At 70.0% G+C, this 43,388-nt stretch carries 44 protein-coding genes and 3 tRNA genes (1 of these 47 only partly in view); 31 read left to right on the top strand and 16 right to left on the bottom strand.

What is annotated here, in order from left to right; all coding sequences use genetic code 11:
* From rpsI to msrB, 4 genes are all read left to right on the top strand, one after another.
* Positions 1 to 222: 30S ribosomal protein S9 (gene rpsI / locus VEC04_RS08255; RefSeq protein ID WP_324775699.1), on the top strand; the 222-nt coding region annotated here is incomplete at its 5' end.
* Between the two features lie 72 nt (positions 223 to 294).
* Entirely contained in the window at positions 295 to 555 is a 261-nt protein-coding gene (locus VEC04_RS08250) for a hypothetical protein (RefSeq protein WP_324775697.1), read from the top strand.
* Positions 552 to 1,481 carry an N-acetyl-gamma-glutamyl-phosphate reductase gene (argC, locus tag VEC04_RS08245; protein ID WP_324775695.1) on the top strand — a complete coding sequence of 310 codons (930 nt, stop codon included), beginning with the start codon at positions 552 to 554 and terminating at the stop codon, positions 1,479 to 1,481. Before VEC04_RS08250 ends, argC begins: the two co-directional genes overlap by 4 nt.
* A 46-nt stretch (positions 1,482 to 1,527) precedes the next feature.
* Positions 1,528 to 2,022, top strand: coding sequence for a peptide-methionine (R)-S-oxide reductase MsrB (gene msrB / locus VEC04_RS08240; protein ID WP_324775693.1), 495 nt, complete (start codon positions 1,528 to 1,530; stop codon positions 2,020 to 2,022).
* 10 nt (positions 2,023 to 2,032) lie between these two features.
* On the opposite strand, the gene VEC04_RS08235 is transcribed toward msrB, so the two are convergent.
* Both VEC04_RS08235 and phaC read right to left on the bottom strand, forming a co-directional pair.
* The gene (locus VEC04_RS08235) at positions 2,033 to 2,413 is read right to left on the bottom strand and encodes a hypothetical protein (RefSeq protein ID WP_324775691.1); all 381 of its coding nucleotides are present in this window, start codon (positions 2,411 to 2,413) and stop codon (positions 2,033 to 2,035) included.
* Positions 2,410 to 4,377, bottom strand: a complete 1,968-nt coding sequence (phaC, locus tag VEC04_RS08230; RefSeq protein ID WP_324775689.1) for a class I poly(R)-hydroxyalkanoic acid synthase — start codon at positions 4,375 to 4,377, stop codon at positions 2,410 to 2,412. Before phaC ends, VEC04_RS08235 begins: the two co-directional genes overlap by 4 nt.
* A 93-nt stretch (positions 4,378 to 4,470) precedes the next feature.
* Between phaC and VEC04_RS08225 the strand changes: the two genes are divergently transcribed.
* From VEC04_RS08225 to VEC04_RS08195, 7 genes are all read left to right on the top strand, one after another.
* Complete coding sequence (locus tag VEC04_RS08225; protein WP_324775687.1) at positions 4,471 to 4,914, top strand: hypothetical protein; 444 nt, start codon at positions 4,471 to 4,473, stop codon at positions 4,912 to 4,914.
* A gap of 61 nt (positions 4,915 to 4,975) precedes the next feature.
* On the top strand, positions 4,976 to 5,932 hold the full coding sequence (gene glpX, locus VEC04_RS08220) for a class II fructose-bisphosphatase (protein WP_324775685.1): 957 nt from the start codon (positions 4,976 to 4,978) through the stop codon (positions 5,930 to 5,932).
* Entirely contained in the window at positions 5,932 to 7,746 is a 1,815-nt protein-coding gene (gene recJ / locus VEC04_RS08215; protein WP_324775683.1) for a single-stranded-DNA-specific exonuclease RecJ, read from the top strand. Before glpX ends, recJ begins: the two co-directional genes overlap by 1 nt.
* Positions 7,747 to 7,830: 84 nt before the next feature.
* Positions 7,831 to 7,905, top strand: a tRNA-Glu gene (locus tag VEC04_RS08210).
* Positions 7,906 to 8,144: 239 nt separating this feature from the next.
* Positions 8,145 to 8,708: a cold-shock protein gene (locus VEC04_RS08205; protein WP_324775681.1), complete on the top strand. Its 564-nt coding sequence runs from the start codon at positions 8,145 to 8,147 to the stop codon at positions 8,706 to 8,708.
* A gap of 94 nt (positions 8,709 to 8,802) precedes the next feature.
* The gene (locus VEC04_RS08200) at positions 8,803 to 9,279 is read left to right on the top strand and encodes a DUF192 domain-containing protein (RefSeq protein WP_324775679.1); all 477 of its coding nucleotides are present in this window, start codon (positions 8,803 to 8,805) and stop codon (positions 9,277 to 9,279) included.
* Positions 9,280 to 9,334: 55 nt separating this feature from the next.
* A tRNA-Pro gene (locus VEC04_RS08195) sits at positions 9,335 to 9,411 on the top strand.
* Positions 9,412 to 9,439: 28 nt separating this feature from the next.
* On the opposite strand, the gene VEC04_RS08190 is transcribed toward VEC04_RS08195, so the two are convergent.
* Complete coding sequence (locus VEC04_RS08190; protein WP_324775677.1) at positions 9,440 to 9,562, bottom strand: hypothetical protein; 123 nt, start codon at positions 9,560 to 9,562, stop codon at positions 9,440 to 9,442.
* A 169-nt stretch (positions 9,563 to 9,731) separates the two neighbouring features.
* Between VEC04_RS08190 and VEC04_RS08185 the strand changes: the two genes are divergently transcribed.
* The 5 genes from VEC04_RS08185 (at position 9,732) to VEC04_RS08165 (ending at position 12,520) form a co-directional block, all read left to right on the top strand.
* Positions 9,732 to 10,037, top strand: coding sequence for an ETC complex I subunit (locus tag VEC04_RS08185; protein ID WP_324775675.1), 306 nt, complete (start codon positions 9,732 to 9,734; stop codon positions 10,035 to 10,037).
* 84 nt (positions 10,038 to 10,121) lie between these two features.
* Positions 10,122 to 10,198 (top strand) — tRNA-Arg (locus VEC04_RS08180).
* Positions 10,199 to 10,249: 51 nt separating this feature from the next.
* Positions 10,250 to 11,218, top strand: coding sequence for a magnesium and cobalt transport protein CorA (locus tag VEC04_RS08175; RefSeq protein WP_324775673.1), 969 nt, complete (start codon positions 10,250 to 10,252; stop codon positions 11,216 to 11,218).
* Between the two features lie 47 nt (positions 11,219 to 11,265).
* The gene (locus VEC04_RS08170) at positions 11,266 to 12,039 is read left to right on the top strand and encodes an exodeoxyribonuclease III (protein ID WP_324775671.1); all 774 of its coding nucleotides are present in this window, start codon (positions 11,266 to 11,268) and stop codon (positions 12,037 to 12,039) included.
* Between the two features lie 4 nt (positions 12,040 to 12,043).
* Positions 12,044 to 12,520 carry a hypothetical protein gene (locus VEC04_RS08165; RefSeq protein ID WP_324775669.1) on the top strand — a complete coding sequence of 159 codons (477 nt, stop codon included), beginning with the start codon at positions 12,044 to 12,046 and terminating at the stop codon, positions 12,518 to 12,520.
* Here VEC04_RS08165 and metC read toward each other — a convergent pair.
* Positions 12,510 to 13,700, bottom strand: a complete 1,191-nt coding sequence (gene metC / locus VEC04_RS08160; protein WP_324775667.1) for a cystathionine beta-lyase — start codon at positions 13,698 to 13,700, stop codon at positions 12,510 to 12,512. The two genes, VEC04_RS08165 and metC, sit on opposite strands and share 11 nt — an antisense overlap.
* Positions 13,701 to 13,827: 127 nt before the next feature.
* Between metC and VEC04_RS08155 the strand changes: the two genes are divergently transcribed.
* Positions 13,828 to 14,895 carry an amino acid ABC transporter substrate-binding protein gene (locus tag VEC04_RS08155; protein WP_324775666.1) on the top strand — a complete coding sequence of 356 codons (1,068 nt, stop codon included), beginning with the start codon at positions 13,828 to 13,830 and terminating at the stop codon, positions 14,893 to 14,895.
* Between the two features lie 27 nt (positions 14,896 to 14,922).
* Entirely contained in the window at positions 14,923 to 16,233 is a 1,311-nt protein-coding gene (locus tag VEC04_RS08150) for a dicarboxylate/amino acid:cation symporter (protein WP_324775663.1), read from the top strand.
* Here VEC04_RS08150 and sseA read toward each other — a convergent pair.
* Positions 16,230 to 17,069: a 3-mercaptopyruvate sulfurtransferase gene (gene sseA / locus VEC04_RS08145; protein ID WP_324775662.1), complete on the bottom strand. Its 840-nt coding sequence runs from the start codon at positions 17,067 to 17,069 to the stop codon at positions 16,230 to 16,232. The genes VEC04_RS08150 and sseA overlap by 4 nt on opposite strands.
* 21 nt (positions 17,070 to 17,090) lie before the next feature.
* Entirely contained in the window at positions 17,091 to 18,311 is a 1,221-nt protein-coding gene (locus VEC04_RS08140) for a cyclopropane-fatty-acyl-phospholipid synthase family protein (protein WP_324775660.1), read from the bottom strand.
* Between the two features lie 169 nt (positions 18,312 to 18,480).
* On the opposite strand from VEC04_RS08140, the gene kdsA reads away from it, so the two are divergent.
* From kdsA to VEC04_RS08120, 4 genes are read left to right on the top strand one after another with little or no spacing between them, the layout of a single operon-like run.
* Positions 18,481 to 19,350, top strand: coding sequence for a 3-deoxy-8-phosphooctulonate synthase (gene kdsA / locus VEC04_RS08135; RefSeq protein ID WP_324775705.1), 870 nt, complete (start codon positions 18,481 to 18,483; stop codon positions 19,348 to 19,350).
* A gap of 18 nt (positions 19,351 to 19,368) precedes the next feature.
* Positions 19,369 to 20,823, top strand: coding sequence for a D-glycero-beta-D-manno-heptose 1-phosphate adenylyltransferase (gene rfaE2 / locus VEC04_RS08130; RefSeq protein WP_324775658.1), 1,455 nt, complete (start codon positions 19,369 to 19,371; stop codon positions 20,821 to 20,823).
* Positions 20,820 to 21,821, top strand: coding sequence for an ADP-glyceromanno-heptose 6-epimerase (gene rfaD / locus VEC04_RS08125; protein ID WP_324775656.1), 1,002 nt, complete (start codon positions 20,820 to 20,822; stop codon positions 21,819 to 21,821). The genes rfaE2 and rfaD overlap by 4 nt, the downstream gene beginning before the upstream one ends.
* Positions 21,818 to 22,921 carry a DUF3089 domain-containing protein gene (locus VEC04_RS08120; protein ID WP_324775654.1) on the top strand — a complete coding sequence of 368 codons (1,104 nt, stop codon included), beginning with the start codon at positions 21,818 to 21,820 and terminating at the stop codon, positions 22,919 to 22,921. Before rfaD ends, VEC04_RS08120 begins: the two co-directional genes overlap by 4 nt.
* On the opposite strand, the gene VEC04_RS08115 is transcribed toward VEC04_RS08120, so the two are convergent.
* From VEC04_RS08115 to recG, 4 genes are all read right to left on the bottom strand, one after another.
* On the bottom strand, positions 22,918 to 23,331 hold the full coding sequence (locus VEC04_RS08115; RefSeq protein ID WP_324775652.1) for a GFA family protein: 414 nt from the start codon (positions 23,329 to 23,331) through the stop codon (positions 22,918 to 22,920). The two genes, VEC04_RS08120 and VEC04_RS08115, sit on opposite strands and share 4 nt — an antisense overlap.
* A gap of 2 nt (positions 23,332 to 23,333) precedes the next feature.
* Positions 23,334 to 23,798 carry an SRPBCC family protein gene (locus VEC04_RS08110; protein ID WP_324775650.1) on the bottom strand — a complete coding sequence of 155 codons (465 nt, stop codon included), beginning with the start codon at positions 23,796 to 23,798 and terminating at the stop codon, positions 23,334 to 23,336.
* The gene (locus VEC04_RS08105; RefSeq protein ID WP_324775648.1) at positions 23,795 to 24,115 is read right to left on the bottom strand and encodes a helix-turn-helix domain-containing protein; all 321 of its coding nucleotides are present in this window, start codon (positions 24,113 to 24,115) and stop codon (positions 23,795 to 23,797) included. The genes VEC04_RS08110 and VEC04_RS08105 overlap by 4 nt, the downstream gene beginning before the upstream one ends.
* An 88-nt stretch (positions 24,116 to 24,203) precedes the next feature.
* Complete coding sequence (gene recG / locus VEC04_RS08100) at positions 24,204 to 26,303, bottom strand: ATP-dependent DNA helicase RecG (protein ID WP_324775646.1); 2,100 nt, start codon at positions 26,301 to 26,303, stop codon at positions 24,204 to 24,206.
* A gap of 134 nt (positions 26,304 to 26,437) precedes the next feature.
* Between recG and VEC04_RS08095 the strand changes: the two genes are divergently transcribed.
* The 3 genes from VEC04_RS08095 to VEC04_RS08085 are packed head-to-tail and all read left to right on the top strand — an operon-like array spanning position 26,438 to position 30,685.
* A complete protein-coding gene (locus tag VEC04_RS08095; protein WP_324775645.1) occupies positions 26,438 to 26,743 on the top strand; it encodes a succinate dehydrogenase assembly factor 2 in 306 nt (101 codons plus the stop codon).
* Positions 26,743 to 30,198 carry a transcription-repair coupling factor gene (gene mfd / locus VEC04_RS08090; protein ID WP_324775644.1) on the top strand — a complete coding sequence of 1,152 codons (3,456 nt, stop codon included), beginning with the start codon at positions 26,743 to 26,745 and terminating at the stop codon, positions 30,196 to 30,198. The genes VEC04_RS08095 and mfd overlap by 1 nt, the downstream gene beginning before the upstream one ends.
* A gap of 1 nt (position 30,199) precedes the next feature.
* Positions 30,200 to 30,685, top strand: coding sequence for a GNAT family N-acetyltransferase (locus VEC04_RS08085; RefSeq protein WP_324775642.1), 486 nt, complete (start codon positions 30,200 to 30,202; stop codon positions 30,683 to 30,685).
* A gap of 12 nt (positions 30,686 to 30,697) precedes the next feature.
* Here the strand turns inward: VEC04_RS08085 and VEC04_RS08080 are convergent, their stop codons facing one another.
* From VEC04_RS08080 to VEC04_RS08070, 3 genes are read right to left on the bottom strand one after another with little or no spacing between them, the layout of a single operon-like run.
* The gene (locus tag VEC04_RS08080; protein ID WP_324775640.1) at positions 30,698 to 31,438 is read right to left on the bottom strand and encodes a hypothetical protein; all 741 of its coding nucleotides are present in this window, start codon (positions 31,436 to 31,438) and stop codon (positions 30,698 to 30,700) included.
* A 5-nt stretch (positions 31,439 to 31,443) separates the two neighbouring features.
* Complete coding sequence (locus VEC04_RS08075) at positions 31,444 to 32,040, bottom strand: winged helix-turn-helix domain-containing protein (RefSeq protein WP_324775638.1); 597 nt, start codon at positions 32,038 to 32,040, stop codon at positions 31,444 to 31,446.
* A 43-nt stretch (positions 32,041 to 32,083) separates the two neighbouring features.
* Positions 32,084 to 33,397 carry a diguanylate cyclase domain-containing protein gene (locus tag VEC04_RS08070; protein WP_324775636.1) on the bottom strand — a complete coding sequence of 438 codons (1,314 nt, stop codon included), beginning with the start codon at positions 33,395 to 33,397 and terminating at the stop codon, positions 32,084 to 32,086.
* Between the two features lie 156 nt (positions 33,398 to 33,553).
* On the opposite strand from VEC04_RS08070, the gene VEC04_RS08065 reads away from it, so the two are divergent.
* Positions 33,554 to 34,510, top strand: a complete 957-nt coding sequence (locus tag VEC04_RS08065; protein WP_324775634.1) for a YihY/virulence factor BrkB family protein — start codon at positions 33,554 to 33,556, stop codon at positions 34,508 to 34,510.
* On the opposite strand, the gene VEC04_RS08060 is transcribed toward VEC04_RS08065, so the two are convergent.
* Together VEC04_RS08060 and VEC04_RS08055 are read right to left on the bottom strand one after the other, a co-directional pair.
* The gene (locus VEC04_RS08060; RefSeq protein WP_324775632.1) at positions 34,473 to 34,703 is read right to left on the bottom strand and encodes a sulfurtransferase TusA family protein; all 231 of its coding nucleotides are present in this window, start codon (positions 34,701 to 34,703) and stop codon (positions 34,473 to 34,475) included. The genes VEC04_RS08065 and VEC04_RS08060 overlap by 38 nt on opposite strands.
* Positions 34,700 to 35,191 (bottom strand): CinA family protein, encoded by a 492-nt coding sequence (locus VEC04_RS08055; RefSeq protein WP_324775630.1) that lies wholly within the window; start codon positions 35,189 to 35,191, stop codon positions 34,700 to 34,702. The genes VEC04_RS08060 and VEC04_RS08055 overlap by 4 nt, the downstream gene beginning before the upstream one ends.
* A gap of 81 nt (positions 35,192 to 35,272) precedes the next feature.
* Between VEC04_RS08055 and VEC04_RS08050 the strand changes: the two genes are divergently transcribed.
* A complete protein-coding gene (locus tag VEC04_RS08050; RefSeq protein ID WP_324775628.1) occupies positions 35,273 to 37,585 on the top strand; it encodes a fused MFS/spermidine synthase in 2,313 nt (770 codons plus the stop codon).
* A 111-nt stretch (positions 37,586 to 37,696) separates the two neighbouring features.
* On the opposite strand, the gene VEC04_RS08045 is transcribed toward VEC04_RS08050, so the two are convergent.
* Complete coding sequence (locus VEC04_RS08045) at positions 37,697 to 38,833, bottom strand: bifunctional 2-C-methyl-D-erythritol 4-phosphate cytidylyltransferase/2-C-methyl-D-erythritol 2,4-cyclodiphosphate synthase (protein WP_324775626.1); 1,137 nt, start codon at positions 38,831 to 38,833, stop codon at positions 37,697 to 37,699.
* A 107-nt stretch (positions 38,834 to 38,940) separates the two neighbouring features.
* On the opposite strand from VEC04_RS08045, the gene VEC04_RS08040 reads away from it, so the two are divergent.
* The 4 genes in view from VEC04_RS08040 to VEC04_RS08025 are tightly spaced (at most 51 nt apart) and all read left to right on the top strand, a layout consistent with a single transcriptional unit that may run on beyond the window.
* A complete protein-coding gene (locus VEC04_RS08040) occupies positions 38,941 to 39,360 on the top strand; it encodes an MAPEG family protein (RefSeq protein ID WP_324775624.1) in 420 nt (139 codons plus the stop codon).
* Between the two features lie 51 nt (positions 39,361 to 39,411).
* Positions 39,412 to 40,464, top strand: a complete 1,053-nt coding sequence (gene dusB / locus VEC04_RS08035; protein ID WP_324775622.1) for a tRNA dihydrouridine synthase DusB — start codon at positions 39,412 to 39,414, stop codon at positions 40,462 to 40,464.
* Complete coding sequence (locus VEC04_RS08030; protein ID WP_324775620.1) at positions 40,461 to 42,761, top strand: PAS domain-containing sensor histidine kinase; 2,301 nt, start codon at positions 40,461 to 40,463, stop codon at positions 42,759 to 42,761. The genes dusB and VEC04_RS08030 overlap by 4 nt, the downstream gene beginning before the upstream one ends.
* Before the next feature lie 9 nt (positions 42,762 to 42,770).
* Positions 42,771 to 43,388, top strand: partial view of a sigma-54 dependent transcriptional regulator gene (locus VEC04_RS08025; protein ID WP_324775618.1) — the 5' portion only. Its footprint extends 801 nt past the window's final position; only the first 618 of its 1,419 coding nucleotides appear in the window; it begins with the start codon at positions 42,771 to 42,773; the stop codon falls past the right edge of the window.

The raw sequence follows: 43,388 nt of genomic DNA, 5'->3' as shown, positions 1-43,388 counted from the left end.
GAGACCCAGTTCGACGTGGTCTGCACGGTCGAGGGCTCGGGCCTGTCGGGCCAGGCGGGCGCCATCCGCCACGGCCTGTCGCACGCCCTGACCCACTACGAGCCGGCGCTGCGCCCGGTCCTGAAGCCGCACGGCTTCCTGACCCGCGACAGCCGCGTCGTCGAGCGCAAGAAGTACGGCCGCGCCAAGGCCCGCAAGTCCTTCCAGTTCTCGAAGCGCTAGGCGGATCGCGAAAGCGGTTATGGATGGGGGCGCTTCGGGAAACCGGAGCGCCCTTCTTCTTTGGAGGTCACCATGCTGCTGTCGGTCGTTTGGGATGTCGTTCTGCTGATCACGGCGATCGTCCTGCTCGTCTGGTTCTCTTACGTTCTCTGGATGATGTTGTCTGATCGGGACTGGGGTGCTTCCGCCAGAAATCCGGAACTGCGAAGGCTGAAGAGGCCGAAGGCGCTCTGGCTGGCCGCGCTCCCGCTCCTCGTCGTTATCGGGCTGTTGTTGCTGGCAGCCTTCAACGGAACTACGGCTCTTCTGACCCTCTATCGGGGCCATCCATGACCCACACCATCTTCATCGACGGCGAGGCCGGGACCACGGGGCTGGAGATCCGCGAGCGACTGGAGGCGCGTGGCGATCTGGAGCTGATTTTGCTCGGCGACCGGCGGCGCGACGTGGAGGCGCGGCGGGAGGCCCTGAACGGGGCCGACGCGGTGATCCTGTGCCTGCCGGATGACGCCGCGAAAGAAGCCGTGGCGATGATCGAAAGCCCGGCGGCGCGGGTGATCGACGCCTCGACGGCGTACCGCGTCGATCCGGACTGGACCTACGGCTTCGCGGAGATGGCGCCGGGCCAGCGGGCAAAGATCGCGGCGGCGACGCGGGTGTCGAACCCGGGCTGCTATCCGACGGGGTTCATCGGGCTGGTGAGGCCGCTGGTCAGCGCGGGCATCGTGCCCGCGGGGTGGCCGGTGACGGTCAATGCGGTGTCGGGCTATTCCGGCGGCGGCAAGGCGATGATCGCGGAATTCGAGGCGGGAGCGGAGCCGTACCGGGCCTATGGGCTGACGCTGAAGCACAAGCATGTGCCGGAGATGACGAAACACTCGGGGCTGGAGCGGCCGGTGCTGTTCGCGCCGGCGGTGGGGGCCTACCGCCAGGGGATGCTGGTCGAGGTTCCACTGCACCTGGGCGCTCTGCCGGGCTCGCCGTCGGTCGAGGTGGTGCACGGGGCGCTGACCGAGGCCTATGCCGGCGCCCGCTTCGTCGAGGTCGCGGAGCTGGAGACGACGGAGGCCATGACCGGGATCGATCCGGAAGGGCTGAACGGGACCAACCGGATGCGGCTGCATGTGTTCGGGGACCGGGGCGGGGAGCAGGTCCGGCTCGTGGCGTTGCTGGACAACCTCGGCAAGGGAGCGTCCGGGGCGGCGGTGCAGAACCTGAACCTGATGCTGGGTCTGGACGAGGCCGCCGGCCTGAACTGATCGCCGCCCTTGCATCCGCGCCGGTCGTGCCGACCTATCAGCGGTCATGACCCATGTCTCCCGCCGCCAACTGCTGCTCACCGTCGGCGCCGCCGCTGTGAGCGCCTGCACGCCTGGGCCGGTGGATGCGTCGGAGCGGCGGTATGCGAACTCCCCGTTCCGGCGGATCACCGATGCGCAGTGGCGGGCGCGGCTGCCGCGGGCGAGCTATGACGTGCTGAGGCACGAGGCGACGGAAAGGCCGTTCACCAGCCCGCTGAACGACGAGCACCGGGCCGGGACCTTCGTGTGCCGGGGCTGCGAGCTGCCGCTGTTCCGGTCGCAATGGAAATACGACAGCGGCACCGGCTGGCCGAGCTTCTATCAGGTGATCGCCGCCAACATCGGCACCAAGACGGACTACGCGATCGGTATTCCGCGCACCGAATATCACTGCGCCAGGTGCCTGGGGCATCAGGGGCATATCTTCGACGACGGGCCGCGGCCGACGGGCAAGCGCTATTGCAACAACGGGGTAGCCCTCAAGTTTGTACCGGCCTGACCAACGCGGATCAGGCCTGCCTGAGCGCCTTGATGGCGGACTCGAGGGTGACGCCGAACCAGACGGCGGCGATGATCACCAGCAGGCCGTAGTCGTGGCCGGGCCAGAAGATCGGCACGGCGGCGGCGAAGATGACGGCGAGCGGGAAGAGGCCGGCCCAGACCGCCGTGCCTGGCCGGTCGCGATGGATCATCGGCGGGCGCGGCGCGAACTTCATGCGCCGCTGCAACAGCGGGTTGAGCAGCACGAAGCCGGCCGAGCAGGCGACCGCCAGCAAGGTATCGCGCAGGAGGCGGGGCGCCGCGCCGTAGAAGCTGGCCGTGACCACCACGAGGACGAGGCCGAGGCCGGTGGACAGGGCCAGAAGCAGGTTCGGTTCGAGACGCTTCAAGACTTCACCTTCACATAGGAGCCGGGGGCCGGTTCTATCGCCGGAAGGGGGCCTTTTTGCGGGTCGCGGGCCGGCACCCAGCCGCCGGAGCGGGCGTGCAGCCAGTCGGCCCAATGGTTCCACCAGCTGCCGGGATGCTCCTCAGCGCCGGCCTGCCATTCGGCGAGGGTGGGCGGCAGGGCCGGGTTGGTCCAGTGCTGGTATTTCTTCGCCGAGGGCGGGTTGACCACGCCGGCGATGTGGCCCGAGCCGGCCAGGGTCAGGGTCACGTCGGCGTTCGGGAAAGCCCTGGCCGAGCGGTAGACCGAGTTCATCGGCGCGATGTGGTCCTCGCGGCTGGCCTGGAAATAGAGGGGGATTTTCACCTTCGAGAGGTCGGCGCGGACTCCGCCGATCTCGAACTCGCCTCTGGAGAGGGCGTTGCGGCCGTACATCGAGCGCAGGTAGTCGAGGTGCAACTTCTTCGGCATGCGGGTCTGGTCGGCGTTCCAGAACAGCAGGTCGAAGGCGGGCGGGTCCTTGCCCATCAGGTAGTTGCTGACGAAGAAGGACCAGATCAGGTCGTTGGCGCGCAGGGCGTTGAAGGTGTCGGCCATGGCCGCGCCGGGCAGGACGCCGCCGGCCGCGTCCATCTGCTGCTCGATCTCATTGAGCCAGTGGTCGTCGGTGAACAGCAGCAGGTCGCCGGCCTCGGCGAAGTCGTGCTGGGCGGCGAAGAAGGTGTTGGCGGTGACGCGGTCGTCGCCGTGTTCCGCCATATGGGCGAGGGCCGCTCCCATCAGGGTGCCGCCGATGCAGTAGCCGACGGTGTTGATGTGCCCGGCCCGCGACTGCTCGAGCGCCTTCTCGACCGCGCGGTAGATGCCCTTCTGCAGATAGTCGTCGAAGCCGTAGTTCGCCTTGTCGACGTCCGGATTGACCCAGGAGCAGACGAAGACGGTGAAGCCCTGGCCGGACAGCCAGCGGATCATCGAGTTCTCCGGCTGCAGGTCGAGGATGTAGAATTTGTTGATCCACGGCGGGAAGATCAGCAGCGGGATCTCGCGCTGCTTCTCTGTCGCGGGGTCATATTGGATCAGCTCGAACAGCTCGTCGCGCCAGACGACCTGGCCGGGGGCGGTGGCGACGTTCCTGCCGACCTCGAAGCGGCCGTAGTCGGCCTGGCTGATTTTCAGCTTGCCGGCGCCGCGCTCCAGATCGGCGGCGAAATTCTGCATCCCCCTGACCAGCGATTCGCCGTTGGTCTCGGCCAGGGCCTTCAGCGCGGCGGGATTGGAGGCGAGGAAGTTGGAGGGGGAGAAGGCGTCGGTCAGAAGTTTGGTGAAGAACTCGGCGCGGCGCTTTGTGCGCGGGTCGATGTCCTCGACCGAGGAGACCAGGCCGTTCATCCAGTCGGCGGTGACCAGGTAGGACTGGCGCATGACGTCGAACATCGGGTTCTCGGACCAGGCCGGGTCCTTGAAGCGCTTGTCGACCCGGTCATTTGGCTCGGGGGCGGCGGGGATCTCCTCGCCGGCGGCGCGGCGGGTCGTGGTGGCCCACAGGTCCATGTAGCGGTTGAACAGGTCGGCCTGGGCGGCGAACAGCTTGTCCGGGCGCGAGGCGAGCCCGCTCATCACCTGGGTCATGGCCGGGCCGACGTTGAAAGGGTCGGGCGACAGGGCGGCGGGGCGGTCGGCCTGCGACAGGGCGGCCTCGGCGATGGCGGCCTGGGCGGTCATGGCGGCGCGGGCCAGGTTCAGCGACAGGGTCTCGATCATCTGGCGCTGGTCTCCGCCGGGGAGGGCGAAGGGGGCGGCCTCAGGCGCGGTCCGCGGTTCGGGGGCGGGCTCCGGCGCGGGGGCAGGCTGTTCGGCGGCCTTCTTCCCCGCGCGGGGGCGCGGGGGCTTGGCCGAGGTGGGGCGGCCGGACTTGCGCGGCGCGCGAGGGGCGTCGGCGGACGGAGTGGTCGGACGCTTGGCCATGCACGAAAGCTCCGGAGGAGGCGTCAGGATCGGTCGTAGGGGCGGTTGTCGCCCTTCCGCCCGCCGTCATCATGGCATATGACCGCCCCTGACATGAACGCGCCGATCCGGAAATTCGCAGCGGTCCTGGCCGCCGCCGTCGCCACGGCCGGCCTGACCGCCTGCGCGGGAGCGTTCGATCCGGAGACGGACCCGACGTCGCCGGTGGCCCCCCGGGTCCAGGCGCTGGTCGACGCCAACCGCGAATACCCGCGCTGGGCCGACTTCCCGAAATCGCAGGAGGCCGGGCCCGAGCCCGCCGTGATCGCCGCGCGGGTGGCCACGCTGGAAACCACGGGCGGCGAACTGGCCGATGCGACGGCGCGGATCGAATGGCTGACGACCGGCGACGCGACCGCCTTCGCCGAGGGCGTGCGGGAGCGGGTCGCCGCCGTCGAGGTGGCGCCGGTGACGGCGGAGACCGCCGCCGAGATCGAGGAATTCGCCCGCCGCACCCGCGAGCGCGGCCGCGCCCCGCCGCCGGTCGATCGCCGCTGATCCACACTAACGGTCGCCGGGACGACAGAATCCCGGGATCATCGTCCTCAGGAGAACGCCCATGGCCGGACCGGCCCCCTATGCTTCCACGCTGGCCGCGGACGCCGCGCGCGTCACCGAACTGGCGGCCATCGCCAGTTACGCCCAGATCGGCCGAGGCGACGAGAAGCAGGCCGACCAGCTGGCCGTCGACGCCATGCGTACGGCGCTGAACGCGCTCGACATCGACGGCAGGATCGTCATCGGCGAGGGCGAGCGCGACGAGGCGCCGATGCTCTACATCGGCGAGAAGGTCGGCACCGGGAAGGGGCCGGCCATCGACATCGCCCTCGATCCGCTGGAGGGCACCACCCTGACGGCCAAGGCCATGGCCAACGCCCTGTGCGTGCTGTCGATGTCGGCGAGCGGCGGCATGCTGCATGCGCCCGACACCTATATGGACAAGATCGCCATCGGGCCGGGCTATGCGCCGGGCACGGTCGATCTGGATATGAAGCCGCAGGAGAATGTGCGCTCGCTGGCCTCGGCCAAGGGAGTCGATCCGCGGGACATCACCGTCTGCGTCATGGACCGGCCGCGCCACGCGGAGCTGATCGCGGCGCTGCGCGAGGTCGGGGCCAAGGTGGTGCTGATCACCGACGGCGACGTGGCCGGGGTGATCCACACCGCCGAGCCGGAGACGGGCATCGACCTGTATCTGGGATCCGGCGGGGCGCCGGAGGGCGTGCTGGCCGCCAGTGCGCTGAAGTGCGTCGGCGGCCATTTCCAGGGCCGGCTGATCTTCCGCAACGACGACGAGCGGGCCCGGGCCCAGCGCACCGGGGTCACGGATTTCGACCGCAAGTACGACCTGCACGAGCTGGTCTCGAAGGACGCCGTCTTCGCCGCCACCGGCGTGACCAAGGGCGCCATGCTGGACGGGGTGATGGTGCGCGACGGCTTCGTCACGACGCATACGCTGGTGATGGATTCCTCGACCCGGACCATCCAGCGCATCCATACGCGACGGCCGTTCTGATGGCGGACGGGGGAGCGGTCCGAGGTTTTGGGCCCGCTTTTCTGGGCGTCTCCCGCTCGCTGTCCGGGCGCGCCTGGCGGCAGAGGCCGGCCGAGGCGGGGCTGATCCGCGCCCATATGCAGGCGCTGAACCTGGAGGAGCCGCTGGCCCGGGCGCTGGCGGCGCGGGGGGTCAGGGCCGATCAGGGCGCGGACTTCCTCACCCCCACGCTGAAGGCCCTGTTCCCCGACCCGTCCAGCTTCATGGACATGGACGCGGCGGCGGAGGCGATCCTCGACGCCCTGCAGGCGCAGGTCTCCATCCATGTGTTCGCCGACTACGACGTCGACGGCGCGTCGAGCGCGGCCCTGCTGGTGCGCTGGTTCCGGGCCATGGGCGCCGACCTTCCGATCTATGTGCCCGACCGGATGACCGAGGGCTACGGCCCCAGCCCCAAGGCCTTCGACACGCTGAAGGCCTCGGGGGCGGAACTGGTCATCACGGTCGACTGCGGCGCGGCGGCCAACGAGGCCGTGGCGCATGCGGCGGCGATCGGGCTCAAGGTCGTGGTCATCGACCACCACATGATGCGCGAGCATCCGCCGGTGTGCGCCGCCGTGGTCAATCCCAACCGGCCGGGCTGCAATTCGGGGCAGGGCAATCTGGCGGCGGCGGGCGTGGTGTTCGTGCTGCTGGCGGCGCTGAACCGCGAGGCGCGGCGGCGGGGAATGTTCGAGAGCCGCGAACAGCCGGACATCCGCCAGTGGCTGGATCTCGCGGCCATGGGGGCGATCTGCGACGTCACCGGCCTGACGGGTTTCAACCGGGCCCTGACCAGTCTTGGGCTGCGGGTCATGTCGGAATGGCGCAATCCGGGGCTGAGGGCCCTGCTGGCGGCGGCGGGCGGCGAGCCTGGACCGGCGAAATGCAACCACGCCGGTTTCATCCTCGGTCCGCGCATCAACGCCGGCGGGCGGATCGGCAGGTCGGACCTCGGGGCGCGGCTGCTGTCGACCGATGACCCGGACGAGGCGATGGCGCTGGCCCAGGAGCTGGATGCCCTGAACATCGCCCGACGCGAGGTCGAGCGGCAGGTGACCGAGCAGGCGACGCGGATGGTCGAGGCCTCGGGCGCCCATGCCGACGGCTCGGCCGTGGTGGTGATCGAGGGCGACGAGTGGCACCCGGGCGTGGTCGGCATCGTGGCCGGGCGGCTGCGCGAACGCTGGCGCAAGCCCGTGGTGGTGATCGGGGTCGATGCGGTGAACGGCGTCGGCAAGGGCTCCGGGCGCTCGCAGCCGGGCATGAACCTCGGACGCGCGGTGCAGGCGGCTTGGGAGGCGGGCGTGCTGATGGCGGGGGGCGGCCACGCCATGGCGGCGGGGCTGACGGTTCGGGCCGACGGGATCGCCCGCCTGCGCGACTTCCTCAACGAGCGGATGGCCGGCGAGCAGGCGGCGGCGGAGGCGCTGGACGGGGTCGAGATCGACGCCCTGGTCGATCCGGGCGCGGCGACGCGCGGCCTGTTCGAGCAGTTCGAACAGCTGGCGCCGTTCGGGCCGGCCAATCCGGAGCCGCTGTTCGCCCTGGAGCACGTCAGCGTGCGCGAGCCCGTGGCCATGAACGGCGGCCATGTGCGCTGCCGGCTGGTCGGGGCCGACGGGGCGTCGGTGAAGGCCATCGCATGGCGCTGCGCCGACCTGCCGTCAGGCAAGGCGCTGCTGGCCGGGCAGGGCGGACTGAGCATCGCCGGACGGCTGAAGGCCGACGACTGGAACGGCCGGCGCGGGGTGCAGTTCGAGATCGAGGACGTCGCCGATCCGCGCATGGCCTAAGCCGAACGCCGATCGCGTTTTTCTACGGCAAAGCCGCTTGCACCCCGCGGAATCGGCGGCTATATCGCCGCTTCCCCGCGCAGCGGTCCCTTCGTCTATCGGTTAGGACGTCAGGTTTTCAACCTGAAAAGAGGGGTTCGATTCCCCTAGGGACTGCCACGCGGGGCCTTCCCCTTCATGCCTGTTCGAAGCCTCGCCGACTGCCCGGTCGCGACGATATCGACGGCTGCGTCATTGTCCGCGAAGGATCGGATGCGCCTCGCATGAAACCGATTACAGGCATCAGTTGCAAAAATTATTCGCCTCCGGGCTGAAACCGGCGTTTTTGCCTTTTCCGGGCTTCACAGAACCGTGTTAAACAAGCCCTGTCCGCAGCACGCGCGGGCAGGGGGAAGACGGTGTCCGACTACGAGGGCGTTGAGACGGTCGAGACGGTGCGTATCGCCGGCCGGGTGAAATGGTTCGATCCCGGCAAGGGATACGGCTTCATCGTGCCCGATGAGCCGAAGCTGACCGACATGAAGGATGTGCTGCTGCACATCTCCAGTCTTCGCGACAGCGGGCGCGACACCGCCGCTGAAGGCGCCCCCATCACCTGCGACTGCGCCCGCCGCCCCAAGGGCTGGCAGGTGACCGAGGTTCATGACCTGGGCGAGGGCGATCCGGACGCCGTGGCCGCCCCGCGGCGGGGCGGCTACGACGGTCTGCGGCGGGACAGCCGCGCCGTGGCCCCCGCCGATCCCGGCGACGGCGTCATGGAGACGGCCATCGTCAAATGGTTCAACCGGACCAAGGGCTACGGCTTCGTGGTGCGCGACGGCAAGCCGGGCGACATCTTCGTCCACGTCGAGACCCTGCGGCGCTGCGGGCTGGACGACTTGATCCCCGGCGAGCCCGTGGCCGTGCGCTTCGCCGAGGGCCCCAAGGGGCTGGTGGTCGCGGAAATCCGCCCGGCCGACTGATCGCGCTTTCCTCGCAGCGGACCGCGGCTATGCTGGGGCTTGCCGCGCGCGCGGATCGGCGCAAATTGCGGCGAACTGTCTCGAGGGTGGAATGATGTTGGTACGTCGCAGCTTCCTGGCGGGTGTCGCCGGTCTGGTCCTGCTGGCCGGATGCGCCGGCGCCGGCACGGCCACGGGCCCGAACGGCGATCCGCTGGAGCCGCTGACGGTCGTCACCTCGACCGGCGAGCACCGGTTCATGGTCGAGATCGCCGACGACGAGGCGGAGCGCCAGCAGGGCCTGATGCACCGCGAGCCGCTGGCCGACGACCGCGGCATGCTGTTCCAGTTCCCCGACGTGGCCGAGCGCGGCTTCTGGATGCACAACACGCCCAGCTCGCTGGACATCATCTACATCGACTCCTGGGGGCGCATCGTCTCGATCGCCGAGCGCGTGACGCCGAATTCCGACGCGATCATTCCGTCGAACGGGCCGGCGGCCGGGGTGCTGGAAATCCGCGCCGGCCGGGCCGACGAGATCGGAGCCAAGCCGGGCGACCGGGTGCGCCACCCGTTCTTCGCTTCGGAATAGTCGCCGCCCGCGTTGCGGGCCGCCGCGCCGCGTGGCAAACACCCCGGCTCTGGATCGGGGTGTAGCGCAGCCTGGTAGCGCATCTGCTTTGGGAGCAGAGGGTCGGAGGTTCGAATCCTCTCGCCCCGACCAGCACGAAGGGGTTCCTGCCGCCCTGCGGTCAGGTCCGGAAACCCGCGCCGCCGAACCATTTCATGAACAGGTGGTAGAGCAGGCCGCCCCTGGCCTTGCGGACAGCGGGACGAGCCTCACGGTCGCCACCCTTGTACTCGTTCACGATCACCCGTTGTCCTCCCGGCCCGCCCGAAAAGAGCGTGGCCGTTGGGTTGGTTCCTGTGTCATGGAGCGGACAAACCCTTCTTCATCCGATGCAGGGCCGCAGTCTTGATCGTCGGGCGGAAGGCTTCTAGAGCCGGACGGCCCCGGCGACGGCCGGTCCGAAGAGGTCAACCATGCTCGCCCGCATCTACCGCCCCGCCAAGACCGCGATGCAGTCCGGCAAGGGCAACACCAGACACTGGCGGCTGGAGTTCGAGCCGGCGTCGGCGCGGACCATCGATCCGCTGATGGGCTGGACCAGCTCGGCGGACATGAACGGCCAGGTGCGGCTGGAGTTCGACTCGCAGGAGGAGGCGGTCGCCTACGCCGAGCGCTACGGGATTCCGTTTCGCCTGCATGAGGCGCAGGAGGCGCCGGTCATCCTCAAGGCCTACGCCGACAATTTCGCCACCAACCGCAAGGTGCCCTGGACGCACTGAATTCTGGGCGGCTAACGCTGGCCGCGCGGCGGCTCGCTGCTTGAGCCGCGGGGTCAGGGCGGCTAACGCTCGCGCTGCCATCGGGCGCCCATAGCTCAACCGGATAGAGCACCCGCCTTCTAAGCGGACGGTTGCAGGTTCGAGTCCTGCTGGGCGCGCCACGGGTTCGAGCGGCGCTTTGCGGGCGCGGGTTTCCGTAATACGGACAAGGCATGAGCGTCGTCGCCGCCTATCTCTACAGCCACGGGAAACGCGTTCGCGAGGTCGCGATCGACGAGCGGATCGACTGTCCGGGCGACAAGTCGCAGTTCGTATGGATCGGCGTCGTCGATCCGACGGCCGAGGAACTGCGCGCGCTGCAGCAGGCGTACGGGCTCCATCCGCTGGCGGTCGAGGACGCCGCCAAGGGGGCGCAGTTGCCCAAGCTAGACGTCTACGGAGACCAGCTATTCGTGGTGGCGCGGACGGCGGCGCTGCAGGAGGGGCGGATCAGCTATGGCGAGACGGCGATCTTCGTCGGCCACAGCCATCTGATCAGCGTGCGGCACGGCTCCACCCGTGGCCATGCGGCCTTGCGGGCCCAGTTGGAAGCGTCTCCGCAGTTGCTGGCGCAAGGCGTGGACTATGTCCTGCACGCCATCCTCGACTTCGTCGTCGACGGCTATCTGCCGCTCGTGGAGGCGGTCGAGGAAGAGGTGCTGTCGATGGAGCACAAGACCGTCGACCAGTTCCTGACGCGCGGCGAGGTCAACCGCATCTTCGAGATCCGGCGCGAGCTGATCCGGTTCCAGCGCGTGCTCGGCCCGGCGGGCGAGGTGGCGGCCAAGCTGATCCGGCTGGAGCTGCCCTGCATCGATGTCGAGGCGCGGCCCTATTTCAACGACGTCCTCGACCACGTGCGACGGGTGCAGGCGATGGTCGACGGCCTGCGCGAGGTGCTGACCTCGGTGTTCGAGTTCAGCAATCTGCTGGAGCAGCAGCGGACCGGCGCCATCACCCGGCAGCTGGCGGCCTGGGCGGCCATTCTCGCGGTGCCGACCGCCATCGCCGGCATCTACGGGATGAATTTCGACTACATGCCGGAGCTGGAAAGCCCCTATGGCTACTGGGTCGTTCTGGCGGTGATCGCCGGCATCTGCGCCAGCCTGTATGTGCGCTTCAAGCGGGCGCGCTGGCTGTAGCGGCCTGATCCCGGCAACCCGCCGGCCAGCGGAGCCGTTCAGGTGCGGTGCGGATCGCCACCTTCAACATCAACGGGATCAACACCCGGCTGGCCAATCTGCTGCAGTGGCTGGAGTCGGCGCGGCCGGACGTCTGCTGCCTGCAGGAGCTGAAGGCCACCGACGCGCAATTCCCGGCGGCTGCGATCCGGGCGCTGGGCTATCACGCGGTGTGGAAGGGCGAGCACCGCTGGAACGGCGTGGCCATCCTGACCCGGGACGCGGAACCCGTGGTCACGCGGCGCAGCCTGCCGGGCGAGCCCGCCGACGCCCAGAGCCGCTATCTGGAGGCGGCGGTGGACGGGGTCCTGGTCGCCTCGCTCTACCTGCCCAACGGCAATCCGCAGCCGGGCCCGAAGTTCGACTACAAGCTGGCGTGGATGGAGCGGCTGAACGCCCATGCGAAGGCGTTGCTGGCCAGCGGGGCGCCCGTGGTGCTGGCGGGCGACTACAACGTCGTGCCGACGGAGGCGGACATCTACAACAGCCGGTCGTGGAAGAAGGACGCCCTGCTGCAGCCGGAGAGCCGGGCGGCGTTCGCGCGGCTTCTGGACCAGGGCTGGACCGACGCGCTGCGGGAGCGCTACCCCGCCGATCCGCCGCCGTGGACCTTCTGGCAGTATTTCCGGCAGGCGTGGGAGCGGGACGCGGGGCTGCGCATCGACCATCTGCTGCTCAGCCCGGCGGCGGCGGAACGGCTGACGGATGCGGGGGTGGACCGGGAGGTGCGCGGGCGCGAGCGGGCCAGCGACCACGCGCCGGTATGGATCGAGCTGGACTGAGACGATGGCGCGAAAGCTGAAGGTGTTCTGCTATTCGGACGGCTTCCACTCGTGGACGGTGGCGGCGTCGTCGCGGGCCAAGGCGCTGGAAGCCTGGGGCGTGAAGCGCGACCTGTTCAAGGACGGCTCGGCGAGGGAGATCGACGTCGGGCCCGACAAGGCGGCGGCGCTGGCCTCGCCGGGCGAACTGATCGAGCGCGGTCTCTCGGTGGACATCGGCAAGGTCGAGCGGACGAAGGCGCCGAAGGCGAAGCCGAAACCCGAGAAGCCGAAGTCGGATGCAAAGGCCCGGGCGCGGGTCGAGGCGCTGGAGGCGGAGCTGGACGAGCTGGACGAGGCGCAGGCGGAGGAGACGGCGGTGCTGGAAGCCGAGCGCGAGGCGCTGGAACGGCGGGCGACGGCGCTGGCGAAGCGGCAGAGGAAGGCGCGGGACGACCTGAAGGCCAGGCTGAAGGCGGCGCGGGCGAAGCTCAGCGGCTAACGGCGCTCCAGGCGGCGAGACCGCGCTCGAAGTCGGCGATCAGGTCGGCGGGGTCCTCGAGGCCGACGTGGAGGCGGAGGAGTTCACCGGCAAGCGCAGGGGGGGAGCGGCGAAACGCCAGCTGGCCGGTCTCGTGGGTGATCAGGCTCTCGAACCCGCCCCAGGAATAGCCGAGGCCGAACAGTTGGAGCGCGGACATCAGTGCGTGGGCGGCCGCTTCGGACCCGCCGTTCAGGACGACCCCGAAAATGGAGGCGGCGCCCGTGTAGTCGCGGGTCCACAGGTCGTGGCCGGGCGCGCCGGGGAGGGCGGGGTAGAGAACCTGCGCGACCTCGGGGCGGGTCTGCAGCCATTCGGCCACCGTAAGGGCGGAGCGGGCCTGTTCGGCGTAGCGCAGCGGCAGGGTGCGCAGTCCGCGCAGGGCCAGCCAGGCGTCATCGGGCGAGACGCGCCAGCCGAGATCCTCAAGCGTTTCGGAGACCGGGCGGCCGACGGCGGGTCCGGCCACGGCGATGGAGCCCATCAGCAGGTCGGAGTGGCCGGCGACGTATTTGGTCACCGCCTGCACGCTGACGTCGACGCCGTGCGCCAGCGGGCGGAAGGCGAGGCCGGCGGCCCAGGTGTTGTCCATGACCGTCAGCACGTCCCGCTCGCGGCAGGCGCCGGCGAGGGCAGGGACGTCGACCAGCTCGAAAGTCAGCGAGGCCGGGGACTCGATGAGCAGCAGCCGGGTGCGGTCGGTCATGGCCGCGAGAATCCCGGCCGTCGAGGCGCCCGCCGCATGGAAGGTGGTCGTGATCCCCCGCGCCTTCAGGTGGCGGTTGAGGAAGCGGCGGGTCGGGCCGTAGAGGGCGTCGGTGGCCAGCACCTCGTCGCCGGGCCTCAACAGGGCGATCAGGGGCACGGTGACGGCGGCGAGTCCGCTGGGCACCAGCCAGGCGTCGGCCGCGTCTTCGAGATCGACGAGGGCGGCGCGCAGCTCGCGGGCGGCGGTGAGGTCCTCGATGCCGTAGACCGGACCGCCGCTTCCGTCCCGCATGGCGGCCGGGTCGTCGTTGAGCAGGGTCGAGGCGCGTTCCACCGGCGGGCTGACCGGCCGGCGGCCAGCGCCGCGCCGCGTGGCCGGGGCGATCAGGCGGGTGCGGACGCTGCGGTCGGGCGGATCTGGCTGGTCCGTCATGGGGCCGATCAAGGGTTGCGGTTCAGCCTCCAAAAGCCTCTAAAGCAGGCGGGGGCGCAAGGTCTGGAATGGCTCGGCGAGGAGCGGGATGCGGTCAGAGGCGGTTCGGCGAACGACAGCGGCGGGCATGATCCTGGCCCTCGGCCTGACGACGGCGGCGTGCGGCGGCGGCGATCGTGGAGCCGAAACCGAAACGGCGCCGGTCGTGGCCGCCACCGAAGCCCCAGAGTTCGCCAGCCCGACCCTGCAGGCGATCAAGCGGCGCGGGCGGCTGAACTGCGGCGTGCACGAGGGGCTGGTCGGCTTCGCCTATACCGACAATCGCGGCGAGTGGCGGGGCTTCGACGCCGACTTCTGCCGGGCGCTGGCGGCGGCGGTGCTGGGCGATCCCAACGCCGTGCGGTTCGTGCCGCTGACGTCGAGCCAGCGGTTCGACGCCCTGCGCGGCGGCCGCATCGACGTGCTGTGGCGGGCGACGTCGTGGACCATGTCGCGCGAAGTCTCGGAGGGCATCCGCTTCGCGGGGGTCAACTATTACGACGGGCAGGGCTTTCTGGTCCGCCGCTCGCTGGATCTGGCCAGCGCGCAGGAGCTGAACGGGGCCCGGGTCTGCGTGCAGCGCGAGACCACCTCGGAGCTGAACGCGGCCGACTTCTTCCGGGCGCGGGGCATCGAATACCGGCCCGTGGTCACCGCCAACGAGGAGGCGGCCCGCACCGCCTATGCGCGCGAGGACTGTGACGCCTTCAGCGCCGACATCTCGGCCCTGGCGGCGGCGCGGACGCTGCTGTCGAACCCCGAGCAGCACGCCATCCTGCCTGACGTCATCTCCAAGGAGCCGCTGGGCCCGGCGGTGAAGCGCGGAGACGAATCCTGGACCTCGATCGTGCGCTGGACCCTCAACGCCCTGATCCTGGCGGAGGAGCTGGGCGTCACCGCCGACGACGCCGACCGGCTGGCCGAGGAATCGCGCGATCCGCAGATTCGCCGCCTGCTGGGCGTGGAAGGTGACCTCGGGCCGACCATGGGACTATCGAAGGAATGGGCGAGGAACGCCATAGAAGCCTCTGGCAACTATGGTGAAATCTTCAACCGCAATCTCGGCCCTGATTCATCGCTCGACCTGGCGCGGGGCCTTAACGCACAATGGCGCGCTCGGCCGGGCGGCCTGATCTACGCCCTGCCGATCCGGTAACGACATCGGCCGAGGCCGGGGGGACCTATGGAAAAGACGAAACGCGGCGGGATTCCGCTCTATCTCTGGATGCTGCTCGGCTTTGTCGTCGGGCTCGGGGGCGGGCTCTACGTCAATCTGACCGGCCAGGTCGTCATCCCCGAGGTGATGGATATCATCGTGGCCGTGGGGCAGATCTTCCTGCGCCTGCTGTTCATGCTGGTTCTGCCGCTGCTGTTCGCCGCCCTGGCCGTGGGCGTGGCCGAGATGGGCGACCTGAAGTCGCTGGGACGGGTCGGCTACAAGACTTTGCTGTTCACCATCCTCGTTTCCGCCATCGCGGTCGGCATCGGCCTCGGCATGGTCAACTGGTTCCGTCCCGGCGACGGAGTCGATCCGGTCCTGGCCCAGCAGCTGCTGGCGCAGGGCGCGGAGGGCGCCTCGGCCATCGTCGGCAATGCGCCGAAGAGCATCGAGGCCGGCCAGTTCTTCCTCGACATGATTCCGTCGAACGTCGTGACGGCGGCGGCGGAGAACCAGATCCTGCCGGTCATGGTCTTCGCCCTGATCTTCGGCATCGGCATGGTCATGGCCAAGAGCCGCGCCACAGACCAGCTGCAGGAGACGCTGCAGGGCGTGTTCGAGGTGATGATGAAGCTCATCAACCTCGTCATCAAACTGGCCCCGATCGCCATCGCTGCCCTGATGTTCAACCTCGCCGCGGTGTTCGGCTGGGACCTGCTGGTCCGGCTGGGCGCCTACGCCCTCGTCGCCGTCGGGGCGATGGCGATCCACATGTTCGTGGTCTACCCGCTGCTGGTCTGGATCTTCGGTGGCATGAGCCCCCTGCGGTTCGCCAATGGCGTGCGCGAGCCGTTCGTGGTGGCCTTCTCGACCGCCTCGTCGAACGCCACCCTGCCGATCGCCATCAAGGCGGCCGAGGAGAAGCTGAAGCTGCCCCGGCGCATCTCGCGCTTCGTGCTGACCGTCGGCGCCACGGCCAACCAGAACGGCACCGCCCTGTTCGAGGGAGTCACGGTGCTGTTCCTGGCCCAGTTCTTCGGGGTCGAACTGAACCTGACGCAGCAGCTGGTCGTCATGCTGGTCTGCATCCTCGGCGGCATCGGGACGGCGGGCGTGCCGGCCGGATCGCTGCCGGTGATCGCCCTGATCCTGACCATGGTCGGGGTGCCGGCCGCAGGCATTGGACTGATCCTCGGCGTCGATCGCTTCCTCGACATGTGCCGGACCACGCTGAACGTCACCGGCGACCTGGTGGCGGCCACGGTGGTCTCACGCGGCGAGAGCGACGAGGTAGTGCCGCCGGGTCTGGAGGAGCCTGTCGCGCCGCCGGCCTAGGGGCCGGTCACGACGCCCGTATCGGGCCGTCCGCCCCACTCGGCCCAGCTGCCGTCGTAGAGGCGGGAAGGGCGGTCGAGGGCGGCGAGGCCGAGGCTGAGGATGGCGGCGGTGACGCCGGAGCCGCAGCTGGTGACGACCGGTCGATCGGGATCGACGCCGGCGGCGCGAAAGGCGGTCTCCAGTTCCCCCGCAGGCTTCATCGTCCCGTCCGCGGCAAGGATGTGGGGGAAGGGCAGGTTCAGGGCGCCGGGCATGTGGCCGGAGCGCAGGCCGGCGCGCGGTTCGGGAGCGCGGCCTTCGAAACGGTCGGCGGCGCGGGCGTCGATCACCTGGGCCTCGCCGGCGAGGGCGGCGCGGACGGCCTCGACATCGGCGACGGCGGCGGCGTCGAGACGGGCGGTGAAGACCGCGGGCCTGACCGGACCCGGCGGACCGGACTCCACCGGGCGGCCCTCGGCGCGCCATTTCGGCAGGCCGCCGTCGAGCACCTGCACCCGCGAAGCCCCCATGACGTGAAACATCCACCAGGCCCGGGCGGACGAGCGGATGCCGACGGTGTCGTAGACGACGAGGTGATCGGTCTCGCGCAGGCCCAGCGATCCCATGCGGGCGCCGAAGGCTTCCGGCGAGGGCAGCATGTGCGGCAGGCTGCTGTCCGGATCGGAACTGGCCTCGAGATCGAAGAAGACCGCGCCGGGCAGGCGGGCGGCTTCGAAATCCGGCCGGCCGTCGCGGCCGTCCAGATGCCAGCTGGCGTCGACGAGGCGGAGGTCCGGCTCGTTCAGGCGGGCGGCGAGTTCGGCGGTCGAGATCAGCGGCGGGAGCTCGGGCATGCGGCTACCCTGGACCCCGCCTCAGGCGCGCGAAAGGCTCAGCTGGATCACATTGGTGCGGGCGGTGCGGAAGCCGGCCTCGCAATAGGCCAGATAGAAGCGCCACAGGCGGCGGAAGCGCTCGTCGAAGCCGCCGATGCGGGTGATGTCGTCCCAGGCGGCCTGGAAACGCTCGTCCCACAGCCGCAGCGTCTCGGCATAGTCGAGGCCGAAACGCTCAAGGCCGCGCCAGTGGAGGCCGGCGGCGGCGACGACCGGCTTCAGCGCGGCTTCCGACGGCAGCATGCCGCCGGGGAAGATGTATTTCTGGATGAAGTCGGTGCGCTTGCGATAGCGGGCGAAGGCCGCGTCCTCGATGGTGATGATCTGAAGGCCCGCGCGGCCGCCGGGCTCCAGCACCTCGTGGATCTTGCCGAAATAGACCGGCCAGTACTCCTCGCCGACGGCCTCGAACATCTCGATCGAGGCGACGCGGTCGAAGCGGCCCTGCACGTCGCGGTAGTCGATCAACTGGATGTCGGCGCGCTCGGACAGGCCGAGGTTGAACATCCGCTGGCGAGCGAAGTCGAACTGTTCGCGCGAGATGGTGATACCGGTGACGCGGGCGCCGACCTCCTTCGCCGCGAACTCGGCGAAGCCGCCCCAGCCGCAGCCGATCTCGAGCACGGACTGCCCGGCCTGAAGGTCCATGGCACGGGCGAGGGCGGCGTATTTCTCGTGCTGGGCGGCCTCCAGCGCCATGCCGGCGCGGGTGAAGCGCGCCGAGGAATAGGTCATCGAGGGGTCGAGCCAGGCCGCGTAGAAGGCGTTGCCGATGTCGTAGTGGGCGTGGATGTTCTTGCGCGATCCCGAACGGCTGTTGCGGTTCATCCGGTGCGACAGCCAGTGGAGGGTCTTCATGAGTCGGTTGCCGACCATCAGCCGCCGGATGTGGTCTCCGTTACGGGCCAGCGCCTCGAGCAGGGCGGCCAGATGCGGCGTCTCCCACTCGCCGGCCATATAGCCCTCGGCGAATCCGATATCGCCCGAGGCGAGGACGCGGCCGGCGAATCGGTAATCACGGATGTCGAGAGTCGCCGAGGGGCCCGGCTCGCCACCTTCCAGCACATGGGCGGCGCCGCCGGGAAGCCGAACGGTCAGCCGGCCGAAGGTCCAGTTGGAGGCCAGCAGACGCAGCAGCAGGCCGAACCCGCGCGGCGTGCGGGCGGCGGCCTGCTGGCGGTCGACGGTCACCGTCGTCATGGGTGGAAAGGTGGGGTCGGAACGGCCGGATCGTCAATCCCCCCGGTGAAGCTGGCGCGGTGGCCTTGGTCGCGGCCGCCGTGTAGCTTGCCAAGCCGAAGGTCCGGCGCCACCTGATCGCCGCAGAGGCGCCTCAGGAGGCGCGCCGTCCAGCCGTCATTCCGGGAAGATCGCCGTGTCCAAGCCCAACGCCATCATCGACATCAAGGACGGGCTGAAGCGCCCCGTCAGCATCGGCGGGGGCCAGCGCATCGTCTTTATCGCCGGCCCGTGTCAGCTGGAGAGCCGTCAGCATGCGCTGGAGATGGCCCAAGCGCTGAAGGAGATCGGCGAGCGGCTGAACGTCGGCATCATCTACAAGACCAGTTTCGACAAGGCCAACCGGACGAGCGCCAACGCCGCGCGGGGGCTGGGGCTGGAAGGCTCGCTGCCGATCTTCGCGGAAATCCGCGAGAGCGTCGGCCTGCCGGTGCTCACGGACGTGCACAACGAGGCGCACTGCGCCGAGGCGGCCCAGGCGGTGGACGTGCTGCAGATTCCCGCCTTCCTCAGCCGCCAGACCGACCTGCTGCTGGCCGCGGCGGCGACCGGCAAGACGATCAACATCAAGAAGGGCCAGTTCCTCGCGCCCTGGGACATGAAGAACGTCATCGCCAAGGTGGTCGGGGCGGGCAATCCGAACGTCATGGCCTGCGAGCGCGGGGCCAGCTTCGGCTACAACACCCTGGTGAGCGACATGCGGGCCCTGCCGGTGCTGCGCGAGATCGGCTGTCCCGTGGTGTTCGACGCCACCCACAGCGTGCAGCAGCCGGGCGGGCAGGGCACCTCCTCGGGCGGCCAGCGCGAGTTCGTGCCGGTGCTGGCGCGGGCGGCCGTGGCCGTGGGCGTCGACGCGGTGTTCATGGAAACCCATCAGGACCCCGACAACGCTCCGTCGGACGGGCCGAACATGGTGCCGCTGGACCAGTTCGAGGCGCTGTGCGCCGATCTGATCGCCTACGACGACCTGACCAAGGCCCGGATGGCGAAGGCGGCGTGAATCCGATAGGCCAGGGTCATGGCTGAACGGACTCTCGATCTCGGCGGACTGCAGGCGCTGCTGGAACGCGTGCGCGGACTGAAGGTGGCCTGCGTCGGCGACCTGATGCTGGACCGTTACGTGTATGGCGAGGTCAGCCGGATTTCGCCCGAAGCTCCCATTCCGGTGTTGCGGACGCGGCGCACCACGGCGATGCCGGGCGGCGTCGGCAATGTGGCGCGCAACGTGGCGGCCCTGGGCGGCGTAGCGCGGCTGGGGGCGGTGGCGGGCCGGGATGCGGCCGGCGACGAGCTGGCGGCGCTGATCGCGGCCGAGGCCGGCATCGAGGACGCGGTGGAGCGGCGGGGCGGCGTGGCCACCATCGTCAAGACGCGCTTTGTGGCCGCCGGCCAGCAGTTGCTGCGGCTGGACGAGGAAGCCGCCTCACTGATGGGGGAGGAAAGCGGCGCATTCGCAGGCGCTTCCGTCTATCTGCTGTCGGACTACGCGAAGGGTGTGGTCAGTGATCTGGTCATCGGCCAGGCGCTGAAGGCGGCGCAGGACACCGGCGCGCCGGTCGTGGTCGATCCCAAGGGGCGGGATTTCGCCCGCTACGGCGCCGTCGAGCTGATCAAGCCGAACGCCAGCGAACTGGCCGGGGCCACGGGCCTGCCCGTGGACACCGACGCCGAGGTCGAGGCGGCGCTGAAGGCCCTGCTGCAGGCCACGACCGTCAAGGCAGTGGTGGTGACCCGCGCCGGCAAGGGCATGAGTCTGATGCGGCGGAACGGACCCGTGAAGCATTTCCCCGGCCGCGCGCGCGAGGTCTTCGATGTCTCGGGGGCCGGCGATACGGGTCTGGCGGCGCTGGGGCTGGCGCTCGGCGCGGGGGCGCCGCTGGAGACGGCGGTGGAGTTCGCCATCCTCGCCTCGGGCGTGGTGGTCGGCAAGGCGGGCACGGCCGTGGTCACGCCCGCCGAACTGATCGACGCCGAGATGAGCCAGCACGCCGCCGGGGCCCACGCCAAGGTGATGCCGCTGGAGGAGCTGGCGCATGTGGTCGAGGGCTGGAAGCGGCAGGGGCTGAAGGTCGGCTTCACCAACGGCTGTTTCGACATCCTGCACCGCGGCCACGTGGCCTATCTGGCGCAGGCGCGGTCGTGGTGCGACCGGCTGGTGGTGGCGCTGAACACGGATGACTCGGTGCGGCAGCTGAAGGGCGAGGGGCGCCCGATCAACGACCTCGACAGCCGCGCCGTGGTCATCGGCGGGCTCGCCAGCGTCGACAGGGTCACTTCGTTCGACGAGCCCACGCCGCTGGCGCTGATCGAACGACTGCGGCCGGATGTGCTGATCAAGGGGGCGGACTATACCCGCCAGGGGGTGGTCGGCGGCGACCTCGTCGAGAGCTGGGGCGGCGAGGTCAGGCTGGCCACCTTCGAGGACGGCTATTCGACCACGAAGACTATCGAGAAGATGAAGGACGACGCATGAGCCGGCGGATGATCGTGGTCACCGGCGGGGCCGGCTTCATCGGCTCGAACATCGTCGCACGCCTGTGCGCCGAGGACCGGCGCGACGTCGTCGTCTGCGACCGGCTGGAGGACGCGGCGCTGGGCAAGTGGAAGAACATCGCCAAACACCCGATCGCCGACTTCTGGCAGCCCGAGGAGCTGTTCGAACAGCTGGAGCGCCATTCCGGACGGATCGAGGCCGTGGTGCATATGGGCGCCGTCTCCTCGACCACGGAGACGGATGCGGACCTGATCATCCGCACCAACTTCACCCTGTCGCGGGACATCTGGGACTGGTGCGCGCTGAGGGACGCCCGGATGGTCTACGCCTCGTCGGCGGCCACCTACGGCGACGGCGAGCAGGGCTTCCAGGACGACGACAGTCTTGAGGGACTGGCTTCGCTTAGGCCGCTAAATGCCTATGGCTATTCGAAAATGCTGTTCGACCAGTACGCCGCGCGGCAGTCGGACCGGGGGCAGTCGCCGAGCCAGTGGGCGGGGCTGAAATTCTTCAACGTCTATGGGCCGAACGAGTACCACAAGGGCGGCATGAAGTCGGTCGTGGCGCAGATCTGGCCGAAGGTCGCCGCCGGTGAACCGGTGACCCTGTTCCGATCGCACAATCCGGCCTATCCCGACGGCGGCCAGTTGCGCGACTTCGTCTTCGTCGACGACGTGGTCGACATCGTCGACTGGCTGCTGGGAACACCTGGGGTGTCGGGGGTGTTCAACGCCGGGTCTGGCCGGGCGCGGTCCTTCCTCGACCTCGCTGAGGCGACCTTCGCCGCGGCCGGCAAGGAAGCGCGGGTCGAATACGTCGATACGCCCGAGAGCATCCGCGACAAATACCAGTATTTCACCGAGGCCCGCATGGAACGGGTCCGCGCGGCTGGCTTCGGCGGCCAGTCGACGCCGCTGGAAGAGGGCGTCCGCCGCTATGTGCAGGACTTCCTGGCCACAGCGGACCCGTATCGATGAAGGGGCCGAGGCTGACCGCCCGGCAGTGGACCGGCTGGATCGGCTTCGCGCTGGTCTTCCTGCTGACCGCAGCCGTGGCGGTGTGGCGCGGGGACATCCTGAGGGCGGGGCTCGACCCGCAGGCGCCCTTCCAGACCTATCAGCCGCCCCCGGCGCCCGACTACGGTCGGCCGAACGCCTGGGCGCTGCGCGACGCCCGGGCGCCCGACGCGGGACCGGCGGCGATCTTCTTCGTGCATTCGACCACCTTCGACGGGGGCCGCGACTGGAACGGGCCGATCGGCCATCCCAAGGCCGACGCCTACCTCAGACGCGTGGTGCTGCCGAACTATGCGGGGCCGTTCGCGCGGCTGGGGGCGGTCAGCGCGCCCCGATACCGGCAGGGCAGCCTCTACACACGGCTGACCCTGAGGGACGATGCCCGCGAGGCGCGGGCCTTCGCATACCAGGACGTCGTCGCCGCCTTCGAGACGTGGCTCGCCCGCCATCCAGAGGGCCCGATCGTGTTGGCCGGGGTGGAGCAGGGCGGCGAGCTGGTTGAACGCCTGTTGCGCGAGCGGGTGGCGACCGATCCGGCCCTGCGCCGGCGGTTGGTCGCGGCCTATCTCATGGACGTGGTGACCCCGGCCGCCGGTCTGTCGCCGCTGATCCCGGCCTGCGAGAGCCGCAAACAGGTCGGCTGCGTGGTAGGCTTCTCGCCGGTGGGCGAGGGCAACGACGGGGCCGCGCGACGCCGGTTGCGGCGAGCGCTGGTCTGGGACGCGCGCGGGCGGCTGGTGGAACTGGGCGAGCGGGAGGCGCTGTGCGTCAATCCGGTAACGGGGACGACGTCCACCGACGCGGTCGACGCCCGCCAGAACCGCGGCGCGACCAACGCCACCGGGCTGGAATGGGGCGCGCACCCGGCTCTTCTGGCGCGCCAGATCGCCACCCGGTGCCGCGGCGGCCTGCTGCGCCACACGGAACCGGAGTCCGAGTCGTTCCGCCAGACGGGAAGCTGGGCCGACCGGAGAAAGTCGCGCCCATACAACCTGTTCTACGGCGATATTGAAGCGGATGCCGAAGCCCGACTGGCGGCGTGGTGGGCGCAGCATACCTAGCCGGGCATGCGGTCGAAGGTCTGCAAGGCAGGGTCCAGCCTGTCCCAGGAGTGGCGGCGAACGCTGTAGGTGACCGCCTGCGGGTTGAACCGGCCGGGGTCGTCGAGGCTGGCGGCGGGGACCGCGATCATGTCCGGCATGAAGGAGAAGGTCAGATGCACCGGCGTGCCGCAGGTCGGGCAGAAGCCGTGGGCCTTCTCGTTGCCGTTGTCGGCCATCACGCGCCAGACGCTGGCCTCGCCGGCGATCGCCATCTCGGCGCGGCGGGGGAAGGTCAGCCACGACCCGTGCCCCGCGCCGCTCCGCTTCTGACAATCGCGGCACTGGCAGTGGTTCTGGAAGACGGGCTCGGCCGGCGTTTCGTAACGGACCGCGCCACATGCGCATCCGCCGGTCCAGGAGCGGCTCACGATCAGGCCGCCTTCGGCTTGGCGAAGACGTCGAGGCCGCGGCCGGTCTCGAGGAAGGATTTCAGGCTGGAGAGGACGACCGGCCAGCCCTTCTGGACACCGTTGGCCATGCCGCTGCCAGCCTGGAGATCGTCATGGCTGACCGACAGCCGGACCATGTCCTCATAGGGCTCGATATCGAAGGTCACGCGGCTGAAGGCGTCCGGATCGTCGGCCTGGGAGGCGTTGGCCCAGGTGATGACGAGGCGGGTCGGCGGCGAGTGCTCGACGACCTCGCCGACGAGTTCGACGGTCCGTTCGTCGTTGGCCCGGACGTGCTCCCACTTCGATCCGGGGGTCCAGTCGGAGACGTTCTCGTGACCCCAGTAGCGACGGGCGAGTTCGGGCCTGGTGATGGCGTCGAACACCTTTTCCGGGGTCGAGGCGATGTAGGTCACATAGACGAAGCTGACGGTTTCGCGGGTCATTTCGGCTCTCCTTCGAGGTCCTGTTTGAGGTCGTGCAGCAGGCTGAGCCGCTGCGTTTCGAACTTCCGAACCCAGCGCTCGTAGACTTCGTGGATCGGGACGGGGTTGATGAAATGCAGCTTCTCGCGGCCACGCCTGTGCGTGCTCACCAGATTGGCCGCCTCGAGGATTTCGAGGTGCTGGGTGGCCGATTGCCGGGCCATGTCGAGGTTTTCGCAGAGCTGGCCGAGGGTCTGCCCGTTCTTCTCGTAGAGAAGGTCGAGCAGCTTTCTGCGGGTCGGGTCGGCCAGCGCCTTGAAGACCTTGTCGTCGTGCATGGGACTCACTCGGTGTGAGAAGATGATATGCAGGTATTTGCCTGCCTGTCAAACCACAAAGGGGACCATCCTGGCAAGGGGAAGGGACCTAGTCGATTCCGGGGCGGTCGTTGCGCCAGTCGAACAGGGCCTCGAGCACCCTGGCGGCCTCGCCGCGGGGCGAGGTCAGATCGGGATCGCGGCCCAACACCAGACGGGCGTCGTCGGCCGCCGCCAGCAACAGTTCGCGGTGCCGGATCGGGTCGGCGAAGCGGTAGGCGGGAAAGCCGCTCTGCTTCAGGCCCAGCGGATCGCCGCCGCCGCGCAGGCGGAAATCCTCCTCGGCGATCTCGAAGCCGTCCTCGGTGCGGCGCAGGGTCTCGAGCCGGACACGGGCGGTTTCGCCCAAGGACGTTCCCGGCCCATCCTCGCCGCCACCGTAGAGCAGCAGGCAGGTGCTGGCGGCCATGCCGCGCCCGACCCGGCCGCGCAGCTGGTGCAGTTGGGCGAGACCGAAACGGTCGGCGTGCTCGATGACCATGATGGAGGCGTTGGGCACGTCGACGCCGACCTCGACCACGGTCGTGGCGACCAGCAGGGGCGTCCGGCCGTCGGCGAAGTCGGCCATCACGGCCTCGCGGTCGGCGCCGGGCATCTGGCCGTGGGCGAGGCCGACCTCGACGCCCATGATGCGGCGCAGATCGGCGGCGCGGGCCTCCGCGGCGGCGAGGTCGGAGGCTTCGCTCTCGGCCACCAGCGGGCAGATCCAGTAGGCCTGCGCCCCGCTGTCGAGGGCGGCCTTGAGCCGTTTGGCGACCTCGCCGATGCGGGCCTGCGGCACGACGGCCGTGGTGACGGGCGTGCGGCCCGGCGGCTTCTCGGTCAGGCGGGAGACCTCGAGCTCGCCGTACTGGGTCAGCTCCAGCGTGCGGGGGATCGGCGTGGCCGACATGGTCAGAAGGTGGACGCCGCCGGTGCGCGGGTCGCCCTTGGCCTGCAGTCGCTGACGTTCGTTGACGCCGAAACGGTGCTGTTCGTCGATCACCGCCAGCGCCAGCCGGTCGAAACGGACGGCGTCCTGGAACAGGGCGTGGGTGCCGATGGCGACCTTCGCCTCGCCGGACGCCAGCACCGCCAGTCGGGCGCGGCGCTCGGCGGGCGTGTCGCGGCCGGTGAGCAGGATGGTGGGCACGCCGGAGGCCTCCAGCATCGGCGCGAGGCGCTGCCAGTGCTGGCGGGCGAGGATTTCGGTGGGGGCCATCAGGGCGGACTGGAAGCCCGAGGCGGCGGTGTCGGCGAGCGCCAGCGCCGCGACGGCCGTCTTGCCGGAGCCGACGTCGCCCTGAAGCAGGCGGCCCATCTGCTCGCCCGAAGCCAGATCGCGGCGGATTTCGGCGATGGCCTCGGTCTGGGCGCCGGTCAGGTTGAAGGGCAGGGCCGCAAGCACCCGTTCCGACGGCTCCCCGGGGGTGATGATGGGCGCCGGGGTGATCTGGCGGGCGCGACGGCGGCGGGCGAGGGCGAGCTGGTGGGCCAGCAGTTCGTCATAGGCCAGCCGTTGGCGGGCAGGCGCGTCGGGCAGGAGATCGGGCTCGGCGGTCGGCGCGTGCAGGGCCTGCAGCGCCGCGCGCCAGCCGGGCCAGCGGCGTCTGGCCAGCCAGGCGGGATCCTGCCATTCGGGCAGATCCGGCGCGTGCTCCAGGGCGCTCTGAACGAGCTTGCGGATGACGCGGGAGCTCAGCCCCTGCGTCGCGGGATAGACCGGCTCGACCGCGGCGATCTCGTCCGCCTGGGCGGGGGTGAAGACGTCCGGATGGACGATCTGCACCTCGTTGTTGAAGCGCTCGACCTTGCCCGAGACAAGGCGGCGCTGACCCTTTGGCAGCAGGCGTTCGATATGCTGGGCCGAGCCGCCGAACCAGATCAGGTGGACGAAGCCGGTGTGGTCGACAGCCCGGACCTTGATCGGCACGCCGGGCCTGCCAGGCACGAGCAGGCGGTCGACCACGACCTCGAACACACCGACCAGACCCTCGACCGCGGTGACCGCGGTCATCGGCCGGCGGACGATCAGGCCCGAGGGCGGCAGGAACAGCAGGTCGCGGACCAGCGGGCCGGCCAGCTTCTGGACGAGCGGCAGGATTTTCGGCCCCACGCCCTTGAGCGTCGAGACCTCGGCGAACAATGGAAAGAGACTCGGCGGCCGCATCGGCGACAGCATAGCTGGCGAAAGCCGGTCTGGAACGCTATCTGACCAACCTCATTGAAGTGCCCTATCGCTCACCGCGCGGCGGCTCGCTGCTTGAGGGCGCTTCTTACGATCTCCACCGGGCAAGGAAGCTTGTGGCCGATATCGACGCACGTCTGAAAGAACGCCTCGGGCGGATCGCCTTCCGGGCCTGGCGGCGAGGATTCCGCGAGGCGGACCTCGTGCTGGGGCCGTTCGTGAATCGGGTCGGGCCGACCCTGACCGGGGCTGAACTGGATTCACTGGAGGCTCTGCTGGCGCACGACGACGACCACCAACTCTATGCCTGGATCATCGGGACGGAGCCGACGCCGGCGGCGCACGACACGCCGGTGATGGCGAGGATCCGCGCCTTCATGCGCGACCACGTCGCCGCGGCCGTGGCCGGGGGGGCCGGCTGATGGACGCGCAGGTCTCGAGACGCAGTGATCAGGAGCTGGGCGGGGCGCCGGAGGGGCTGGACGCCCTGACGGTGGCCGAGCGGCTGCGCGCCGACGGCGGCGTCGGCGCCTTCGTGGCCCGCGACTACGCCCGCATGGGCGAGTTCGTGCAGGCCTTTCGGTTCTTCGCCAATGATATTGAAGTAGTGGAGTTTCCGGCGTGGGACTGCCTGCCCTACGACCGTTTGAGCCCCACGTCCTCGGTCTCGGCGGAGCGGATGGCGACGTTGACCCGCCTTGCGCAGCGGATGCCGGGCGACGACACGCCGCTGCTGGTGGTCACGACGGTCGGCGCGGCCATGCAGCGGACGCCGCCGCGCGAGGTGACCTGCGGCGCTGGCTTCGAAACCACGGTCGGGCTCGATCTCGATACGGTCGCGCTGGAGCGGTATTTCGCGGCGAACGGCTATATGCGCGCCTCGACGGTGTCGGAGCGCGGCGAGTTCGCGGTGCGCGGCGGGGTCATCGACGTCTTCCCGCCGGGCTTCGAGGAGCCGGTGCGGCTGGACATGTTCGGCTCGGAGCTGGAGTCGATCCGCACCTTCGATCCGGCGACCCAGCGGTCGACGGGGCAACTGCGCGACGTGTCGCTGGCCCCGGTGTCGGAGGCGCTGCTCGATCCCGACAGCATTTCGCGCTTCCGGACCGGCTATCTGGAGCTGTTCGGAGCGGCGGGCGACGATCCGCTGTACACGGCCATCAGCGAGGGGGCGCGGCGGCAGGGCATGGAGCACTGGCTGCCGCTGCTCTACGCGCGACTTGAAACCCTGTTCGACTATCTGCCCGACGACGCTCGGCTGTTCCTCGACAACCAGGTCGAGGCGGCGCGTGCCGAGCGCTGGACCCTGACGAAAGACGCCTACGACGCGCGGCGCGACGCGGCCATGGGCAAGGGCGGCGCGGCGTATCGGGCGCTGCCGCCTGAGCGGCTGTACCTGCCGGAGAGTGACTGGAACAGAGCGCTGGCGGGGCGCTGGGTGCGCCGGCTGTCGCCGTTCCACGGCGCGGGGGAAGACGCGGGCGGGCGGCTGGGGCGCAGTTTCGCGGCCGAGCGGGCGCAGGACAGCGTCAACCTGTTCGAGGCGGTGGCCCGACATGCAGAGGCCGTGAAGGCCGCCGGCAGGCGGGTACTGTTCGCCTCCTGGACCGAAGGCTCGTCCGAGCGGCTGGCCTCCATGCTGGCCGATCACGGACTGGAGCATGTGGTGGCCGTGCGTGACTGGGCCGATGTCCAGAAGGCGCCGAAGGACCTCTATCTGCGCGGCGTGCTGCCGGTGGAGCACGGCTTCGAGACCGACGACATCGCCGTCATCTCCGAGACCGACATCCTCGGCGACCGGCTGGCGCGACCCAGGAAGAAGCGGCGGGCGTCGAACTTCCTCGCCGAGGCCTCGGCGCTGACGACCGGCGATCTGGTAGTTCACCTCGACCACGGCATCGGCCGCTACGAGGGGCTGAAGACGCTGGAGATCCAGGAGGCGCCGCACGACTGTCTGGAGCTGCTCTACGCCGGCGAGAGCAAGCTGTACCTGCCGGTCGAGAACATCGACCTGCTGACCCGCTACGGCAGCGAGGCGGACGGGGTGCAGCTGGACCGGCTGGGCGGGGCCGGCTGGCAGGCGCGCAAGGCGAAAGCGAAAGCCCGTCTGCGCGACATGGCCGAGGGGCTGATCGACCTGGCCGCCAAGCGGTCGCTCCGGACCTCGGAAGCGATCACCCCGCCGCAGGGACTGTTCGACGAGTTCTGCGCCCGCTTCCCTTACGAGGAAACCGACGATCAGCTGGCCGCCATCGCCGACGTGCTGGAGGACCTCGGCAAGGGCACGCCGATGGACCGACTGATCTGCGGCGACGTCGGCTTCGGCAAGACCGAGGTGGCGCTGCGGGCCGCCTTCGTGGTGGCCATGGGCGGCCAGCAGGTGGCGGTCGTCTGCCCGACGACCCTGCTGGCGCGGCAGCATTTCAAGACCTTCAGCGAGCGGTTCGCCGGCTGGCCGATCAAGGTGCGGCACCTGTCGCGGATGGTGACGGCGAAGGACGCCGCCGAGACGCGGGCGGGGCTGAAGGACGGCTCGTTCGAGATCGTCGTCGGCACCCACGCCGTGCTGAGTGAACAGGTCGGCTTCAAGGACCTGGGCCTGGTGATCGTCGACGAGGAGCAGCATTTCGGCGTCAAGCACAAGGAGAAGCTCAAGTCCCTGCGCGCCGACGTCCACCTGCTGACCCTGACCGCCACGCCGATTCCGCGGACGCTGCAGATGGCGCTGTCGGGAATCCGCGAGATGTCGATCATCGCCACGCCTCCCGTGGATCGTCTGGCGGTGCGGACCTATGTCACGCCGTGGGACCCGGTGCTGGTCCGCGAGGCCCTGCTGCGCGAGAAATACCGCGGCGGCCAGGCCTACTATGTCGTGCCGCGACTCAACGACCTGCCTGACATCGAGAAATTCCTTCGCGAGCAGGTTCCCGAGATCAAGTTCGTCGTCGGCCACGGCCAGATGTCGCCGACCCAGCTGGAAGACGTGATGAGCGCCTTCTACGACGGTAGCTACGACCTGCTGCTGTCGACCACCATCGTTGAGTCGGGACTTGATGTGCCGACGGCCAACACCCTGATCGTGCACAAGGCCGACATGTTCGGCCTGGCGCAGTTGCACCAGATTCGCGGCCGGATCGGGCGGGCCAAGGCGCGCGCCTTCGCCTATCTGACGACGCCGCCCGAGAAGCCGATGAGCCTGTCGGCCGAGCGGCGGCTGCAGGTGCTGCAGTCGCTGGACAACCTCGGCGCCGGCTTCCAGCTGGCCAGCCACGACCTCGACCAGCGCGGCGGCGGCAATCTGCTGGGCGACGAGCAGTCGGGCCACATCCGCGAGGTCGGCGTCGAGCTCTATCAGCAGATGCTCGAGGACGCCGTGGCGGAGCTGCGGCAGGCGGGCGAAGGCGGCGGCGTGGTCGACCGCGGCTGGTCGCCGGCCATCAACGTGGGCGCCGCGGTGCTGATCCCCGAAGACTATGTTCCGGATCTAAATGTTCGTCTGAGCCTGTACCGTCGTCTGTCGGACGCCGAGAACAACGAAAGCCGCGAGGCGCTGGCGGCCGAACTGATCGACCGCTTCGGCCCGCTGCCGGACGAGGCGAAGCAGCTGCTGCGCATCGTCGGGGTGAAGGCCAACTGCAAGACGGCCTGTATCGAGCGCATCGACATCGGGCCCAAGGGCGCGGTGCTGACCCTGCGCAACAACGAATTCCCCAACCCCGGCGGGCTGGTCGGACTGATCCAGAAGAACCACGCCTTCTGGAAGATCCGGCCGGACCAGAAGATCGTCGTCAAGGGCGACTGGGATACGCCGGAGGACCGGCTGAAGGTGGCGGAACGGATCACGGCCGATCTGGCGCGGGTGGCCGGAGCGGCCTGAGGTGCGGATCCGCGAGGCGACGGCGGCGGACTGGCCGGCGATCTGGCCGATCGTCGAGGCGGTCGTGCGGACCGGCGACACCTACACCTATCCGCGCGATCTGGACGAGGCCGGCGGCAAGGCGCTGTGGAACCCGCCGTCGTGGGTGGTTCTGGTGGCGACCGACGAAGCCGGCGCGGTGCTGGGCACGGCCAAATACGGTCCGAACCAGATGGGCCCCGGCGGGCATGTCGCCAACGCCAGCTTCATGGTCGCCGGAGCGGCGCGGGGGCAGGGTGTCGGCCGGGCTCTGGGCGAGGCCGTGATCGAACGAGCCAGGGCGGACGGCTATCGCGCCATGCAGTTCAACGCCGTGGTCGAGGCCAACCGCGGCGCGGTCCGTCTGTGGAAGGCGCTTGGTTTCGAGATCATCGGCACGGCGCCGGAGGCGTTCGACCACCCGACCGAGGGACTGGTCGGGCTGCACATCATGTACCGGCGCCTCTGACGATCAACAGTCTCAGCAGCCCGGCTCGACCGTCTCGAAGCGCTCGTCCCACCACGCCTGCCAGCGCGCCTGAAGGTCAGCGAAGGCGGTTTCGGACAGGCCGTAGGTGGTCAGGGTCAGCATGGTGGAGCCGCGCGGCTTCGTCTCCGTCGGCGGCTGGTCCAGCACGACCAGAAGGCCGTCGCCCCAGGCGTCGACGGTGACGCCGAGCTGGTGGCGGGCGGTGAACCAGACCTGTCCGGAAGCGTCCGCGTCGGGGCCCAGCGGCATCGACCACGGCTCGCCCGCCGCCGGGGCAGCGTCGAGGCCCAGCAGCGAGCGGGCCAGCCGGTCGGCTCGCGGCGGGCCCGAGAAGAAGATCGTGCGCCGGGTCTCGCCGGGATGGCGGGCGAAGGCGTAGGCCAGCTGCCAGGTGAAGGAAATCCAGCCCTCGATCATGCCGTCGAACACGTCCGACCAGTCGTCGGCCGGGGCGGAACGGACCACGCGGACGAGGCTGGAGTCGCCCTGCGCCTCGACCTCGTAGCGGTCGTTGACGCCGACGAAGCTGACGACCCGGCGCGCCTCGTTCGCCTCGGCGTGGGTGACGAAGATGAAGTCGATCTCGTCTTTCAGGCCCTCGGTCTCCCAGCCGAACCAGTCCTTGATCTTCTGCGGGTCGCGTAGCGCCGCCCAGACGGCGTCGGCCGGGGCGGGGACGGTGACCTCGACGAGGACGTGGTCCTCCATGGGCTTGTCGGCGGCTTCGGTCATGGCGGTCAGTTCCGTGTCGGGGCCGGTCGGGCGACGGCGGGATGGGCGGCGGCGGTGAGGCGGTAGCGGCGCCCCGCGGGGGCGGCGTATTTGCGGGCGAGGGCGGCGACCGCGTCCGCCACCTCGTTGGTGAAGGCGTCGAAATCGGCCGGGGCGGCGAAGCAGACGTCGGCCTCAACCGTCAGGGTCAGCAGGCGCGCACCCTCGGCCTCGGCGGCCTGGCGCATGCGGGCGACGTCCCGGACCATGGCGGAGGCGGTGGAGATCAGGTGATCGGCGGCGTGGCGGTCCTGGGCCTCGACCGCTTCGGGGTCGGCGGGCGCCCGGAGCAGGGCCGGATCGAGGACATGGTCGCGGGCGGCGACGAACAGCCGCTCGGTGAAGCCACGCTTGCGCCGTTCGCCCGCTGGCTGGATCAAGCCGGCCCCTTCAAGGGCCCGGAGGTGATAGCCGATCCTCTGACGCGGCATGCCCAACTGTTCTGACAGGCCAGCCGCCGAGGCCGGCTCCGACAGGGCCGCCAGGATCCGGCGACGGATCGGGGCCAGCGCCAGCAGGGCGGTGTCCAGGTCGTCGAGCAGGGCTGTGGGCCGGGCCGTCATGGTCCCGAACCTGCATTAGACAAATGAAGTTGTCAAATGAGTGTCAGACGGGGGCGCGGATATCCCGGGACGCCCGCTCCAGCACCGCAGCAGGGGATTCGCCAGGCCCGACCTCGGCGACCCCGACCTCGAACTCGACCACGAAGGGCGAGCGGTCGGGGCCGGCGTCGAAGGCGGTGCAGCCGATCACCGCCGCGATCCGGTCCGCCGCGATCCGCCCGGCCGGACCGCGGGTGGCGGGCAGGGCGAGGGCGAAGACATCAGGCGACAGACGCGCCGCCGTGTCTTCCGTGCGGATCAGCCGGGACACCATGGCGCCGATCTGCGGCAGGGCGCGATCGAGCCAGCCGTCCTTGCGGGCCTCGACGACGGCGGGCGTTTCCGAAACCCGCAGGACCACCACGGACAGCGGGCGGCGGCGCTGGCGGGCGCCTTCGGCGACCCGGGCCAGGTGGCTGGCGAACAACTCGGGGGTGAACAGGCCCGTTGCGGGGTCGGTCAGGCCGGACCCGCGCGCGCCCTCCAGAGTCCGCCGGATCGCCACGTGCCGGCGATGATGGCGGGCCAGGGCGACGATCCTCTCGGCCGTCTCTTCCTCCGGCGTGTCGGCGGCGGCCACGTCGGCGAAGCCCCTATTGTAGAGTTCGGACAGGTTTATCTCGCCGGAGCCGCGCAGATAGAGCACGGCCGGGATGTGATAGAGCCGCGTGTTCCGCTTCATACCCGAGGCGATCGACAGGGCAGGAGCGTGGTCCTCGGCGCCCCATAGCACCGCGGCGTCGAACGGCCGTTCATGCAGATAGTCGAAAGCGGTGTAGGGCGTCGGGGCGGCGACAACGTCGCAGCCGCGGGCGACAAGGGCGTTGGACAGGGCGAGGAAATGCCGGTCGGGCTTGCCCGCCGCGAGCACGCGTAGGGGCGAGGCGTCGGCCTCGGGCGGCGGAAGCGGTTCGCCCCGGGCTGCGAAGGTCGCCTCGCGCAGGGTGACCTCTTCCTCGGCGATGGCGGCGCGAACGAGGTTTTCAAGCCGCAACGCCGCCTGGGCCGCGTGCGGCGGGCCCGACATGACGATGTCGGCGGTCCCCGTCGGCCAATCGGAGGCTTCCGAACCGATCGCCATGATCGGCAGGCGACGCGGCGACACGGTCTGGCGCAGGGCGGCGACGCCCTCGACGGCGTCGGGCAGGCGCGCGTCGAGGATGACGGTCTCGAGCGGCCAGTCGATGAGGACCTGCACGGCGCCGGCCAGCGACCGCGCCGTCACGGTGCGCCAGCCCAGCGCGTCCAGCCCCTGGCACAGGGACCCGATCAGGTCGTCATCCAGAGCGACGACCAGAATGCGCGGATCGGAATTCAAGGCAGCGTCTCCGGCAGCCCCCCACCCGGGCCGCGATCTCATGGCGGCGGACCATAGCGAGGGTCGCCGTGGCGAGGCAACCGGCGCGGCCATCCTTTCCCAAGCGACGAATTGCGTTAAAGGGGTGCTCCATCGGGGGCGGGACAGGATACCGGTTTGCAGGCCAGGGCGGATATGAAGGAGGCCGTGCGCTGGGCGACGCCCGCGCTGTGGGGCCGTCTGGGGGTCAAGGCGTTCGCGCGCAGCTGGGGCCGGGACGTCATGCTCTACACCGGCGGCGTGTCCTTCTTCGCGCTGCTGGCGGTGTTCCCGGCCATCGCCATCCTGATCGGCTTCTACAAGGCGGTGCTGTCGATCGGTCAGGTCAGCGAGCAGGCCGCGGCCCTGGCCGACGTCATGCCGCACGCCGCGCGCGCGATTTTCATGACCGAGATCGAACGGCTGGCGAACGCCTCGGCCAGCACTGTCTCGGCCCAGAGCGCCTTCGCCCTGGTCATCGGCGGATACGCCGCACATCGCGGGTTCAAGGCCCTACTGGCCGGGCTGAACCTGATCCACGACGAGACGGAGCCGCACGGGTTCCTCAAGTTCAACCTGCTGGCCTTCTTCGTGGCCCTGTTCGCCTTCGCCCTGTTCACCGTCGTGTCGGGCGCCGTAGTGACCTCGCGGCTGCTCGAGCACACCGGGCCGGGCGCGCCGGCTGACGGGGGAGGCGGGCTGCCCCTCGTGGGCCTGTGGCCGGCCCTCGGTCTCGGCGTGGGGCTGACCATGCTCTATCGCTACGCCATGTCGCACCGGGTCCCGGTGGCCTGGTTCCCGTCCATCGTCGGCGGGATTGTGGCGACGGTGATGTCGACCATCTCGTCCTGGCTCTGCGCCATTTACGTGGAGCAGATCGCCCCCCTGGGCGCGACCTACGGCTCGGTCGGCGCCATCGTGGTGCTGCTGATCTGGCTGTCATGGAACGTCAACGCCATCTTCTACGGCGGCGCCTTCGCCACGGAGATGGAGATCGACCAGCGCTCGAGCGGCGCGCCCGAGCTCGAACCGGCCGATCCGCTGCCCGAATCTGTCGTCAGTCTTTCGGAGCGGCGGGCGTCTCGACCTCGATAGTCAGCACGCCGTCGGCCTCCTCGATCGAAATCACCCTCCCGCCGACGCCGGCGATCAGGTGCGGCACGTCGATCCGGGCCATCGGGTCGGTGGCCAGCAGGGTCAGGCGGACGCCCGGGCCGCACTCGCGCATGGCCTTCTGGAGCCGGAGGCTCGGGGCGGGGCAGCGGTGGCCGCGGGCGTCGACGATCATGCGCCGGTCCGGTCCAGCAGGAGTTCGAGCGCGACCCGCACGCTGCCCATCCTGACCGCTTCGCGGCCGATGTCGCCGAAGCGGCGCTCGACGTGGATCAGGCCATCGGGACCCGCCGCGGCGATATGAACCAGCCCGACGGGCTTGTCCGGCGATCCGCCGCCGGGACCTGCTACCCCGGTGACGGAGAGGGACACCTGGGCGGCGGAGCGGGCGAGGGCGCCTTCGGCCATGGCCCGGGCCACGAGTTCGGAGACGGCGCCGTGGCGTTGGATCAGGTCCGCCGGAACGCCGAGCAATTCCGTCTTGGCGGCGTTGCTGTAGGTGACGAATCCCCGTTCGACGACGGCCGAGGACCCGGCGACGGAGGTCAGGGCTGAGCTGACGAGGCCGCCGGTGCAGCTCTCGGCCGTGGCGATCATCAGGCCGCGGGCGGCGGCGGCTTCGACGACCTGGCGGGCGAGGGCGGCGATATCGTCGGGAAACATCAAACGGGGCCTTCCGAAGCGGCGGCGAGTCGGTCCAGTGTGGCGCGATGCGCCGGAGCGGCGCCAGCATACGGGGCGGGCATGAGCGACACCACAGGCGACTCCGGCGTCGGCGCCGTCTCGCCCGCGCGGCCGGTCGACCGTCTGACCCCGTGGCTGTTCGCCGTGGCCATATTCACTTCGGCGTCGCTGGTCTTCGTGGTCCAGCCGATGGTCGCCAAGCTGGTGTTGCCGATGCTCGGCGGATCGCCGGCGGTGTGGAACACGGCGATGGTGTTCTTCCAGGCGGCGCTCCTGGGGGGATATCTCTACGCCCACCTGCTGCAGCGGGTCGGCTCGATCAAGCTGCAGGTGGCGATCCACCTGGCGCTGCTGCTGACGGCGGCCCTGTTCCTGCCGCTGCGCATCAACGGCTGGCTGGGCGATCCCGATCCGTCGGCCCCGATCGGCTGGCTGCTGGCCACGCTGACGCTGTCGGTCGGGGCGCCGTTCGCCGTGCTGTCCGCCACCGCGCCGCTGCTGCAGGCCTGGTTCGCGCGGGTGCGGGCGGGTTATCCCGACGGCAAGAACCCCTATGTCCTCTACGCCGCCTCCAACCTCGGCAGCTTCCTGGCGCTGCTGTCGTATCCCTTTCTGATCGAACCACTGACCAATCTGTTCGGTCAGAGGATGGGCTGGACGGGGGGGTACTGGGCCTTCCTGCTGATGGTGACGGCGCTGGCCTTCACCGTCTGGCGCCGGCGGCTGGACCGAGACGCCGAACCGGCGCAGCTGGCCGCCACGCCGCCGATCGCCTGGCGCGAGAAGATCATCCTGATCCTGCTCGCCGCCGCGCCTTCCAGCCTGATGCTGGGGGTGACGGCCCATCTGTCGACCGACGTCGCCTCGGCGCCTTTCCTGTGGGTCATCCCGCTGGCGCTGTATCTGCTGACCTTCGTCATCGCCTTCCAGGCGCGGCCGTGGATCCCGCTGCCGGTCACCCTGGTCGTGCAGGCGGCGCTCGGGGCAGTCGTGGTTCTCATCGTGGCCTTCCGCACGCTCGATATCCGGATCGCCTTCGTCATCCACATCCTCGCCTTCTTCTTCGCCGCCCTGATGTGCCACCAGATGCTGGCGGCGCGGCGGCCTCCACCAGACCGGCTGACGGAGTTCTACCTCCTGCTGTCGGTCGGCGGGGTGGTCGGCGGCGCCTTCACCGCCCTGCTGGCGCCGGTGATCTTCAACCTGGTCTGGGAGTACCCGCTGGTCCTGGTGCTGGTCGGTCTGGCGCGGCCGTGGGACCGGCGGCGGATGCGCGGCGAGGAGGTCGGGGCGCTGGTCGCGGTCGCCGGTTTGACGGCGGGGGCGGCCGCCCTGTCGTGGTGGATGACCGCGGACCCCGAGGCGTGGGATGCGCTGTGGCGGCTGATTCCGCTGTTCCCGCTGCAGACGCTGTGCATGCTGATCCTCGGGCCCGCCGTGGTTTGCGCCTTCCTGTTGCGCGACCGGGCCCAGGCCTTCACCGCGGCCCTGCTGATGATCGGACTTTCCGCGCAGTTCGTGACCCGGGGCTACGATTCCAGCTATTCGGAACGCAGCTTCTTCGGTGTCATGCGGGTGGCGGTTCAGCAGGACGACCGGCTGGGCGGCGATATCCATATCCTGACGCACGGCACCACCTGGCACGGCGCCCAGGCGCGCGATCCGCGCTTCGACTGCCAGCCGGCGCTGTACTACCACCCCCTGACACCCATCGGGCAGTCGACCGAGATCGTCCAGGCCCGCGGCCCGGCGCGGATCGGCGTGGTCGGGCAGGGATCCGGAACCATGGCGGCCTACAAGCGGGCCGAGGACTCGCTGACCTTCTTCGAGATCGATCCGATGGTCGACCGGATGTCGCGCGATCCGAGATGGTTCACCTACATCTCCGGTTGCGCCGTCGGGGAGGTGCAGACGGTTCTGGGCGACGCCAGGCTGACGCTGGGCGACCAGCCGGCGGGGAGCTACGACCTGCTGATCATCGACGCCTTCTCGTCGGACGCGGTGCCGACCCACCTGCTGACCGTCGAGGCCATCGAAGGCTATCTGCGACTGCTGAAGCCCGAGGGCGTGGTGCTGCTGCACCTGTCGAACCGCAACCTCGAGATCGTCCTGCCGACCATCGCTGCGGCGCGGACGCTGGGCCGGCCGGCGCTGCACGGCCTCTACGTCGAGGACGACTCCATGCCGCAGATGGCCATCGCCTCGACCGAGGCCGTGGTGCTCTCGCCGACCGACCGGGGGCTGGCCGACTTCCGCGGCAGGCCGAACTGGCGCGAGGTCCCTGACACGGCGGTGCGTCCGTGGACCGACGACTACGTCAATCTGTTCGGGGCGCTGTGGCGGTCGTTCCGGCCGCCGCCCGAGCGGCCCTAGGCCAGTTTTGCTTCGGTTCGAATCGACCTGCATCCAAAAAGTGGTCCAGGCTAAATGCTGGAGCGCAATCTGCGCCGAGTTGGACAAGGGTCCAACTCGACCGATTTCGCTCTAGGCGGGCAGGTCGATGGTGGCGATGGCCTGCGCCGCGAGGCCCTCGCCGCGGCCGGTGAAGCCCATGGCCTCGGTCGTGGTGGCCTTGACGCTGACGGCCTCCAGCGGGAGCGAGAGCAGGGCGGCGAGGCGGTCGCGCATCGCCTGACGGTGCGGCTTCACCTTGGGCCGCTCGCAGATCAGGGTCACGTCGACATTGATCACACGGCCGCCACGGGCGTGCAGCCGCTCGACGGCGTGGGTCAGGAAGCGGTCGGACGAGGCGCCCTTCCACTGCGGATCGGTGGGCGGGAAATGGTCGCCGATGTCGCCGTCGCCCATGGCCCCGAGGATGGCGTCGGTCAGGGCGTGCAGGCCGGCGTCCGCGTCCGAATGACCGATCAGGGCCTGGTCGTGGGCGATCTCGACGCCGCACAGCCAGACCGACGAGCCCGGGCCCCAGCGGTGGGCGTCGAAGCCCTGGCCGACGCGGGTCCGACGCGGGAGCAGGGCCTCGGCCATGGTGATATCCTCGGGGAAGGTGAGCTTCAGCAGACGCGGGTCGCCAGCCACCATGGCCACGGCGTGCCCGGCCGCGCGGGCCACTTCGACATCGTCGGTCGGCGGGGACGGCCCTCTCCAACCGGCATAGGCGTCCCGGATGGTCTGGAGCCGAAATCCCTGCGGTGTCTGGGCGCGCCAGAGTCCTTCCCGGTCGACAGGGTCGCCCATGATCTCGTCGACGCCCCGGCGCAGGCTGTCCGCGACGGGCAGGACCGGCAGGGCTGCGGCATGCCCGTCGAGGGCGGCGAGAACCCGGCCGATGGTCAAGGCGTCCAGCAGGGGCCGGGCGGCGTCATGGATCAGCACCCTGGTGTCAGGCGCGGCCGCGAGGGCGTTCAGACCCGCCTGAACCGAGTCCGCGCGAGTCGCGCCGCCGGCGACGGCGAACCATCGATCGAGACCAGTCAGCGCGTCGACCGCGAGGGCTTCGGCGCCGGGGGCGACGACCACAGCCAGCTCCGACGCCCCGGCGGCCAGCAAGGCTTCGGCGGACCAGCGCAACACGGGCCGACCGCCCAGCTCGCGCCATTGCTTGGGCCCGCCCGCGCGGGATCCCGTTCCGGCGGCGACGATGACGGCTGAGAAGCTCATGGCCCGCTTGTAGACACGCCCTGCCGCGCTGACGAGAGCCGCGACGGAGGGGCCGCTGTTTGACAGCCCGGCCCGTGCGGGCGAGCGTGGCCGTGGGAGGACGAACCATGACCCACGCCATGCTGCAGCCGGTCATCACCCTGGTGCTCTGGTCGATGGTGATGTGGGCCTGGCTCTACGCCACCAGGTTGCCTGCCATGATCCAGGCGCGGACAAAGCTGGACCCGACCCTGCCGCGGGACGTCATGCTGGGCGGTCTGCCGCCCCGCGTGCGCTGGAAGGCCGACAACTACAACCACCTGATGGAGCAGCCGACGCTGTTCTACGCGGTCGCGCTGACCCTGGCCCTGCTGGATCGGGGCGACGGGCTCAACCTCGGGCTGGCCTGGGCCTATGTGGCGCTGCGGGTGGCGCACAGCCTGATACAGGCGCTGGTCAATGCGATCCCGGTGCGTTTCGCGGTGTTCATGGCGGCGAGCGCGGTGTTGCTCGTCCTCGCGATCCGGGCCGCTATCGCCGTCTTCTGAGGTTCGCGCCGGGATTGGACCCGGCGGCGCAAAACCCCTATCTGCCGGCCCATGCGCAACGGCCTCCAGATCGGCGACGTGTGGGTGCCCGGCCGGGTGCTGACCGCGCCCATGACCGGCATCACCGACTTGCCGTTCCGGCGGCTGGCCAGCCGTCTGGGCGCGGCCTACGTCGCCACCGAGATGGTCGCCGCCGCCGAGCTGGCGCGGGCGCGGCCGGACGTAGTGCGGCGCGCGGCGGTCGGGGAGGGCCTGCCGCTGACGGTGATCCAGCTGGTCGGGCGCGATCCGGCGGCGATGGCCGAGGGCGCGCGCATGGCCGAGCGTGCCGGGGCCGACATCATCGACCTGAATTTCGGCTGCCCGGCCAAGGAAGTCACGGGCTCGGCCTGCGGCTCGGCCCTGATGCGGACGCCGGACCTGGCCTGCCGGCTGATCGAGTCGGCGGTGAACGCGACCTCGCGGCCGGTGACCGTCAAGATGCGGCTGGGCTGGGACGACACCAGCCGCAACGCGCCGGAGCTGGCGCGGCGGGCCGAGGCCATCGGCGTCAGGGCGGTGACGGTGCACGGGCGCACGCGGCAGCAGTTCTACACCGGCGTCGCCGACTGGACCGCGGTCGGCGAGGTCAAGGCGGCGGTCGGCGTGCCGGTGATCGTCAACGGCGACATCGTCACGGCGGAAGACGCCCGGGCGGCGCTGGAACAGTCGGGGGCGGACGCGCTGATGCTCGGCCGCGGCGTCTATGGGCGACCGTGGCTGGCGGCGCACCTGGAGCGGGCGCTGGCCGATGGGACGGTGCTGGAGGAGCCGGGGACGGAGGAACGGCTGGCCATCGTGATCGAGCATCTGCGCGCCTCGGTGGCCTTCTATGGCATGCCGCTGGGCCTGAAGATGTTCCGCAAGCATCTCGGCTGGTATGTCGAACAGGCGCCGTGGCCGACCGATCCGCTGGAGCGACGCGCGGCCAAGGCGCGGCTGTGCCGGCTTGAGACGCCGGAGCAGGTGGAGGCCGCCCTCGCGGAGTTGTGGCGGACAGTGACGCTTTCAGGCAACTCGGTTGTTGATATTGAGCCACAGTTCGCCGAAGCTGGAGCGGCATGACGGAAACGCCCTCCACGGCAGCCGAAGCTGACGCCGCCCCGCTCCGGGGACCGGCGCGCTGGTTCGCCGGCTGGTCCGAGGAGCGCCGGCGCAACACCTTCCTGATCGCCTACACCGTCGCCTTCCTGATCACCGTCGCGGCGATCTGGCTGGTGGCCGTGGCGCCGGGCGCGAGCGGCGAGGGCGCGCGCGGAATGGCTAGCCAGGCCGTGCTGGTCGTCCTCGGCGTCAACCTCCTGCTGATCGGCAGCCTGGCGATCGTGGTCGGGCGGCGGGTGTTCCTGTTGTTCCAGCAGCGCACTCATGCCGGAGCGAGGCTGCACCTGCGCTTCGTGACGCTGTTCTCGATGGTGGCTCTCGTGCCGGCGGTGCTGATCGCCCTGGTGTTCGGCGTGCTGGTCAACCGCGGGGTGGATCAATGGTTCAGCGACAATGTCAGCTCCGCAGTCAGGAACAGCGCCGAGATCGGCCGGGCTTATGTCCGGGACGTCAGTCTCGAGGTTGAAGCGGACCTTGCGACCATCGCCAGCGAGTTGGCCGCTCCTGAAGCGCGCGCCCGCTTCGCCTACCGAATCCAGTTCTCGGAGTTCCTGGCCCAGGTGGCCGACCTGTTCGGCTACCCGGCGCTGTATATCGTCGACGGCGATGGGCAGGTGCTGGCGCGGGGCGAGCTGGAGGACGCGCCGCCCTATTTCGCCCCATCGCGACAGGATCTCGAAGAGGCCGCCCAAGGCGAAACCGCGCCGATCGACGTGACCGAAAATCCAGACACGATACGGACGCTGTATCCGCTGACGGGCTATGGAGACGCCTACCTCTATCTCGTCCGGCCGTTGCAGCCGGGACTGATCGCGCAGATGCGCAACGGCGAGGCGGCCATCGTCGCTTACCGCGAGGCGGAGGAGAGCCGGGACCGCATCCAGGCCGCCTTCGCCCTCAGCTATATCGAAACGGCCCTGCTGGTGCTGGTCGGGGCGGTCTGGCTGGGCATGTCGGCGGCGAGCGCTATTTCGGGGCCGATCGGGCGTCTGGTCGAGGCCGCCGACCGCGTCGCCGGCGGCGACCTGACCGCGCGGGTCGAGGACGAGGACGGTCCCGGCGAGATCAAGAATCTGAACGCCGCCTTCAACCGGATGACCGGCGACCTCGAGGCGCAGCAGGCGGCGTTGAGGGCCGCCAGCGAAGAGGCCACGGGCCGCAGCCGGTTCATCGAGACGGTGTTGTCCGGGGTTTCCGCAGGCGTGATCGGCGTCGACAAACGGCGGCGGGTGTCGGCCATCAACGACAGCGCCGTCGAGCTTCTCGGGTTGACGGCGGGCGAGGAGATCATCGGCCGGCCCCTTGGCGAGGCGGCGCCGGAGCTGAGCGAGCTCGCCGGCCGCGCCGAGGCCCACATCGAGGAGGAGATCGACGTCAGCCGGGACGGCGAGACGCGTCGCCTGCGGGTGCGGATCGAGGGCGGAGTCGGCGGCGAGATGGTGCTGACCTTCGACGACATCACTCGGCTGGTGACGGCGCAGCGCAACGCGGCTTGGCGCGACGTGGCGCGACGCATCGCCCACGAGATCAAGAACCCGCTGACGCCGATCCAGCTGTCGGCCGAGCGGCTGCGCCGCCGCTACCGCAAGCAGGTCGGGGACGACGTCGAGGTGTTCGACCGCTGCACCGAGACCATCATCCGCCAGGTCGGCGACATCGGACGCATGGTCGACGAATTCTCGTCGTTCGCCCGGATGCCGGCGCCGCGCTTCACCGCCGAGAACCCGGCCGAACTGCTGCGTGAGGCGGTCTTCGCCCAGCGGGTGGCGGCGCCGGATATCGGCGTCGAGTTGATCGAACCACTGCCCGCCGTCGTGCTGCACGCCGACGGGCGGATGGTCGGGCAGGCCCTGACCAACATTCTCAAGAACGCCGGCGAGGCGGTGGCGGCGCGCCGCGCGGTCGCGCCGAGGCCCGCGGACGGCAAGCGTCCCGGCGTCTCCGCCCGGCTGGATGTCGCCGACGGCCTCGCCACCTTCATCATCGAGGACGATGGCATCGGCCTTCCCGCCCGGGACCGCGACCGCCTCACCGAACCCTATGTGACCACGCGCGAGAAGGGCACCGGCCTCGGCCTGGCCATCGTCAAGCGCATCTGCGAGGAGCACGGCGGCGAGCTGAAGCTGGCCGACGCCGAGCAGCTGTCCGGCGCGCGCGTGTGCCTGGTCTTCCCCCTGAAATCCCCACTGCAAGCGGCCGCGGCCGGGGGCAAGGATGCGAAAGCGTCCCGATCCCCGACCGTTCCGGCCGGCGAATAGCGAGGCGACATGCGATCCACGGGAGCCGATATTCTGGTCGTCGACGACGAGTCCGACATCCGCGAACTGGTTTCAGGCCTGCTCGAGGACGAGGGCCACGCCGTGCGCACGGCCTCCAACTCCGACGAGGCGCTGGCCGCGATCCGGGCGCGCAAGCCGTCGCTGGCCCTGCTGGATATCTGGATGCAGGGCGGCGGCCTGGACGGGCTGGAGCTGCTGGATGTGATCAAGGGGCTCGACGCCGACCTGCCCGTGGTGATGATCTCGGGCCACGGCAATATCGAGACGGCCGTCACGGCCCTGCAGCGCGGGGCCTACGACTTCATCGAAAAGCCCTTCAAATCCGACCGGTTGGTGGTTGTCGTTCAGCGCGCGCTGGAAGCATCGTCGCTGAAGCGCGAGAACCGCCGCCTGCGGGCCCAGGTCGCGGCGCCGACGGGCTTCATCGGCCGGTCCGCGGCGGCGCAGGCGCTGCGCAGCACCATCGCCAAGGTCGCCCCGGCCAACAGCCGGGTGCTGATCTCCGGCCCACCGGGGAGCGGCAAGGAGCTGGTGGCGCGCCAGATCCACGAGGCCAGCGCCCGATCGAGGGGCGAGTTCGTAGCCATCGCGGCGGCGGGCATGACG

Source organism: Brevundimonas sp. (assembly GCF_035626535.1).
GTDB lineage: Bacteria > Pseudomonadota > Alphaproteobacteria > Caulobacterales > Caulobacteraceae > Brevundimonas.
The sequence above is the reverse complement of the archived record's forward strand: the minus strand, read 5'-3'. Positions and strand labels throughout refer to the sequence as shown.

Excerpts from the sequence above, each read along its gene's own strand:
- VEC04_RS08250 (WP_324775697.1), top strand. The coding sequence starts at position 295 with ATGCTGCTGTCGGTCGTTTGGGATGTCGTTCTGCTGATCACGGCGATC.
- argC (WP_324775695.1), top strand. The coding sequence starts at position 552 with ATGACCCACACCATCTTCATCGACGGCGAGGCCGGGACCACGGGGCTG.
- msrB (WP_324775693.1), top strand. The coding sequence starts at position 1,528 with ATGACCCATGTCTCCCGCCGCCAACTGCTGCTCACCGTCGGCGCCGCC.
- phaC (WP_324775689.1), bottom strand. The coding sequence starts at position 4,377 with ATGGCCAAGCGTCCGACCACTCCGTCCGCCGACGCCCCTCGCGCGCCG.
- VEC04_RS08225 (WP_324775687.1), top strand. The coding sequence starts at position 4,471 with ATGAACGCGCCGATCCGGAAATTCGCAGCGGTCCTGGCCGCCGCCGTC.
- glpX (WP_324775685.1), top strand. The coding sequence starts at position 4,976 with ATGGCCGGACCGGCCCCCTATGCTTCCACGCTGGCCGCGGACGCCGCG.
- recJ (WP_324775683.1), top strand. The coding sequence starts at position 5,932 with ATGGCGGACGGGGGAGCGGTCCGAGGTTTTGGGCCCGCTTTTCTGGGC.
- VEC04_RS08200 (WP_324775679.1), top strand. The coding sequence starts at position 8,803 with ATGTTGGTACGTCGCAGCTTCCTGGCGGGTGTCGCCGGTCTGGTCCTG.
- VEC04_RS08185 (WP_324775675.1), top strand. The coding sequence starts at position 9,732 with ATGCTCGCCCGCATCTACCGCCCCGCCAAGACCGCGATGCAGTCCGGC.
- VEC04_RS08175 (WP_324775673.1), top strand. The coding sequence starts at position 10,250 with ATGAGCGTCGTCGCCGCCTATCTCTACAGCCACGGGAAACGCGTTCGC.
- VEC04_RS08165 (WP_324775669.1), top strand. The coding sequence starts at position 12,044 with ATGGCGCGAAAGCTGAAGGTGTTCTGCTATTCGGACGGCTTCCACTCG.
- metC (WP_324775667.1), bottom strand. The coding sequence starts at position 13,700 with ATGACGGACCAGCCAGATCCGCCCGACCGCAGCGTCCGCACCCGCCTG.
- VEC04_RS08155 (WP_324775666.1), top strand. The coding sequence starts at position 13,828 with ATGATCCTGGCCCTCGGCCTGACGACGGCGGCGTGCGGCGGCGGCGAT.
- VEC04_RS08150 (WP_324775663.1), top strand. The coding sequence starts at position 14,923 with ATGGAAAAGACGAAACGCGGCGGGATTCCGCTCTATCTCTGGATGCTG.
- sseA (WP_324775662.1), bottom strand. The coding sequence starts at position 17,069 with ATGCCCGAGCTCCCGCCGCTGATCTCGACCGCCGAACTCGCCGCCCGC.
- VEC04_RS08140 (WP_324775660.1), bottom strand. The coding sequence starts at position 18,311 with ATGACGACGGTGACCGTCGACCGCCAGCAGGCCGCCGCCCGCACGCCG.
- rfaE2 (WP_324775658.1), top strand. The coding sequence starts at position 19,369 with ATGGCTGAACGGACTCTCGATCTCGGCGGACTGCAGGCGCTGCTGGAA.
- rfaD (WP_324775656.1), top strand. The coding sequence starts at position 20,820 with ATGAGCCGGCGGATGATCGTGGTCACCGGCGGGGCCGGCTTCATCGGC.
- VEC04_RS08120 (WP_324775654.1), top strand. The coding sequence starts at position 21,818 with ATGAAGGGGCCGAGGCTGACCGCCCGGCAGTGGACCGGCTGGATCGGC.
- VEC04_RS08110 (WP_324775650.1), bottom strand. The coding sequence starts at position 23,798 with ATGACCCGCGAAACCGTCAGCTTCGTCTATGTGACCTACATCGCCTCG.
- VEC04_RS08105 (WP_324775648.1), bottom strand. The coding sequence starts at position 24,115 with ATGCACGACGACAAGGTCTTCAAGGCGCTGGCCGACCCGACCCGCAGA.
- recG (WP_324775646.1), bottom strand. The coding sequence starts at position 26,303 with ATGCGGCCGCCGAGTCTCTTTCCATTGTTCGCCGAGGTCTCGACGCTC.
- mfd (WP_324775644.1), top strand. The coding sequence starts at position 26,743 with ATGGACGCGCAGGTCTCGAGACGCAGTGATCAGGAGCTGGGCGGGGCG.
- VEC04_RS08080 (WP_324775640.1), bottom strand. The coding sequence starts at position 31,438 with ATGACCGAAGCCGCCGACAAGCCCATGGAGGACCACGTCCTCGTCGAG.
- VEC04_RS08075 (WP_324775638.1), bottom strand. The coding sequence starts at position 32,040 with ATGACGGCCCGGCCCACAGCCCTGCTCGACGACCTGGACACCGCCCTG.
- VEC04_RS08060 (WP_324775632.1), bottom strand. The coding sequence starts at position 34,703 with ATGATCGTCGACGCCCGCGGCCACCGCTGCCCCGCCCCGAGCCTCCGG.
- VEC04_RS08055 (WP_324775630.1), bottom strand. The coding sequence starts at position 35,191 with ATGTTTCCCGACGATATCGCCGCCCTCGCCCGCCAGGTCGTCGAAGCC.
- VEC04_RS08050 (WP_324775628.1), top strand. The coding sequence starts at position 35,273 with ATGAGCGACACCACAGGCGACTCCGGCGTCGGCGCCGTCTCGCCCGCG.
- VEC04_RS08045 (WP_324775626.1), bottom strand. The coding sequence starts at position 38,833 with ATGAGCTTCTCAGCCGTCATCGTCGCCGCCGGAACGGGATCCCGCGCG.
- VEC04_RS08040 (WP_324775624.1), top strand. The coding sequence starts at position 38,941 with ATGACCCACGCCATGCTGCAGCCGGTCATCACCCTGGTGCTCTGGTCG.
- dusB (WP_324775622.1), top strand. The coding sequence starts at position 39,412 with ATGCGCAACGGCCTCCAGATCGGCGACGTGTGGGTGCCCGGCCGGGTG.
- VEC04_RS08030 (WP_324775620.1), top strand. The coding sequence starts at position 40,461 with ATGACGGAAACGCCCTCCACGGCAGCCGAAGCTGACGCCGCCCCGCTC.